At 61.3% G+C, this 57,671-nt stretch carries 52 protein-coding genes and 1 pseudogene (1 of these 53 running past the window's edge); 28 read left to right on the top strand and 25 right to left on the bottom strand.

The genetic code is table 11. The features are described 5' to 3' along the window. Positions 1 to 194: the beginning of a phosphoenolpyruvate carboxykinase gene (locus A7X77_RS29105; RefSeq protein WP_064686303.1), read on the bottom strand. Its footprint begins 1,417 nt before the window's first position; only the first 194 of its 1,611 coding nucleotides appear in the window; its start codon is at positions 192 to 194; its stop codon lies beyond the left edge, outside the window. Positions 195 to 532: 338 nt separating this feature from the next. On the opposite strand from A7X77_RS29105, the gene A7X77_RS29100 reads away from it, so the two are divergent. The 12 genes from A7X77_RS29100 (at position 533) to trxA (ending at position 18,282) form a co-directional block, all read left to right on the top strand. Next, positions 533 to 1,270: a response regulator transcription factor gene (locus A7X77_RS29100; protein WP_190233656.1), complete on the top strand. Its 738-nt coding sequence runs from the start codon at positions 533 to 535 to the stop codon at positions 1,268 to 1,270. A 77-nt stretch (positions 1,271 to 1,347) separates the two neighbouring features. Continuing rightward, the gene (locus A7X77_RS29095) at positions 1,348 to 3,138 is read left to right on the top strand and encodes a sensor histidine kinase (protein ID WP_064686302.1); all 1,791 of its coding nucleotides are present in this window, start codon (positions 1,348 to 1,350) and stop codon (positions 3,136 to 3,138) included. Continuing rightward, positions 3,135 to 3,584, top strand: a complete 450-nt coding sequence (locus tag A7X77_RS29090; RefSeq protein ID WP_064686301.1) for an HPr kinase/phosphorylase — start codon at positions 3,135 to 3,137, stop codon at positions 3,582 to 3,584. Before A7X77_RS29095 ends, A7X77_RS29090 begins: the two co-directional genes overlap by 4 nt. A gap of 150 nt (positions 3,585 to 3,734) precedes the next feature. Continuing rightward, positions 3,735 to 4,136, top strand: coding sequence for a PTS sugar transporter subunit IIA (locus A7X77_RS29085; RefSeq protein WP_004672623.1), 402 nt, complete (start codon positions 3,735 to 3,737; stop codon positions 4,134 to 4,136). A gap of 9 nt (positions 4,137 to 4,145) precedes the next feature. Beyond that, positions 4,146 to 4,421 (top strand): HPr family phosphocarrier protein, encoded by a 276-nt coding sequence (locus tag A7X77_RS29080; RefSeq protein ID WP_003544133.1) that lies wholly within the window; start codon positions 4,146 to 4,148, stop codon positions 4,419 to 4,421. A 280-nt stretch (positions 4,422 to 4,701) separates the two neighbouring features. Then, a complete protein-coding gene (ahcY, locus tag A7X77_RS29075; RefSeq protein WP_064686300.1) occupies positions 4,702 to 6,102 on the top strand; it encodes an adenosylhomocysteinase in 1,401 nt (466 codons plus the stop codon). 203 nt (positions 6,103 to 6,305) lie between these two features. Then, positions 6,306 to 8,891, top strand: coding sequence for a sensor histidine kinase (locus A7X77_RS29070; protein ID WP_064686299.1), 2,586 nt, complete (start codon positions 6,306 to 6,308; stop codon positions 8,889 to 8,891). Next, the gene (gene tsaE / locus A7X77_RS29065; RefSeq protein ID WP_064686298.1) at positions 8,888 to 10,399 is read left to right on the top strand and encodes a tRNA (adenosine(37)-N6)-threonylcarbamoyltransferase complex ATPase subunit type 1 TsaE; all 1,512 of its coding nucleotides are present in this window, start codon (positions 8,888 to 8,890) and stop codon (positions 10,397 to 10,399) included. Before A7X77_RS29070 ends, tsaE begins: the two co-directional genes overlap by 4 nt. Positions 10,400 to 10,412: 13 nt before the next feature. Continuing rightward, positions 10,413 to 11,144, top strand: coding sequence for a nucleotidyltransferase family protein (locus tag A7X77_RS29060; protein WP_064686297.1), 732 nt, complete (start codon positions 10,413 to 10,415; stop codon positions 11,142 to 11,144). A gap of 3 nt (positions 11,145 to 11,147) precedes the next feature. Beyond that, complete coding sequence (gene addB, locus A7X77_RS29055; RefSeq protein WP_064686296.1) at positions 11,148 to 14,342, top strand: double-strand break repair protein AddB; 3,195 nt, start codon at positions 11,148 to 11,150, stop codon at positions 14,340 to 14,342. Continuing rightward, positions 14,335 to 17,886: a double-strand break repair helicase AddA gene (gene addA / locus A7X77_RS29050; protein ID WP_064686295.1), complete on the top strand. Its 3,552-nt coding sequence runs from the start codon at positions 14,335 to 14,337 to the stop codon at positions 17,884 to 17,886. Before addB ends, addA begins: the two co-directional genes overlap by 8 nt. A 75-nt stretch (positions 17,887 to 17,961) precedes the next feature. Next, positions 17,962 to 18,282, top strand: coding sequence for a thioredoxin (trxA, locus tag A7X77_RS29045; RefSeq protein ID WP_008528748.1), 321 nt, complete (start codon positions 17,962 to 17,964; stop codon positions 18,280 to 18,282). Positions 18,283 to 18,356: 74 nt separating this feature from the next. On the opposite strand, the gene A7X77_RS29040 is transcribed toward trxA, so the two are convergent. The 10 genes and pseudogenes from A7X77_RS29040 to A7X77_RS33245 all read right to left on the bottom strand — a co-directional run. Beyond that, positions 18,357 to 19,709: a bifunctional folylpolyglutamate synthase/dihydrofolate synthase gene (locus tag A7X77_RS29040; protein ID WP_197486908.1), complete on the bottom strand. Its 1,353-nt coding sequence runs from the start codon at positions 19,707 to 19,709 to the stop codon at positions 18,357 to 18,359. Between the two features lie 27 nt (positions 19,710 to 19,736). Continuing rightward, positions 19,737 to 20,642 carry an acetyl-CoA carboxylase, carboxyltransferase subunit beta gene (accD, locus tag A7X77_RS29035; RefSeq protein ID WP_064686293.1) on the bottom strand — a complete coding sequence of 302 codons (906 nt, stop codon included), beginning with the start codon at positions 20,640 to 20,642 and terminating at the stop codon, positions 19,737 to 19,739. 39 nt (positions 20,643 to 20,681) lie between these two features. Beyond that, entirely contained in the window at positions 20,682 to 21,521 is an 840-nt protein-coding gene (trpA, locus tag A7X77_RS29030; RefSeq protein ID WP_064686292.1) for a tryptophan synthase subunit alpha, read from the bottom strand. Positions 21,522 to 21,524: 3 nt separating this feature from the next. After that, positions 21,525 to 22,745 (bottom strand): tryptophan synthase subunit beta, encoded by a 1,221-nt coding sequence (trpB, locus tag A7X77_RS29025; RefSeq protein WP_064686291.1) that lies wholly within the window; start codon positions 22,743 to 22,745, stop codon positions 21,525 to 21,527. A gap of 2 nt (positions 22,746 to 22,747) precedes the next feature. Beyond that, positions 22,748 to 23,416, bottom strand: coding sequence for a phosphoribosylanthranilate isomerase (locus A7X77_RS29020; protein ID WP_064686290.1), 669 nt, complete (start codon positions 23,414 to 23,416; stop codon positions 22,748 to 22,750). Positions 23,417 to 23,491: 75 nt separating this feature from the next. Continuing rightward, positions 23,492 to 24,250 (bottom strand): M48 family metallopeptidase, encoded by a 759-nt coding sequence (locus A7X77_RS29015; protein ID WP_064686289.1) that lies wholly within the window; start codon positions 24,248 to 24,250, stop codon positions 23,492 to 23,494. Positions 24,251 to 24,360: 110 nt separating this feature from the next. Then, positions 24,361 to 24,798, bottom strand: a complete 438-nt coding sequence (locus tag A7X77_RS29010) for a DUF2852 domain-containing protein (RefSeq protein ID WP_064686288.1) — start codon at positions 24,796 to 24,798, stop codon at positions 24,361 to 24,363. 143 nt (positions 24,799 to 24,941) lie between these two features. After that, the gene (locus A7X77_RS29005; RefSeq protein WP_064686287.1) at positions 24,942 to 26,222 is read right to left on the bottom strand and encodes a polyhydroxyalkanoate depolymerase; all 1,281 of its coding nucleotides are present in this window, start codon (positions 26,220 to 26,222) and stop codon (positions 24,942 to 24,944) included. A 203-nt stretch (positions 26,223 to 26,425) separates the two neighbouring features. Then, positions 26,426 to 27,268: a fumarylacetoacetate hydrolase family protein gene (locus tag A7X77_RS29000; RefSeq protein ID WP_064686286.1), complete on the bottom strand. Its 843-nt coding sequence runs from the start codon at positions 27,266 to 27,268 to the stop codon at positions 26,426 to 26,428. 94 nt (positions 27,269 to 27,362) lie between these two features. Beyond that, positions 27,363 to 27,497: pseudogene (locus A7X77_RS33245) on the bottom strand (glutathione S-transferase family protein); the annotation flags it as partial. A 172-nt stretch (positions 27,498 to 27,669) separates the two neighbouring features. Here A7X77_RS33245 and A7X77_RS28995 point away from each other — a divergent pair. After that, positions 27,670 to 27,954 carry a DUF2218 domain-containing protein gene (locus tag A7X77_RS28995; protein ID WP_064686285.1) on the top strand — a complete coding sequence of 95 codons (285 nt, stop codon included), beginning with the start codon at positions 27,670 to 27,672 and terminating at the stop codon, positions 27,952 to 27,954. Positions 27,955 to 27,996: 42 nt separating this feature from the next. Beyond that, positions 27,997 to 28,596 carry a nitroreductase family protein gene (locus A7X77_RS28990; protein ID WP_064686284.1) on the top strand — a complete coding sequence of 200 codons (600 nt, stop codon included), beginning with the start codon at positions 27,997 to 27,999 and terminating at the stop codon, positions 28,594 to 28,596. A gap of 68 nt (positions 28,597 to 28,664) precedes the next feature. On the opposite strand, the gene gyrB is transcribed toward A7X77_RS28990, so the two are convergent. From gyrB to A7X77_RS28965, 5 genes are all read right to left on the bottom strand, one after another. Further along, a complete protein-coding gene (gene gyrB, locus A7X77_RS28985) occupies positions 28,665 to 31,100 on the bottom strand; it encodes a DNA topoisomerase (ATP-hydrolyzing) subunit B (RefSeq protein WP_064686283.1) in 2,436 nt (811 codons plus the stop codon). 135 nt (positions 31,101 to 31,235) lie between these two features. Then, a complete protein-coding gene (locus A7X77_RS28980; RefSeq protein ID WP_010030279.1) occupies positions 31,236 to 31,613 on the bottom strand; it encodes a helix-turn-helix domain-containing protein in 378 nt (125 codons plus the stop codon). Continuing rightward, a complete protein-coding gene (locus tag A7X77_RS28975; RefSeq protein ID WP_064686282.1) occupies positions 31,610 to 32,179 on the bottom strand; it encodes a Smr/MutS family protein in 570 nt (189 codons plus the stop codon). The genes A7X77_RS28980 and A7X77_RS28975 overlap by 4 nt, the downstream gene beginning before the upstream one ends. Next, entirely contained in the window at positions 32,179 to 33,300 is a 1,122-nt protein-coding gene (mltA, locus tag A7X77_RS28970) for a murein transglycosylase A (protein ID WP_064686281.1), read from the bottom strand. The genes A7X77_RS28975 and mltA overlap by 1 nt, the downstream gene beginning before the upstream one ends. Continuing rightward, positions 33,293 to 33,997, bottom strand: coding sequence for a Tim44/TimA family putative adaptor protein (locus A7X77_RS28965; protein ID WP_064686280.1), 705 nt, complete (start codon positions 33,995 to 33,997; stop codon positions 33,293 to 33,295). Before A7X77_RS28965 ends, mltA begins: the two co-directional genes overlap by 8 nt. Positions 33,998 to 34,128: 131 nt before the next feature. Here A7X77_RS28965 and A7X77_RS28960 point away from each other — a divergent pair, with 131 nt between their 5' ends. Next, positions 34,129 to 34,635 carry an FxsA family protein gene (locus tag A7X77_RS28960; protein ID WP_064686324.1) on the top strand — a complete coding sequence of 169 codons (507 nt, stop codon included), beginning with the start codon at positions 34,129 to 34,131 and terminating at the stop codon, positions 34,633 to 34,635. Between the two features lie 101 nt (positions 34,636 to 34,736). Continuing rightward, the gene (gene secB / locus A7X77_RS28955) at positions 34,737 to 35,219 is read left to right on the top strand and encodes a protein-export chaperone SecB (RefSeq protein WP_064686279.1); all 483 of its coding nucleotides are present in this window, start codon (positions 34,737 to 34,739) and stop codon (positions 35,217 to 35,219) included. A gap of 96 nt (positions 35,220 to 35,315) precedes the next feature. Here secB and dnaQ read toward each other — a convergent pair whose 3' ends face one another. The 5 genes from dnaQ to A7X77_RS28930 are packed head-to-tail and all read right to left on the bottom strand — an operon-like array spanning position 35,316 to position 38,949. Continuing rightward, on the bottom strand, positions 35,316 to 36,041 hold the full coding sequence (gene dnaQ / locus A7X77_RS28950; protein ID WP_064686278.1) for a DNA polymerase III subunit epsilon: 726 nt from the start codon (positions 36,039 to 36,041) through the stop codon (positions 35,316 to 35,318). After that, positions 36,034 to 36,645, bottom strand: a complete 612-nt coding sequence (coaE, locus tag A7X77_RS28945; protein ID WP_064686277.1) for a dephospho-CoA kinase — start codon at positions 36,643 to 36,645, stop codon at positions 36,034 to 36,036. The genes dnaQ and coaE overlap by 8 nt, the downstream gene beginning before the upstream one ends. Beyond that, complete coding sequence (locus A7X77_RS28940) at positions 36,645 to 37,502, bottom strand: shikimate dehydrogenase (RefSeq protein ID WP_064686276.1); 858 nt, start codon at positions 37,500 to 37,502, stop codon at positions 36,645 to 36,647. Before A7X77_RS28940 ends, coaE begins: the two co-directional genes overlap by 1 nt. After that, positions 37,495 to 38,094 (bottom strand): Maf-like protein, encoded by a 600-nt coding sequence (locus A7X77_RS28935; protein ID WP_064686275.1) that lies wholly within the window; start codon positions 38,092 to 38,094, stop codon positions 37,495 to 37,497. The genes A7X77_RS28940 and A7X77_RS28935 overlap by 8 nt, the downstream gene beginning before the upstream one ends. Before the next feature lie 33 nt (positions 38,095 to 38,127). After that, on the bottom strand, positions 38,128 to 38,949 hold the full coding sequence (locus A7X77_RS28930; RefSeq protein ID WP_037115893.1) for a pyruvate, water dikinase regulatory protein: 822 nt from the start codon (positions 38,947 to 38,949) through the stop codon (positions 38,128 to 38,130). 400 nt (positions 38,950 to 39,349) lie between these two features. On the opposite strand from A7X77_RS28930, the gene hemE reads away from it, so the two are divergent. The 8 genes from hemE to A7X77_RS28890 all read left to right on the top strand — a co-directional run bounded on the left by hemE (position 39,350) and on the right by A7X77_RS28890 (position 48,123). Then, on the top strand, positions 39,350 to 40,381 hold the full coding sequence (gene hemE, locus A7X77_RS28925; RefSeq protein WP_064686274.1) for a uroporphyrinogen decarboxylase: 1,032 nt from the start codon (positions 39,350 to 39,352) through the stop codon (positions 40,379 to 40,381). Continuing rightward, positions 40,378 to 40,920 (top strand): protoporphyrinogen oxidase HemJ, encoded by a 543-nt coding sequence (gene hemJ / locus A7X77_RS28920; protein WP_064686273.1) that lies wholly within the window; start codon positions 40,378 to 40,380, stop codon positions 40,918 to 40,920. Before hemE ends, hemJ begins: the two co-directional genes overlap by 4 nt. Before the next feature lie 198 nt (positions 40,921 to 41,118). Further along, complete coding sequence (gene rho / locus A7X77_RS28915; protein WP_003571435.1) at positions 41,119 to 42,384, top strand: transcription termination factor Rho; 1,266 nt, start codon at positions 41,119 to 41,121, stop codon at positions 42,382 to 42,384. Positions 42,385 to 42,486: 102 nt separating this feature from the next. Beyond that, complete coding sequence (gene mnmE / locus A7X77_RS28910) at positions 42,487 to 43,806, top strand: tRNA uridine-5-carboxymethylaminomethyl(34) synthesis GTPase MnmE (protein WP_064686272.1); 1,320 nt, start codon at positions 42,487 to 42,489, stop codon at positions 43,804 to 43,806. 69 nt (positions 43,807 to 43,875) lie between these two features. After that, positions 43,876 to 45,753: a tRNA uridine-5-carboxymethylaminomethyl(34) synthesis enzyme MnmG gene (mnmG, locus tag A7X77_RS28905; RefSeq protein WP_064686271.1), complete on the top strand. Its 1,878-nt coding sequence runs from the start codon at positions 43,876 to 43,878 to the stop codon at positions 45,751 to 45,753. A 25-nt stretch (positions 45,754 to 45,778) separates the two neighbouring features. Next, positions 45,779 to 46,396 carry a 16S rRNA (guanine(527)-N(7))-methyltransferase RsmG gene (rsmG, locus tag A7X77_RS28900; protein ID WP_064686270.1) on the top strand — a complete coding sequence of 206 codons (618 nt, stop codon included), beginning with the start codon at positions 45,779 to 45,781 and terminating at the stop codon, positions 46,394 to 46,396. 19 nt (positions 46,397 to 46,415) lie between these two features. Next, positions 46,416 to 47,210, top strand: coding sequence for a ParA family protein (locus tag A7X77_RS28895; RefSeq protein ID WP_064686269.1), 795 nt, complete (start codon positions 46,416 to 46,418; stop codon positions 47,208 to 47,210). Between the two features lie 31 nt (positions 47,211 to 47,241). Then, positions 47,242 to 48,123: a ParB/RepB/Spo0J family partition protein gene (locus A7X77_RS28890; protein ID WP_064686268.1), complete on the top strand. Its 882-nt coding sequence runs from the start codon at positions 47,242 to 47,244 to the stop codon at positions 48,121 to 48,123. Here A7X77_RS28890 and holA read toward each other — a convergent pair whose 3' ends face one another. From holA to leuS, 3 genes are read right to left on the bottom strand one after another with little or no spacing between them, the layout of a single operon-like run. Next, complete coding sequence (gene holA / locus A7X77_RS28885) at positions 48,124 to 49,164, bottom strand: DNA polymerase III subunit delta (protein WP_064686267.1); 1,041 nt, start codon at positions 49,162 to 49,164, stop codon at positions 48,124 to 48,126. Between the two features lie 10 nt (positions 49,165 to 49,174). Beyond that, positions 49,175 to 49,696, bottom strand: a complete 522-nt coding sequence (gene lptE, locus A7X77_RS28880) for an LPS assembly lipoprotein LptE (RefSeq protein WP_064686266.1) — start codon at positions 49,694 to 49,696, stop codon at positions 49,175 to 49,177. Next, positions 49,686 to 52,316: a leucine--tRNA ligase gene (leuS, locus tag A7X77_RS28875; RefSeq protein WP_064686265.1), complete on the bottom strand. Its 2,631-nt coding sequence runs from the start codon at positions 52,314 to 52,316 to the stop codon at positions 49,686 to 49,688. Before leuS ends, lptE begins: the two co-directional genes overlap by 11 nt. Before the next feature lie 201 nt (positions 52,317 to 52,517). On the opposite strand from leuS, the gene A7X77_RS28870 reads away from it, so the two are divergent. From A7X77_RS28870 to A7X77_RS28860, 3 genes are all read left to right on the top strand, one after another. Next, a complete protein-coding gene (locus A7X77_RS28870; protein ID WP_064686264.1) occupies positions 52,518 to 53,177 on the top strand; it encodes a YggS family pyridoxal phosphate-dependent enzyme in 660 nt (219 codons plus the stop codon). A gap of 136 nt (positions 53,178 to 53,313) precedes the next feature. Beyond that, entirely contained in the window at positions 53,314 to 55,224 is a 1,911-nt protein-coding gene (locus A7X77_RS28865; RefSeq protein WP_064686263.1) for a propionyl-CoA synthetase, read from the top strand. 252 nt (positions 55,225 to 55,476) lie between these two features. After that, positions 55,477 to 56,412, top strand: coding sequence for a flagellin (locus tag A7X77_RS28860; RefSeq protein WP_064686262.1), 936 nt, complete (start codon positions 55,477 to 55,479; stop codon positions 56,410 to 56,412). A gap of 81 nt (positions 56,413 to 56,493) precedes the next feature. Here A7X77_RS28860 and A7X77_RS28855 read toward each other — a convergent pair whose 3' ends face one another. Continuing rightward, a complete protein-coding gene (locus A7X77_RS28855; protein WP_064686261.1) occupies positions 56,494 to 57,195 on the bottom strand; it encodes a DUF1013 domain-containing protein in 702 nt (233 codons plus the stop codon). A 229-nt stretch (positions 57,196 to 57,424) separates the two neighbouring features. Between A7X77_RS28855 and A7X77_RS28850 the strand changes: the two genes are divergently transcribed. After that, positions 57,425 to 57,671 (top strand): acetyl-coenzyme A synthetase N-terminal domain-containing protein (locus tag A7X77_RS28850; RefSeq protein ID WP_280950368.1); only part of this gene is annotated, 247 nt, incomplete at its 3' end.

Genomic DNA, 57,671 nt, shown 5'->3' with positions numbered 1-57,671 from the left:
TCGCGCGGCGAGCGGCCCGTATGCTGACCGGTGAGAGCTCTGAGCGCGCCCTGAGCGGTCAGTTCGGCTTCACCCCGGCGGATGGATTCTTCATAGAGCGCTGCGGCGGAAAAGTTATAGCGAACGCTGGCTGCGCCGCCCAATCCAACCGTTGCAAGCTCCGTTGCCGGGTTATGAACTCCGAACTTTTCCATGGCTACTTCCCTTCGTTCAGGCGCGTTGCCGTTAAAACTGAATGCGAAAATAAGGGTAGAAATTTTAAAACACAAGAGACTAAAATTGAGAAAGTTCAGTAATATCAAACAATTAATCGATTTAAATTTCTTGATGGTATTTTAAATCGTTTGAAGAGGTCGCGTTGCAACAGTTTGTCGCGCCACGTAAGATTGTGAGGAAATTTAACGACAATCCTCCCTTTATCTTTGCCACAATTTGTTCCACCTTTATCCTCCATAAGCGCATCCGGTCACTGAGACCGCCTGGGGACGACGAAAATCCGGGAGATTGCGCACTGATGACGGAGACCAACACCATGCCGACAATCGCGCTCGTTGACGACGACCGCAACATCCTCACCTCGGTGTCGATCGCACTGGAGGCCGAAGGATATAAGGTCGAGACCTATACGGACGGTGCCTCGGCACTCGATGGCCTTCTGGCGCGACCGCCGCAGCTGGCGATCTTCGATATCAAGATGCCGCGCATGGACGGCATGGAACTGTTGCGCCGCCTGCGGCAGAAATCGGATATCCCGGTCATCTTCCTCACCTCCAAGGATGAGGAGATCGACGAGCTGTTCGGCCTGAAGATGGGCGCCGACGATTTCATCACCAAACCTTTCTCGCAGCGCCTGCTGGTGGAGCGCGTGCGGGCCGTCCTGCGTCGCGCTTCGAGCCGCGAAGCCGCGGCCGCCGGCGGCACGAGCCCGAGCGGCACGCCGAAGGCCGGGGCCGTGCAGCAGGCCCGTTCGCTCGAGCGTGGCCAGCTGGTCATGGACCAGGAGCGCCATACCTGCACCTGGAAGGGCGAAGCAGTGACGCTGACGGTGACCGAGTTCCTGATCCTGCATTCGCTGGCGCAGCGTCCGGGCGTCGTCAAGAGCCGCGACGCGCTGATGGACGCCGCCTATGACGAACAGGTTTATGTCGACGATCGGACGATCGACAGCCACATCAAGCGGCTGCGTAAGAAATTCAAGATGGTCGATACCGATTTTGATATGATTGAAACGCTCTACGGAGTGGGATACCGGTTCCGCGAAGCAGCCTGAGCCTCGACGGCGCAGCGCGAGACATAATTAGGGTTGCGGGCCGGTTATCCGGCCCCGCCCTTCGAAAGGGCCTGTCATTGGCACAATTGGTGCAGGAAAGGGATCTGGACGATGCGGAGGGCGTGAGCACCCGTCGCGTCCGAGGCCGCCGTTGGTCGCATCCCTTCACGCTGATTCGCCGCATCTTCGGCAATGCCGTCTTTTCGAGCCTGACGCGGCGCATCGTCTTCTTCAATCTCGTCGCACTGCTGGTGCTCGTCGGCGGCATCCTCTACCTCAATCAGTTTCGCGAGGGATTGATCGACGCCCGCGCCGAAAGCCTGTTGACCCAGGGCGAGATCATCGCCGGCGCCGTTTCGGCCTCCGCATCGGTCGATACGAATTCGATCACCATCGATCCGCAGAAGCTGCTCGAGCTGCAGGCCGGCCAGAGCATCACCCCGGTGCCGAATGACGAGGACCTGGAGTTTCCGATCGATCCGGAGAAGGTCGCCCCCGTCCTGCGCCGGCTGATCTCCCCGACACGCACGCGCGCCCGCATCTTCGATGCCGACGCCAATCTGCTGCTCGATTCGCGTCACCTTTATTCGCGTGGCCAGGTGCTGCGCTTCGACCTGCCGCCGGTCGAGGAAGAGAAGCAGACCTGGAGCGATTGGTTTGTGACCCTGTTCAACAAGGCGCTGCAGCCCGGCAATCTGCCGCTCTATAAGGAAGCACCGGGCGGCGACGGTTCGATCTATCCCGAAGTGATGAACGCGCTGACCGGAGTGCGCGGCGCGGTGGTGCGCACCACGGAGAAGGGCGAACTCATCGTTTCCGTCGCCGTGCCGATCCAGCGCTTCCGCGCCGTGCTCGGCGTGCTGCTCTTGTCGACGCAGGCCGGCGACATCGACAATATCGTGCATGCCGAACGGCTTGCCATCATGCGGGTCTTCGGCGTGGCGACGCTTGTCAACGTGCTGCTTTCGCTGGTGCTGTCGTCGACCATCGCCAATCCGCTGCGCCGTCTTTCGGCAGCGGCCATCCGTGTGCGCCGCGGTGCCAAAACACGCGAGGAGATCCCTGACTTCTCCGCCCGCCAGGATGAAATCGGCAATCTTTCCATCGCTCTGCGCGAGATGACGACGGCGCTTTACGACCGCATCGATGCGATCGAGAGCTTTGCGGCCGATGTCAGCCACGAACTCAAGAACCCGCTCACCTCGTTGCGCAGCGCCGTCGAAACGCTGCCGCTCGCCAAATCCGAGGATTCCAAGAAACGTCTGCTGGATGTCATCCAGCACGACGTGCGCCGTCTCGACCGCCTGATCAGCGATATTTCCGATGCCTCGCGTCTCGATGCCGAACTCGCGCGGGTCGACGCCGGCTCCGTCGACATGGAAGTGCTGCTGCGCGACCTGATCGAAGTGTCCCGCCAGATCAGGGGCAGCAAGAAGAAGGTGGAGATCGAATATGCGATCGAGCGCAAGCCGAACATCAAGACGCGCTTCGTCGTCAACGGCCACGACCTGCGCATCGGCCAGATCATAACGAACCTGATCGAAAATGCCCGATCCTTCGTGCCTGAGGAGGGCGGCAAGATCACCGTGCGACTGGTGCGCACACGGTCGCGCTGCGTCACCACCATCGAGGACAACGGTCCCGGCATCCAGGCGGAGAATATCGACCGCATCTTCGAGCGCTTCTATACGGATCGCCCGGAATCGGAAGGTTTTGGCCAGAATTCCGGCCTTGGCCTTTCGATCAGCCGGCAGATCGCCGAAGCCCATGGCGGTTCGCTGCGGGCGGAAAACATCACTGAGGGCGAGAGCGGGCGCATACTCGGCGCGCGCTTCATCCTCGCCCTGCCCCTCGATGCCGCAGCATGAGCGAGGCTCCCAACATCCATGCGACGGCGATCGTCGTGGGCAGGACGGGGCTCCTGTTCAGCGGGCCCTCCGGCTGGGGCAAATCGATGCTGGCCTTTACCTGCATGACAGAGGCCCGCCGGCTCGGTCTCTTCACGGCGCTGGTTGCCGACGATCAGGTGTTGCTGTCAGGAGAGGCAGGCTCGGTGATCGCCACCTGCCCGCCGTCGATCGCCGGGCTGATCGAACTGCGCGGCACCGGCGTCGTCCGGCTGGACCATATCCCTCGGGCGGCCATGCATTATGCCGTACTTCCGGGCAGTGCTTCCGGTGAAAACCGTGTCCCCCCCGAGGGCGAAATCGTCAGCCTTGCCGCCGGTTTTTCGCTTCCCGCGTTGCGGTTGCTCACAGGCGTGCCGTCACCGCTGGCGGTCCTGATGGCGAAAGCGTCTGATATCGGCGATTGAAGGCTTCCAGATTGATCAATCTGCCTTATATGTTTGCATTTTTATCTTGCACTTCGGCTTTTCATCGCCAAGATGTGCCCCCACCGGTGGACGTAATTGCTGCATTGCGATATCTCAGCCATCGTTTGCATATATGGGAGCAGTAATATCATGATCGGACTTGTGCTTGTCACTCATGGCAAGCTGGCTGAAGAGTTTCGTCATGCTGTCGAGCACGTCGTCGGTCCTCAGAAATTCATCGAGACGGTCTGTATTGGCCCCGAAGACGACATGGACCAGAGGCGGCAGGACATTCTGCAAGCCGTTTCCGGCGCCGATGATGGCCATGGCGTCGTCATCCTGACCGACATGTTCGGCGGCACGCCGTCCAATCTCGCCATATCGGTCATGAGCAGCGGCCATACCGAAGTCATCGCCGGCGTCAACCTGCCGATGCTGATCAAGCTCGCCGGGGTGCGCGGCGAGAACAACATGGAGAAGGCGCTGGTCGAGGCTTCCGAAGCCGGGCGGAAATATATCAATGTCGCGAGCCGTGTGCTCAGCGGAAAATAACGGCGCTTCATGACATCGCTTTCCCGGGAACTCCTCATCATCAACAAGCGCGGCCTTCACGCACGCGCCTCAGCCAAATTCGTTCAGATGGTCGAGACCTTCGATGCCGCCATCACCGTCTCCAAGGACGGAATGACGGTCGGCGGCACGTCGATCATGGGCCTGATGATGCTCGCGGCAAGCCCGGGCTCAAGCGTCGTCGTTTCGGCAAGCGGCAGCCAGGCCGAGGAAGCGCTGGAGGCCTTGGACCAGCTGATCCAAAACCGGTTCGGCGAAGAGATGTGAGCTTACTAGGCCGAGTTCATATAAACATATAAAGACTTCTTTATATCCTTATTGCCTTCCCATCAGAAGCCTGCTAAACGGCGGTCATGCCGTGCGCTGAAGCGTGTCGCATCGAACCTGGTTCATGCAATGCGGTTTGGCACTTGGTGCCCATGCATCTCGCGATCCCGGAACTGCTGCACACATCCGGGTGATATGCATCGGCACGCGGCCTATCCGTCGCGCGGTCATCTTCGCGCCTGCGCCAATTTTTGAGACGTTTTTCAGCCTGGAGACCTCTATGAGCACTGAAAAAGATTATGTCGTCGCCGATATCGGGCTTGCGGATTTTGGCCGCAAGGAAATTACGATCGCCGAAACCGAAATGCCGGGGCTGATGTCCTGCCGCGCCGAATTCGGCGACGCAAAGCCGCTTAAGGGCGCGCGGATCACTGGTTCGCTGCACATGACCATCCAGACGGCCGTGCTCATCGAAACGCTGGTGGCCCTCGGCGCCGAAGTCCGCTGGGCCTCGTGCAACATCTTCTCGACGCAGGATCATGCCGCTGCCGCGATCGCCGCTGCCGGCGTTCCCGTTTTCGCCATCAAGGGCGAGTCGCTCGAGGACTACTGGGTTTACACCGACAAGATCTTCCAGTGGGCCGATGGCGGTCTTTCCAACATGATCCTCGATGACGGCGGCGATGCCACCATGTACATCCTGCTCGGCGCCCGCGCCGAAGCCGGCGAGGACGTATTGTCCCACCCGCATTCCGAGGAAGAGGAAATCCTCTTCGCACAGATCAAGAAGCGCCTTGCCGCTTCGCCGGGCTGGTTCACCAAGCAGCGCGATGCGATCAAGGGCGTTACCGAAGAAACCACGACCGGCGTCAACCGTCTGTACCAGCTCAGCCAGAAGGGCCTGCTGCCCTTCCCGGCGATCAACGTCAACGATTCCGTCACCAAGTCGAAGTTCGACAACAAGTACGGCTGCAAGGAATCGCTCGTCGACGGCATCCGCCGCGGCACCGACGTGATGATGGCCGGCAAGGTCGCTGTCGTCTGCGGTTATGGTGACGTCGGCAAGGGCTCTGCCGCTTCGCTCTCCGGCGCCGGCGCCCGCGTCAAGGTCACCGAAGCCGATCCGATCTGCGCCCTGCAGGCGGCGATGGACGGCTATGAAGTCGTGCTGCTCGAGGACGTCGTTTCCTCGGCCGACATATTCATCACCACTACCGGCAACAAGGACGTCATCCGCATCGATCATATGCGCGAGATGAAGGACATGGCGATCGTCGGCAATATCGGCCACTTCGACAACGAAATCGAAGTCGCCGCGTTGCGGAACCTCAAGTGGACCAACGTTAAGCCGCAGGTCGACCTGATCGAGTTCCCCAAGGGCAACCGCATCATCCTGCTTTCCGAAGGCCGACTGCTCAACCTCGGCAACGCCACCGGTCATCCGTCCTTCGTCATGTCGGCTTCCTTCACCAACCAGACGCTCGCGCAGATCGAGCTTTTCACGAAGCCCGGCCAGTACGAGAACAAGGTCTACATCCTGCCGAAGCACCTCGATGAAAAGGTCGCGCGCCTGCATCTCGACAAGCTCGGTGTGAAGCTTACCCAGCTTAGCGAAGAGCAGGCTGCCTATATCGGCGTCTCGCCGAACGGCCCGTTCAAGTCCGACCACTACAGATATTGATCTGACCATCGATATCCACAAGATGTAGAGGCCGCGGCATTGACAAATGCCGCGGCTTATTTTTTGGCCGCTCCCTTCCCGCCGATTCCCTTCCGAAGTATTGTTTTAAGACTTGATTCGTGGCGCCGGACCCCGTCCGACCGCTCCGAAAATGGGATGTCTTGTCGTAATGCGGCACATTGAAGGACGGAGACATACCGCGGATGTCGGAATTGAAAAACAGCCTGCCCGGTCAGGCGGACGACGGCGCTCGCGCCCATCACCGCCCGCTGGCGGCAGGCCAAGACTATAAATCTGCAACGGCACACGAGGCCGCAAAGCAAGAGCATGGATCATTGGCGCGCTTCTTGAAAACCTGCGCGGCCGGCACGGCGCTTGCCGCGCTGGCGAGGCCGGTCCTGGCACAAAGCGAGCAGCAGGCGGCAGCCTCGGCCCACCTCTTCACCTCCTCGCAGGTCATCGGCGTATCCGTCGTCATCGGCGTCATATCGGCGGCTCTGCTTTCGACGCTCTGGCTGGTGCGTCAGCGCGGCAATCTGGAAAACGAGAGCCGGGAAATCCGCTCGGCGCTCTCAGACGCCCAGCAACGCATTTCACAATATCAAGCGCTGATCGCCGACAAGAACCGGCGGATCGTCATCTGGGACGGCAATGCCCGTCCTGAATTGCTCGGCCAGCTTCCGCCGGAGACCGGCGCGCCGCAGGATGGCGAATTCCTGGCCTTCGGACTCTGGCTGAAATCACGCTCGGCCGCTGACCTGGAAAAGGCGATCGACCGGCTGCGCGACGAGGCGCAGAGCTTCGACATGGTGGTCGAGACCATCCGCGATGAGATCCTCGAGGCGCAGGGCCGGGTTTCGGGCGGACGCGCCTTCGTCCGCTTCGTGGCGCTCAACAATCTGCGCGCCGAGCTTGCCGAACTCCGGATCGAGCGCGACCGGCTGATGACGTCGATCTCGGCGTTCCAGACCATGCTCGACGCGATCGACATGCCGGCCTGGCAGCGCGACCACGCGGGTCGCCTCACCTGGGTCAACCAGGCCTATGGCGACGCGGTCGAGGCGCGCTCACCGCAACAGGCGATCAATGAAGGCCGCGAGATGCTGACGACGGTGGCGCGCGAACGCATTCGCGCGACGACGACGCCGGAATCGCCGTTCCACGACACGATCTCGACGGTCGTGCATGGCAACCGAACATTCTTCGATGTCGTCGACGTCACGCTTCCCGGCGGCTCGGCCGGCATGGCGATCGACGTGTCCGATATCGAGGCGGTGCGCGCCGAGCTGGACCGGACGCTGAAAAGCCATGCCGAGACGCTCGACCATCTCGCCACGCCCGTCGCCATCTTCGACGGCGAGCGCCGGCTGCAATTCTACAACCAGGCCTTCGTGGCGCTCTGGGAGCTGGATATCGCCTTTCTCGAAGGCCGGCCGGACAATAGCGAGCTGCTCGAGCGCCTGCGGGCGGCCAAAAAGCTGCCGGACCAGCTCAACTGGAAAAGCTGGAAGGAAGCGGCTCTTTCCGTCTATCGCGCGCTCGATACGCAATCGGACCTCTGGCACCTGCCCAACGGTCAGACGCTACGCGTCTTCGCCACCGCCCACCCGCAGGGCGGCGCCACCTGGGTGTTCGAAAACCTGACGGAACAGGTCGATCTCGAAACGCGCTACAACACGCTGGTCAAGGTGCAGGGCGAAACGATCGACCATCTTTCCGAAGGTGTGGCGGTGTTCGGCCCGGATGGACGCATCCGCTTGTCCAACCCGGCCTTCCGGGCGCTCTGGGGGATCACCGAAGCTGAGGCCAAACCCGGCACCCATATCCGTGCACTCGGCGAAGCCTGCGCCCCCTCCTACGACCGGCCGGACGGCTGGAAGACCTTTGCGGAACTGATCACCAGCTTTGACGACGAGCGCCGCTCGGGCCAGGGGACGCTCGAACTGTTCTCCGGCCTCGTGCTTGACTACGCCGTCATCCCGCTGCCGAACGCGCAGACCATGCTGACCTTCGTCAATATGACGGACAGCGTGCGGGCCGAGCGGGCACTGACCGAAAAGAACGAGGCGCTGCGCAAGGCCGACGAGTTGAAGAACGACTTCGTTCAGCACGTTTCCTATGAATTGCGCTCGCCGCTGACCAATATCATCGGCTTCACCGACCTGCTGCGCACGCAGGGTGTGGGGCCGCTGAACGAGCGGCAGGCCGAATATATCGACCATATCTCGACCTCGTCCTCGGTTCTGCTGACGCTCGTCAACGATATTCTCGACCTTGCGACCGTCGATGCCGGCATCATGCGTCTCAACTATGCGGAAATCGATCTCAACGACCTGCTCGACGACGTCTCGATGCAGATCGCCGATCGGCTGCAGGAAAGCGGCGTGGCGCTCGAAATCACCGCGCCTGCCTATCTCGGCTCGATCGTCGCCGATCCGCAGCGCCTGAAGCAGATCCTGCTGAAGCTTCTCTCCAACGCGGCGAATTTCTCGCCGGAGGGCAGCTCGATTTCGCTGGAATGCCGACGCGAAGGCACGGATTTCGTTTTCTCCGTCCGCGATCGCGGCCCCGGCATCTCGCCCGACATGATCGCGACCGTGTTCGACCGGTTCGCGACGGGCGCTAAAAGCGGAAAACGCGGCGGCGCCGGACTCGGCCTTTCGATCGTCGACAGTTTCGTCAGCCTGCATCACGGCGACGTGACGATCGACAGCGAGCCGGGCAAGGGCACGACGGTCGTCTGCCGTATCCCCTCGGTCAATATCCCCCATTCCGCCGCTGCCGAATGACGACCACCGATACGATCTCGCTTTTCCTCAAGGACGAGGCGGCCACCATTCGCCTCGGTGAAGACCTGGCGCTCGCCTTGAAGGCCGGCGATTGCCTTGCTCTTTCCGGTGATCTCGGCGCCGGCAAATCGTCGCTCGCCCGGTCGATTCTGCGTGCCATCGCCGATGACGATGGGCTTGAGGTCCCGAGCCCGACCTTCACACTGGTGCAATCCTACGACCTGCGAATCCCGGTTTCGCACTTCGACCTCTATCGCCTCGGCGACGCCAGCGAATTGACGGAACTCGGCTTCGACGAGGCGCTGGAGAATGGCATCTGCCTCGTCGAATGGCCGGAGATGGCTGAGAGCGAATTGCCGGCAGAGCGCATCGCCCTGGCGCTGGTGCATGAGGGCAGCGGTCGCCGGGCAACGATCGAGGCCGCCGGCCAGCAGGCCCAGCGCATCCGCCGGGTCTTCGCGATCCGCGATTTCCTTGACGGGGCCGGCTATCTCGACGCCAAACGCCGCTTCCTGACCGGCGATGCGTCGCTGCGCGCCTATGAAGCGATCTATCCGGATGCTGCTCCGCGAAAAATCCTGATGGACTGGCGCCCGCATCCCGAGGGGCCGCCGGTCTACGGCGGCAAGCCCTATCCCAAGGTCGCGCATCTCGCACAGAACGCCTATCCCTTCGTTGCCATCGCCGATGCGTTGCGCGAACGGGGTTTTGCAGCGCCGGAGATCTACAAGGTCGATTACGAGCAGGGCATCCTGCTGATCGAAGATTTAGGCACAGAAGGCGTGCTCGATGACGCCGGCCGGCCGATCGCCGAGCGTTACCGGCAAAGCGTCGCCTGCCTGGCCCATCTTCACTCCATGCAGTTTCCACAGGATATCCCCGTTTCCGCCGCGCACACGCATCACATTCCCGACTTCGATCGCACGGCGATGAAGATGGAAGTGCAGCTTGTGCTCGACTGGCACATCGCCTGGAAGCGCGGCTCCGCACCCTCGGACGCAGTGCGCAAGGATTATCTGGCGATCTGGGACGCGCTGATCGATGAACTCGCCGCGGCCGAAAAGAACCTGCTGCTGCGCGACTTTCACTCGCCGAACATCATCTGGCGCCCGCAGGAGGCCGGCGTCAGACGGGTCGGTCTCATCGACTTCCAGGACGCCATGATCGGCCCGACGGCCTATGACCTTGCCTCGATCGTCCAGGACGCACGCGTGACGATCGAGCCGGTGCTCTTCCGGCAGCTGATGGACGATTATCTCTCCCTTCGCCGTGCGCAGGGCGGTTTCGACGAAGCCGAATTCATGAAGGCCTGGGCGATCATGTCGGCGCAGCGCAACTGCAAACTTGCCGGTCTCTGGGTGCGGCTGCTGCAGCGGGATGGCAAGCCCGGCTATCTCAAGCATATGCCGCGCACGCTCGCCTATCTTAACGTCGCGCTCGAGCATGAGACGCTTGCCCCCTTGCGCGATTGGTGCGCAAGGGCTGGAATAGGCCAGAGCGAATCATAAATTCCGGATCAAGATGACCATCAGACAAGCCATGGTACTGGCCGCCGGTCTCGGAACCCGCATGCGGCCGATCACCGACACGATCCCGAAGCCGTTGGTGAAGATCGACGGCAAGGCCATGATCGATTACGCGCTGGACGCGCTGGTGGCGGCCGGCGTCGAACGGGCCGTCGTCAATGTTCACCATCATGCCGACCAGATGCTCGCCCATCTCGGCGGTTATCGCGGCCTCGAGATCATCATATCCGACGAGCGGGACGGGCTGATGAATTCAGGCGGCGGGCTGGCGAAGGGACTGAGGCTTCTGGACCGAGACGATATCTTCGTCATGAATGCCGACCTCTTCTGGATCGGCGAGCAGCCGGGACGGCCGACGAACCTACAGCGCTTAGCCGGATTCTTCGATGCCGATCAGATGGACATGGCGCTGCTTTGTGTCGGCATCGAAGATACCACTGGTCACAACGGCAAGAACGACTTCAGCCTTGCGGCCGACGGCCGGCTGAGGCGTTACCGCGACGATCCATCCAACCCCGTTGTCTATGCCGGCGCGATCGCCATGAACCCGTCGCTGTTCGACGATGCGCCACAGGATGCCTTCAACCTGAATATCTATTTCGACCAGGCGATCGCACGCGACCGGCTTTTCGGCCTGGTGCTCGATGGGCACTGGCTGACTGTGGGAACGCCGGAGGCGATCGGCGAGGCGGAGGAAACGATCCGCAGGTTGCGGGCGTTCGCGTGAGCCATGAGGGAGCGGCACCAGCCACGAATCCTGACGATCCCGGCGGGCCTTCCCTTCCTGAAAACCCTGGCGACGACACTCTGCGACGGCCGGTTGACGCCGCTCTTCCGGCATAACGCCGACGACCCGCTGTCGCTCGCCAGAGTTACCATCTATCTGCCGACCCGGCGCGCCGTGCGTGTGCTGCGCTCGGAATTCGTCGATCTGCTTGGCGGCCGGTCGGCGATCCTGCCCATCATCCGCCCCCTCGGCGAAACCGACGATGACAGCGGCTATTTCGACGAGGCGCTGCCGGCCACGATCGACCTTGCCCAGCCGCTGTCGAATGCTGCTCGGCTGCTCGAACTGGCGCGCCTGATCCTTGCCTGGCGCAACAAACTGCCGGAGATCGTCCGCCATATTCATTCGGACTCGCCGCTCGTTGCGCCGGCAAGCCCGGCCGACGCGATCTGGCTTGCCCGCAACCTCGCCGAGCTGATCGATTCCATCGAAACCGAGGATCTCGACTGGTCGGAACTGTCGAAGCTTGATACCGGCGACTATGCCGCCTGGTGGCAGCTGACGGCCGAGTTTCTGCAGATCGCCAGCGCCTTCTGGCCGGCGCGGCTTTCCGAACTCGGCAAATCGTCGCCGGCGCGGCACAGGAACGCCATTCTCAGGGCCGAAGCAGCCCGGCTTTCGGCGGCAAAGCCCAGCGGGCCGGTCATCATCGCCGGGTCGACGGGTTCGGTACCGGCGACCGCCGATCTGATTGCAGCCGTCGCCGATCTGCCTGAAGGCGTGATCGTGCTTCCAGGCCTCGATCTCGCCATGCCCGAAGGACATTGGCAGATGGTCGCGCCGGAACCGGCCCCGGGCCAGCATGCCAATCCCGCCAGCCGGAGCCATCCGCAATACGGGCTGTCGTCGCTGCTCAAGAGGCTGAGGCTGATAAGGGCCGATGTCGGCACCCTTGACAGACCGGAGGCCGATCTTGACCGGCGCGCCGAAATCCTGTCCCGGGCGCTTGCCCCTGCAGAGGCGACCAGCGACTGGGGAACATGGAAGAGCGACCTGTCCGCGGCAGCGCTGACTTCGGCCTTCAACGACGTCTCGCTGATTGAAGCCGCCAACGAGCGCGAGGAAGCAACCGCGATTGCCGTCGCGCTCAGACTGGCGCTGGAACGGCCGGGGCAGGACGGCGAGAGCCGGGCAGCCCTGATCACGCCGGACCGCAACCTAGCCCGTCGGGTGATGGCGGAGCTTTCCCGCTTCGGCATCCTGGCCGACGATTCGGCCGGCACGCCGCTTTCGGCCACGCCGCAGGGCAGCTTGCTGCAATTGCTGCTTGAGGCAGCGCTGCGCCCGGGCGATCCGGTGGCGATCGTCTCGCTGCTCAAGCATCCGCTGGCCCGCTTCGGACTCGAACGCGACGCCCTGATTTCCGCCACCGAAGCGCTCGAACTGCTGGCGCTGCGCGGCGGGGTGGCGGAAGTGGATATCAGTGCGCTGGAGACGCTGCTGATCCATCAGCTTGCCGAACAGGCCCTGGACAGGCACGCACCGCAATGGCGAAAGGCGCTTCCCGCAGAGGCCGCCGATGCCGCATTCGAGCTTGCCCGCCGGGTTGGCCGGGCGACGGAGCCCCTTGCCGCCGCGCTGGTAGGGCACCGGCCGGAGGATCGCGGCAAGACGGCGAGCTTCACCCTCTCCGAATGGGCCGCGCGCACCGGCCGTGCTCTCGAAGCGGTCGCGGCCGATCCGCAAGGCAATCTTGCCGATCTCTGGTCGAACGAGGCGGGGGACGCGCTTGCCTCCCTTCTCGGCGAAGTGATCGACACGGACGGGCAGATGGAGGCCGACGGGCCGCAATGGATCGACATCATGGCCGCGCTCGCCGCCGGCCATGCGGTGAAACCACGGGCGCTCAGCCACCCCAGGCTGTTCATCTTCGGCACGCTGGAAGCCCGGCTGCAGAGCGTCGATACGTTGATCCTCGGCGGGCTGAATGAAGGCTCATGGCCCGGGCAGAGCGCCAACAATCCCTTCATTCCGCGCATGATGAAGACGGAGATCGGGCTCGAACCGCCGGAGCGGCGCATCGGCCAGCTGGCGCATGATTTCGAGATGGCGAACGGCACCCGCCACCTGATCTATTCCAGAGCGCTGCGCCAGGGCTCGACGCCGACGGTCGCCTCGCGCTGGCTGCAGCGGCTGATGGCGCTCGGCGGGGAGGCGTTCGAGGCGGAACTCAAGGGGCGTGGCACCCGGTTCCTGCAATGGGCTGGTCTCATCGATCGCGGAGAGAGCCAGGCGCCGGCGCAGCGGCCCTCGCCGAAACCGCCGCTGGTGCTGCAGCCGAAATCCTATTCCTTCAGCGAGGTCGGACGGCTGCGCCGCGATCCCTATGCCATCTACGCCCGTCGCATCCTGCGGCTCGATCCGGTCGACGCGTTCAATCGCGATCCCGGAGCAGCCGAACGCGGTACGCTCTATCACACGATCATCGACCGGTTCATCCGCGCGGCTCATGTGGCCGGCACGCCAGAGGCAGCAGCGGCGATGGAGCAGATTCTGACCGAGCTTTTCGACATGGAAAAGCTGCCGCCGCATATCGATGCCGTCTGGCGGCCGCGCTTTCGCGAAGTGGCGCGCGCCTTCCTCGAATGGGAGGCCGGACGACGGCCAGCCATCCGCCGGACGCTGACGGAAGTGCGCGGCGGCGTGGAGCTCGAGGCAATCAATATCCGGCTCAATGGCGTCGCGGACCGGATCGACATTATCGGGCCGAACGACGCCGATATCATCGATTACAAGACCGGCTACAACCCCTCGCCGGCGCAGGCACGCGCGCTTCTCGACCCGCAGCTCGCACTGGAAGCGGCGGCCTTGCGCGCCGGCGCCTTTCGCGATGCCGGCAGCCTCACGCCGCAGGATCTGCTCTATGTCCGCCTACGTCCCGGAAACCGGTTCCAGGTCGATATGGTCAACAATGAAAACGCCGCCCGCAGCGACAAAGCGAAATCGGCACTCGACCTTGCCGAGGAATCGGTCGACCAGCTGATCAAGTTCGTAAGTTTGCTGCAATCCGGCGAAAAGGGCTTTACCTCGCGGCTCATTCCGGCACAGCAATTTGATTTCGGCGGCGACTACGATCATCTCGCCCGGGTCTCCGAATGGTCGACGGCCGAGAATGAGGAAGTTGGCGGCGATGAGTGAGGCGAGCGACCTTCCTGATAGCGACGATCCCGGGGCCTGGATCGGCTGGACCACCATCCAGCAGGCCATCGCCTCCGACCCGGTGCGCTCGGCATGGGTTTCGGCCAATGCCGGTTCCGGTAAGACGCATGTCCTGACCCAGCGCGTCATCCGGCTTCTGCTCGCCGGCGCGCGGCCTTCGGCCATTCTCTGCCTCACCTACACCAAGGCCGCAGCTTCGGAAATGTCGAACCGCGTCTTCGAACGGCTGGCGGACTGGGTCGTGCTTGACGATGACGATCTCAGCCGGCGGATCATGCAGATCGAAGGTACATCGCCCGATCGGATAAAACTGGCCGAGGCCCGGCGGCTGTTTGCCAAGGCGCTGGAGACGCCGGGGGGCTTGAAGATCCAGACGATCCACGCCTTTTGCGAGGCGCTGCTGCATCAGTTCCCGCTGGAGGCCAATGTCGCCGGGCATTTCTCGGTTCTCGACGACCGAGCCGCCGCGGCGCTGCTTTCCGATGCGCGCCGGGCGCTGTTGACGGCGACCGCGCCGGAAGAAGGCAGCGCCCTTGCAGAGGCTTTCGCCGCCGTGCTCAATCTCGGCGACGAATCCGGCCTGGAGAACCTGCTCGGCGACGTTGTCGCCAACCGCAACGCCATCCGCCGTTTCACCGCCGCGGCCAAACAGCAGGGCGGCGTGGACGCGGTCCTGCGCAAAAGACTCGGTCTCGCCGCCGATGACACCGAGAAAGGGATCGCGGCGCAATATTGGCCGCTGCCGGAACTTTCCAGCGGCACGCTGGAACTCTATCTGTCGCTCGCCGACCAAAAGGGCGGCGCCAAGGCGCAGGAGGTTGCCTATGGCCTCAGGCTCGCCGGCCGGGAGCCGGATGACGCCAGACGCGCCGCGATGCTCGAGAAAATTTTCCTGACGGCCAAGGGCGAGCCGAAAACGGACTCGCAGTTCCTGGTCAAGGCCATGCTTGCAGAAGCGCCGCGATTGACGGAGGCCGTCGCCGCCGCCCGCGCGCATGTCGCGGCAAGCCGCGACCGGCTGAAACTGATGCGGATGCACGGCGCCACGCAGGCCGCGCTCGTGCTTGCCGACCGGCTGAATCACGATTACGAGGAACTGAAGAAACAGCGTAGCCAACTCGATTTCGAGGACCTGATCACCCGCACCGCCGACCTGCTGACGAAGAGCGGCGTCGGTCCCTGGATCCATTACAAGCTCGACCGGGGTATCGATCATATCCTCGTCGACGAGGCGCAGGATACCAGTCCGATCCAATGGAGCGTCATCCAGTCGCTCGCCGAGGATTTCTTTTCCGGCGAGAGCGTCCGGCCGATCGTGCGCACGCTGTTTGCCGTCGGTGATGAAAAACAGTCGATCTATTCTTTTCAGGGGGCGCGGCCCGAGCGTTTTTCCGAAGAGAGCGACCGGACGCGGCGGCGCGTCTCCGACAGCGGGCAGAGCTTTTCTTCCGTGCGGTTGCCGCTCTCCTTCCGCTCGACTGCCGACGTGCTCGAGGCCGTCGACGAGATCTTCAGGACATCCGACAATGCGCGCGGTCTCAGCGCTGTCGGCGAGCCGGTCGTTCATCGTTCCAGCCGCATCGGACATCCCGGCGCCGTCGACCTCTGGGAAATGGTCGCGCCGGAAGCGGTGGTGAAGGAAGAGGATTGGACGGCGCCCTTCGATGCGACGCCGGAAAGCGCGCCAGCCGCAATCCTGGCGCGGCGGATCGCCCATTCGATCGGCGCGCTCGTCGGCCGTGAAACGATCGTCGACAAAGGCAAGGAGCGGTTGATCGAGGCCGGTGACATTCTGGTGCTGGTGCGCAAGCGCGACGCCTTCGTCAACGCGTTGACCCGCGCCTTGAAGCGTCGCGGCGACATTCCCGTCGCCGGCGCCGATAGGCTGCTGCTGACCAGCCATATCGCCGTGCAGGATCTGCTCGCACTCGGCCGCTTCCTGCTTCTGCCGCAAGACGACCTTTCGCTCGCCGCCGTGCTCAAGAGCCCGCTTTTCGATCTCTCCGAGGAGGACATCTTTGCAGCCGCGGCACTGCGGGGCGACAACGAGAGCGTCTGGAGCCATCTCAAGAAATTCGCCGCCGACGGTAACGAGCGTTTCCGCGCAGCGGTCGAAAGGCTGGAACTGTTCCTCCGGCAATCGAAAACCCTATCGGTGCATGATTTCTATGCGCGCCTGCTGGGCAGCCACGGCGGACGGCGGCAGTTTCTTGCCCGCCTCGGCACCGAAGTCAGCGATATCCTCGACGAATTCCTGACCTTCACCCTCGATCATGAGAGCTCAGGCCTTCCCGGGCTGCAATCCTTCATCTCGACGCTCGAGCTCGAAGCTCCCGAGGTGAAGCGTGAGCAGGACAAGGGGCGCAACGAAGTCAGGATCATGACCGTGCATGCCTCAAAGGGTCTTGAAGCACCCATCGTTTTCCTGGTCGACGGCGGCTCCAAAGCCTTCACGCACACGCATCTGCCGAAGCTCCGCCTGATCGAAACCGACCCCGACGAACCGCCGATGCCCGCCTGGGTCCCCGTCGCGGACCTCGCCAATTCACTGACGCAGAACGATGCCGCGCGAATCCAGATACTGGCCGAAGAGGAATATCGGCGGCTGCTCTATGTCGCCATGACGCGGGCCGCCGACCGGCTGGTCGTCTGCGGCTACCGCGGGGTGCGCGCCAACAACGACAGCTGGCATATGATGATTTCCACCGCGCTTACCGAAGGTCATCCGCATGTGGAGGCGGCCAGCTTCTCCGACCCCGACGGGGAATGGCCGGGCATCCGGTGGCGCGTGCCGCGGGTGGAGCGGAGCTTCGAGCGTATCAACCGCAACGAGGCGCGCGACAACGAAATTAGCCTACCGGAAGGCCTGTTGCGGCCATTGCCGCCACAGGCGGAACTGCCTCGGCCCCTCAGCCCTTCCGGCGCCGGGACGATCATCGACGAGGACGAAGGCGGCCTGGTTGTCGCTTCGCCGCTCTTTTCAGAGAAACAACCCAGCGATCGCTCGCTGGAGAAAGGAAGGCTGCTGCATCGCATGCTGCAGGCGCTTCCCGATATTCCGCCGGAGGAGCGGCCCGGTGCGGCACTGCGTTACGGCGAACGGGCGGCCCGTTTCTGGCCGGAGGCCGAACGGCGCAAGCTGGTCGATTCGGTTCTGAAACTATTGGACGAGAAGGACTTGCAGCCCGTCCTAGGGGAGCAGGCCCGGCCTGAGGTTTCGATCATGGGGACATTAATGCTCGACGGCAGACGATATGCCGTTTCCGGCCGCATCGACCGGCTGGCCGTGCTTGCCGATCGCGTCGTCATTCTCGATTACAAAACCAATCGGGTGCCGCCGGCGACCGAGGAGGCCATCCCCTTCGCGCACCGGGCACAGCTGGCCATCTATCGCGAGATCTTGGCGCCGCTCTATCCCGGCAAGCGCATCGACTGCATGCTCGTCTATACCGAGAATGCCTCGCTTTATACGCTGAGCGAAAGTGCGCTTGGTTTGGCGCTTGCAGGACTCAAGACAAAGTGAAATACCGGACATTGAAAATTCGGCACCGCACCATCACATGTGGTTCAACACCCAATTCCTCCAAAGGAGCAGCCCATGGCTACCGTGAAAGTCGATATCAATAATTTCCAGTCGGAAGTTCTGGAATCCGCAGAACCCGTCGTCGTCGATTTCTGGGCTGAATGGTGCGGGCCGTGCAAAATGATCGCTCCGAGCCTCGAGGAAATCGCCGTCGAGATGGAAGGCAAGGTCAAGGTGGCCAAGCTGAATATCGACGAGAATCCGGAGCTCGCCGCGCAGTTCGGCGTGCGCTCCATTCCGACCCTTGCAATCTTCAAAGGCGGCGAAGTCGCCGATATCTCGGTCGGCGCCAAGCCGAAGACCGCTCTTTCCAACTGGATTTCGAACGCTGCCTGATCGTGTGATGTCACATTGACGAAAAAGCCCGGCTTTGACCGGGCTTTTTTCGTTTTAGGCTCTTCATTCGCCCCTCAGTTGGGAGGCGTGCCGTTGTCCGAAAGCACGTCGCCGACTAGGTAGAGGGAACCGCCGACGAGGATGCGCGGCGGCAACGCCTGTGGATCGGTAACGGCCTTTATGGCTTCGAGCGCCTCGCCGACCGTCGACATCGGTTCGGCAACCAAACCGGCATCATAGGCAGCATTCGACAAGATCACCGGATCGATCATTGCATCGCTGCCGCGGATCGGCACGCAGAAAACCTTCTCGACCAGCCCGGCGAAGGCTTTGAAATAGCCGACCGGGTCCTTGGTGTTGATCATGCCGATGATCAGGAACAGTGATCGAGACTGGCGCTCTTCGAAGCTGGCCATGGCTTCGGCGATCACTTCACCGGCACCGGGATTATGCCCGCCATCGACCCAGATTTCGGCACCGGCGGGCGCAAGCTGCAGCAGCCGCCCATTGCTCAGGCGCTGCAGCCGACCCGGCCATTCGACCGAATTCATCGCCTTCTCCATCATGGTCTCGGTGACGGTGAAGCCCGCCGCCTTGACGGCGCGGATGGCGGCGGCGGCATTGGCATATTGATGGCGGCCGGGAAGGCGCGGCAGCGGCAGGTCGGCAAGCCCGTATTCGTCCTGATAGACGAGCCGGCCATATTCCTCATGCGCCATGAAATCCTGCCCGAAAACGGCGCTCGGGCAATGCAGCCGCTCTGCCGTCGACATCAGCACATCGAGCGCAGCGTCATATTCCTGGTGGCCGATGATCACAGGCAATCCGGGCTTCATGATGCCGGCCTTTTCGGCTGCGATCAGCTCGACCCTGTCGCCGAGATAGGGCTGGTGATCAAGCGAGATCGGCATGATCACCGAAACAGCCGGATCGGAAATGACATTGGTGGCATCGAAGCGGCCGCCGAGACCGACTTCGATGATCGCCGCGTCGGCCGGATGTTCGGAAAACAGAATGAAGGTGACCGCCGTCAGGATCTCGAAGACGGTAATGTGCTGACCGGCATTGGCTTCGGCAACACGGCGCACGGCCTCGGCAAACACGGCATCATCGACGAGCTGCCCGCGCCCGCCCTCCACACCGATGCGATAGCGCTCGTGCCAATTGACGAGATGTGGCGAGGTGTGAACATGGGCGCTGTAGCCGCCGGCCTCGAGCAAAGCGCGGCAGAAGGCGGTGACCGAGCCCTTGCCGTTGGTGCCGGCGACATGGATCACCGGCGGCAATTTCCTGTGCGGATTGCCGAGTTGATCGAGAAGACGGGTGATGCGATCAAGCGACAAGTCGAATCCCTTGGGATGCAATCCCATGAGTTTTTCGATCTCGTGCGCTGCCTCACTCACCGCGGTTTGGCCTCTGGGTATCAATCCGGCACCCCGCCTGCTTGTCGGTTATCAGGCGCTCGCCGCCAGAGCGATGGCGCCGCCGTTCATGTCATTGGCCGCCGAGACGGGCTTCTTCGTCAGGATCTTCAGCAGCCGCGCCAGGGTTTCCGGAATATCGTGACGCTTGACGACCATGTCGACCATACCATGTTCCAGCAGATATTCGGAGGTCTGGAAGCCCTCCGGCAGCTTTTCGCGCAGCGTCTGCTCGATGACGCGCTTGCCGGCAAAGCCGATTTCGGCGCCGGGCTCGGCCAGATGAATATCGCCGAGCATGGCATAGGAGGCGGTGACGCCACCCGTCGTCGGGTTGGTCAGCACCACAACATAGGGCTGGCCGGATTCCTTCAGCAGGTCGACGGCAACCGTCGTGCGCGGCAGCTGCATCAGCGAGAGAATGCCTTCCTGCATGCGCGCGCCCCCGGAAGCGGGGAACATCACTAGCGGGCACTTTTCCGACGTGGCACGTTCGAACGCCTTGACGATCGCCTCGCCGGCGGCAATGCCGAGCGAGCCGCCGATAAAGTTGAACTCGTGCACGACGGCAACGAGCTTCAGCCCCCGCACCTTGCCGAGACCGGCGAGGATCGTGTCCTCCTGTTCGGTCTTCACGCGGCTATCGCGCAGGCGATCGATATATTTCTTGGAATCGCGGAACTTCAGCGGGTCCTGGGCGACCTTCGGCTGCGGCAGCGATTCGTATTCGCCGTTGTCGAAGAGATCGGCCAAACGCGCCTTGGCCGGCATCTTCATGTGATAACCGGAAGCCGGAATGACCCATTTGTTGGATTCGAGATCCTTATGAAAGACCATTTCACCCGTTTCCGGGCACTTGATCCAGAGGTTCTCCGGCACTTCGCGACGGCCCAGCATGGAATTGATCCGCGGGCGAACGTAGTTGGTGATCCAGTTCAACTCGAATACTCCTGATTGACGAGTGCCAATGTGGGAAAACTATTCGGCAGCAACAAGGCGCGCCGAACGGGCTCCCGATGAGAGGCCGCGCACCAGCGTTGCGACCGCCTGAACCGTGTCCGCCGTCGCCCTGCCGTCCTTGGTCAGGCTGGTGGCGACCTGATTGACGATGGCGGTGCCGACGACAACGCCGTCGGCCGAGCCGCCGATGACCTTGGCATGTTCCGCCGTCTTGACCCCGAAGCCAACGCAGACGGGCAGCCCGGTATGCTGCTTGATGCGCTGCACAGCGCCGGATACCAGCGACGGATCGGGCAGCGCCGAGCCGGTGATGCCGTTCATCGAGACATAGTAGACGAAGCCAGAGGTGTTTTTCAGCACGGTGGGCAGGCGCTTCTCATCGGTGGTCGGCGTTGCCAGGCGGATGAAATTGATGCCCTTGCGGATCGCCGGAATGCAGAGCTCATCATCCATCTCGGGCGGCAGGTCGACGACGATCAGCCCGTCGATGCCGGCGGCGAGCGCATCGTCGAGGAATTTTTCGACGCCGTAGATGTAGATCGGATTGTAATAGCCCATCATCACGATTGGCGTCGCATCGTCGGTCTTGCGGAAATCGGCCGCCAGCTGCAGCGTCTTCTTCAGCGTCTGGCCGCCTTTCAGCGCGCGCTGGCCGGCCAGTTGGATCGCCGGTCCATCGGCCATCGGATCGGAAAACGGCATGCCGAGCTCGATGATGTCGGAACCTGCCTCCGGCAGTGCCTTCATGATGCCGAGAGAGGTATCGTAGTCAGGATCGCCGCCCATGAAATAGGTCACGAGCGCCGGACGGCCCTCGGCCTTCAGCTCGGCGAAGCGTTTGTCCATGCGTGCGGTCATGTCTTACAGTCCCATTCCCAGAATCTTGCCGACGGTGAAGATATCCTTATCGCCGCGGCCGGAGAGATTCATCAGGATGATCTCGTCCTTGCCCATCGTCGGCGCGCGCTTGATCACCTCGGCAATCGCATGTGCGGCCTCGAGCGCCGGGATGATGCCTTCGAGGCGGGTCAGGGTCTGGAAGGCTTCGAGCGCTTCGTGGTCCATGATCGGCACATAGTCGACACGGCCGATATCGCTGAGCCAGGAATGTTCGGGGCCGATGCCGGGATAATCGAGACCGGCCGAAATCGAATGGCCTTCCTTGATCTGTCCGTCACCGTCCTGCAGCAGATAGGTGCGGTTGCCGTGCAGCACGCCCGGCGAACCGGCGGTGATCGACGCGCAATGTTCGTCACCCTGCAAGCCCTTGCCGCCGGCTTCGACGCCGACGATCTTGACGGAGGAATCGTCGAGGAAGGGGTGGAAGATGCCGATCGCGTTCGAACCGCCGCCGACGGCCGCGACGACGAGATCGGGAAGGCGGCCTTCGGCCGCCAGCATCTGCTCTTTCGCTTCCGCGCCGATCACCGACTGGAAGTCGCGGACCATCTCCGGATAGGGATGCGGGCCGGCGGCCGTGCCGATCAGATAGTAGGTATCCTCGACATTGGTGACCCAATCGCGAAGCGCCTCGTTCATGGCGTCCTTCAGCGTGCCGCTGCCGGCGGTCACCGGCTTCACTTCGGCGCCGAGCAGCTTCATGCGGAAAACGTTCGGCGCCTGACGTTCGACGTCGGTGGCGCCCATATAGACGACGCAGGGAAGGCCGAAGCGGGCGGCAACGGTGGCGGAGGCGACACCGTGCTGGCCGGCGCCGGTCTCGGCAATGATCCGCGTCTTGCCCATGCGCTTGGCAAGCAGGATCTGGCCGATGCAATTGTTGATCTTGTGCGAACCCGTGTGGTTCAGCTCTTCGCGCTTGAAATAGATCTTCGCGCCGCCGAGTTCCGCCGTCAGCCGCTCGGCGTAATAAAGCGGGCTCGGGCGGCCGATGTAGTGCGCGCCGAGATGCTTCAATTCGGCCTGAAAGACCGGATCGGTCTTCGCCTTGTTCCACTCGTCCTGCAGGTCGAGGATCAACGGCATCAATGTTTCGGCAACGAAACGACCGCCATAGATGCCGAAGCGGCCATCTTCATCGGGGCCGGAACGGAAGGAATTCGGTTTAGGCGTTTCGTTCACTCTCAACTCCCTGAGGCCATGACAGGCGCATCCGCCTTTTCGACCGCATCGAAAAATTCATCGATCAATGCAACGCTTTTCACCCCGGGCTCGGTTTCGACACCCGAGGAGACGTCGATACCACGTGCCTTGGTGTTCGCCAGCGCATCCGCGACATTGTTCTTGTTCAGTCCGCCGGACAGCATGTAGTCGATGCTCTCGTCGATCCAACCGAGAAGGCTCCAGTCAAAGGAAATACCGTTGCCACCCGGCAGTTCGGAACCTTTCGGCGCTTTCGCATCGAACAGGAAACGGTCGGCGATGCCGATATAGGCCTCGACCCGCTTCAGATCGTCGGCCGTGCGAACCGAAAAGACCTTCATGACTGGCAAGCCATAGAGCGCCTTTATGGTCAGCACATGTTCGGGGCTTTCGCTGCCATGGAGCTGCAGAATATCCGGCTTCAGCAGCGAGACGATCTCATCCAGTTCGTCATTGGTGGGATCAACGACGACAGCGACGATCTTCGCCTTGCCGCGCGCCGGTTCGGCAAGTTTTGCCGCCAGGTCCGGCTCGATGTAGCGCGGGCTTTTTTCGAAGAAGATAAAACCGATATGGGTCGCACCGCGTTTCAGCGCGCGATCGATCGCTTCCGGCGTTTTCAAGCCACAGATTTTGATGTCCGGTTTCATGGCAGCGAAGTGACACGAAATGCGGCAAGAGTCGAGCCAATTTGCATGCGAAGCTGTATTTAGCACGGCTTTCGGCTAATCAAAATCAATGGCGTGCAGCTGGCTGCCGTGCCGCTTCAGCCAGGCTTTCGCCTCCTCCATCCCGGGACAAAGCTTGCGGCAAAGCGCCCAGAAGTGTGGACCGTGGTTCATTTCCTTGAGGTGGGCGACCTCGTGAGCGGCGAGATAATCGATCACCAAGGGCGGCGCCATGACGATCCGCCAGGAAAAACTCAAATTGCCCTCCGATGAGCAGGAACCCCAGCGGCTGCGAGTATCCTTCATCGAAATCGAGCGGATCGGCGCCCGGATGGTTGCGGCATGCATCGCTGCCAGTTTCTCGAGGTCGGTGCGCGCCTCCTTCTTGAGAAACGCCGCAATGCGCCGTCCCATATGCTCCGGCATGCCGCTGACGCGCAGGACCGGTCCGTTCTCCGCCAAGACCACCTCCGTCAATCCGCGCAAGCTGCCGGAATGCTCGATCCGATGGGAAACGCCGCGCACGAGGATCCTGCCGCCATCGCGCAGGCCGCCATCGGTCGAAAATTTGGCAAGCTTGGTGAGCAGCCAGCCCTGGTGACGGTCAAGAAAGGCATTGACCTCGCGCGGTGCCAGCCCTTTCGGAACCGTCATCTTCAAGGCCCGGCCGCCCGGCTCGATGCGCAGCGTAATGCGCGTTGCCTGTTCATGATGTTTGATGGTGAGAGACATCAGCCGACCGGCGACATCAAGCGTCCGCGTTTCGGGCGGAGCCGGCTTGCGCGCCTTTGGCCGTGTTTTCAGAAGCGGAAACATGGGGTGTTTTCTATACGATTCGGCGGCGAATCTAAACGATTGCCCGGCAGGCAGACATGCAAAAACCGGCATCGGTCAAGATGCCGGTCATCGCTTCATCACTCAACCGCTCACGGCGTCTGAAATTCCGCGATCGGGCCGCCGTTATCGTCGCGCTTGGTATTCTTGCGGTCACGCATGAAACGATCGAACTCTTCCTGGTCCTTGGCGCGGCGGAGTTCACGCAGATACTCATCGAATTCCTTGCGCATTTCGTCCAGCTTGCGGCGCTCTTCCTCGATCCGGTCGAGTTCGGCCTTACGCCAGTCGTCGAAGGCGACGTTGCCGGTCGAGAAATGCGGGCGGTGATGGGCATGCGAACGGCGGCAGGAGGCAAAGAAGCCGTCGGTCGCCTGGTTTACGTCGCGCTTGAAGCCGCGCAGACGCTCGCCGAAGATGATGTAGGCAAGCATGGCCAGACCCAGAGGCCAGAAAACCATGAAGCCGAGAATCATCAGGGCAATGGTAGCCGGAGTCCAATCCGGTCGAAGCAATGCTGACTGGTTCATCGTGCGGTATCCTCGCGTTCTGCGCCCGGCAAGATGCCGGACGCTGAAATCGATGTGGTTACCGCAATAGCAGGCTTCAAGACGATTACCCGCGAAATCGGACAAGGTCTTGAATCCATTTTTCTAATTCAGCTGGCCCTGATTTACGCCGTCCGGCCGCCCTTGATGACGCGCGGCACCGGGCGGGGCTTGAGCGCGGCACGCGAATGCTCGCGGACGAAATTGACGATGCGCGGCGCGATCTCGCGGCGAAAACGCGAGCCATTGAAAACACCGTAATGGCCGACATCCGGCTGGAGATAATGCATGCGCATATCTTCGGGAATGTTCACGCAGATGGTCTGCGCCGCCTTGGTCTGGCCGACGCCCGAGATGTCGTCATTCTCGCCTTCAACGGTCAGAAGCGCGACGTTGCGGATCGCCGCGGCATCGACACGTTTGCCGCGATGCATCAATTCGCCCTTCGGGAGCGAATGCTTCATGAAGACCTGCTCGACCGTCTGCAGGTAGAATTCGGCCGTCAAATCCATCACCGCCAGATATTCGTCATAGAAATCGCGATGTTTTTCCGGTTCGCCGTCGTTCTTCACGAGGTGCATGAAGAATTCCTTGTGGGCGACGAGGTGCCGGTCGAGGTTCATCGACATGAAGCCGGAAAGCTGCAGGAATCCCGGATAGACAGGCCGCATGAAGCCCGGCTGCGGCCAGGGCACATTCATGATGACATTGTCGGAAAACCACTGCAGCGACCGCTCCTGGGCGAGCTGGTTGACAGCGGTCGGATTGATGCGCGTATCGATCGGGCCGCCCATCAGCGTCATCGAGGATGGCGAGAGCGGATCGTTGGCTTCCTCCATCACCGCGGCTGCGACCAGCACCGGGACGGAGGGCTGACAGACGGCGATAACATGCGTGTCGTGACCGAGAAAATGCAACATCCCGATGATGTAGTCGACATAATCGTCGAAATCGAACGTGCCTTCCGTCATCGGCACCATACGGGCGTCGATCCAGTCGGTGATGTAGACATCGGCGCTCGGCAGCAGCGCCTCCACCGTGCCACGCAACAGCGTCGCATAGTGCCCGGACATCGGCGCCACGATCAGGATGCGCGGGTCGCTGGCGCGGCCGGGCGGAACGTTCCGCGCGAAATGCAGCAGATTGCAGAAGGAGCGCGACCAGACGACCTCTTCACGCACGGAAACCGGCTGGTCGTCGATCGTCGTCTGCTTCAAGCCGAATTCCGGCTTGCCGTAGCGGCGTGTCGTGCGTTCGAACATTTCGAGGCTTGCCGCCATCGTTCGGCCGAACGGGGTGTGGGCAAACGGGTTCAGCGGATTGGCATAGGCAAAACGCATGATATCCGCCGCGGCGCGAAACGGCGCCATGGCAGCATGATTCAATTCATAAAGCTGATAAAACATACAAGGCGCCGCCTTTCTCTATCGAAAAGATGACGTCGATTGATAGACATCGAGTCTTTCCGCACGCTGGCACGTAACGCAGACTAACAGGTTTTTGTTGCACAGCAACATGGACGTGCCGAACCTGCACAGGAAATGCCAGAGTGTTGATCCCCGGCATCACCATAGAACTGAAAGCTTAAGCTTCAGCGCAGTTAGCATCGTTAACGATCGGCGACGAAGCTCTGCTTCTGGCTGCCGAGGCCTTCGATGCCGAGCTCGACGACATCGCCATCCCGGAGATAGCGCGGCGGCTTCATGCCCATGCCCACACCGGGCGGCGTGCCTGTCGAGATGACGTCGCCCGGATGCAGCGACATGAACTGGCTTAGATAGGAAACAATGTGGGCGACGCCGTAGACCATCGTCCTCGAGGAGCCGTTCTGCATCGTCTGGCCGTTGACCTTCAGCCACATGCCGAGGTTCTGCGGGTCGGCAATCTCGTCCTTGGTCACAAGCCAGGGGCCGATCGGTCCGAATGTGTCGCACGACTTGCCCTTGGTCCACTGGCCGGCGCGTTCCGTCTGGAAGGCGCGTTCGGAAACGTCGTGCGAGACGCAGTAACCGGCGACGTAGTCGAGCGCGTCGGCTTCGGTGACATATTTCGCGGTCTTGCCGATGACGACGCCGAGTTCGACTTCCCAATCGGTCTTTTCCGAACCGCGCGGGATGAGAACGGTGTCATTCGGGCCTGTTATGGCCGACGTCGCCTTCATGAAGATCACCGGCTCCGGCGGTACGGTGGCGCCGGTTTCGGCGGCGTGGTCGGAGAAATTGAGGCCGATGCAGATGAATTTTCCGGTGCCGGCAACACAGGCGCCGATGCGGCCGGGAGCAAGTTCGGGAAGGCTGTTCGGATCGATCGCCGCAATCTTTGCCAGGCCCGCCGGCGAGATTGCCTCGCCGCCGATATCGGCGACATGACCGGAGAGATCGCGGATTTTGCCATCGGCATCGAGAAGTGCCGGTTTTTCACGACCTGCTTCGCCAACACGCATCAGCTTCATGGAATTCCTCCTCATCAAAAACGAAGTTGCGATCACCTATGAACGAATTATTCATCGGTGTCATTACGGCTTTGCCGGGAAGCGGTACGGCCTTCTAGAAAATTTCTGACAGGTCAGGGCTGGCGGGAACGATCTTCGTCGGATTGAGGCTTTCCACCGAGTAGTAGCCGATATGATCGAGATCGACGGTTTCGGCGATGCCCGGCCAGTCGAGCATGCGGCGGCAAAAGCATCCGATCACTCGATTGACGCGATTCATCAAAGTGCTTTGCCGCCGGCATAAGGCCGCTTTCTGGAAACAGTCTGTGCACGGCGACTGCGACGATGCTGCGCTTGCCATGGCAGCGAAGCTGCGAAATATGACTTCTCAACGCAGCCCAGGATGAGATGGAGTTTTCCCGATGCACTTCTCCAAAGCCGTCGTGCCTACCGAACATGCAAGCCGCTACCTGCAGCAGCTTTGCAAACATTGGAGCCACAAGTTCAGCGTCGATTTTGACCCGCACAGGGGCCGGGTTCCGTTCAGCGATAGTGCGGAGGTGACCTTTGCCGCCGATGATGCGGGCCTGACCATGATGCTTTCCGTCGCCGACCCCGCGCAGCAAGCAAGGATGCAGGGCGTCATCGACGATCACCTGAAGCGCTTCGCCTTTCGCGAGGAACTCGACATCGTCTGGTCGGACTGACCCGAACCTGATCCGAATTTCTGCCCCGACCCCGGAACAAGCATGACAAAGAGCAATAACCGCGAATCCCAATATCCCATCGATCCGATGTTTCTCGACCGCTGGTCGCCGCGCGCCTTCACCGGCGAAATCATCGAGGAGGCGCAGCTTCTCAGCCTGCTCGACGCCGCCCACTGGGCGCCGTCGTCTTCCAACCAGCAGCCCTGGCGCTTCGTCTATGCCCTGAAAGGTTCGGAGCATTGGGAGAAATTCGTCGCATTGCTCGTCAATGCCAATCAGGAATGGGCGAAGAATGCGTCAGCGCTGATCTTCGTCGTGTCGCGCAGCTTCACCGGCGCTGCCGGTTCCGGCGAGGAAAAGCCGAGCTACACACATTCCTTCGATGCCGGCGCGGCATGGGGCCACCTGGCGCTCCAGGCGCGTCTCTCCGGTTTCTACGCCCATGGCATGGGCGGCATCAAACACGAAGACATCATGAAGACCTTCGGCATTCCCGAGGGGTACAGGGTCGAGGCGGGTGTCGCCGTCGGCCGGCTGGCCGATAAGGGCGTCCTTTCCGAACGCAACCAGGCGCGCGAATTCCCCAGCCAGCGCAAGCCGCTCTCCGAAGTCGCCTTCAACGGCCGTTTCGTCGCGAACTGAGCGAAACCGGACAACCAAAAGGCCCCGCAGTTCGAGGACATCGGGGCCTTTTGCTGAGAAAATATTGATCAGATATCGAGGTTTGCGACGCTGAGCGCGTTCTCCTGGATGAATTCGCGCCGCGGCTCGACCTCGTCACCCATCAGGCGGGCGAAGAGACCATCAGCATCGGTGGCGTCCGCGACCTTGACCTGCAGCAGCGAACGGACGTTCGGATCGAGCGTCGTTTCCCAGAGCTGCTCGGCGTTCATTTCGCCAAGCCCCTTGTAGCGCTGCATTGTGAGGCCCTTGCGGCCGCTGGCGAAGATCGCATCAAGCAGGGCCCGCGGCCCCGAAATCCCGATGTCGCCTTCGCGCCGATGCAGCGACGGCGGCGTCTGATAGATTTCCTTGAGACGTGACGTCAGCTGATCGATGTGCCGGGCGTCCGAGGAGCCGATCAGCGCCATGTCGAGCACGACGATCTCCTTGACACCGCGGACCATGCGCTCGAGGCGCAGGCCGCCATCGCTGGTCAGATCGCCCTGCCAGCCGCGCTCGGTTTCCTCGGCGATGATGTCGAGACGGCTTGCGACTTCGCTCGCCAATGCCCGGGCTCTTGCCTGGTCACTGACGAGTTCGGCGTTGAGGGCGCCGGCAATTGCCGCCTGTTCGACGACGGCGCGATTGTAGCGCGAATGAAGATTGTCGAGCAGAGCGCGCATGCGCAGCGCATCCAGGATGACCTCGCGCAGATCCTGGCCGGTGCGGACCTCGCCGCTGCCGAGCCTCAGGGCGGCATCCTCCAGACCCTGGGCGATGAGATATTCCTCGAGCGCCTTCTCGTCCTTCAGATACTGCACCGACTTGCCGCGCGCGACCTTATAGAGCGGCGGCTGGGCGATGTAGAGGTGGCCGCGCTCGATCAGCTCCGGCATCTGGCGGAAGAAGAAGGTGAGCAGCAGGGTGCGGATATGGGCGCCGTCGACGTCGGCGTCCGTCATGATGATGATCTTATGATAACGCAGTTTCTCGGCGTTGAACTCGTCCTTGCCGATGCCGGTGCCGAGTGCCGTGATCAGAGTGCCGATTTCCTGGCTCGACAGCATCTTGTCGAAACGGGCGCGTTCGACGTTGAGGATCTTGCCGCGCAGAGGCAGGATCGCCTGGTTTTCGCGCGAGCGGCCCTGCTTGGCCGAACCGCCGGCGGAATCGCCCTCGACCAGGAAAACTTCGGATTTTGCCGGATCGCGCTCGGAGCAGTCGGCAAGCTTGCCGGGCAGCGAGGCGATATCAAGGGCGCCCTTGCGGCGGGTCAATTCACGGGCCTTGCGGGCCGCTTCGCGTGCGGCTGCCGCCTCGACGACCTTGCCGACGAGGATCTTGGCTTCGCTCGGATGCTCTTCGAACCAGGTGCTCAGCGCCTCGTTGACGAGACTTTCGACAACAGGACGGACTTCCGAGGAGACCAGCTTGTCCTTGGTCTGCGAGGAGAATTTCGGATCGGGCACCTTAACCGAAAGGACCGCCGTCAGACCTTCGCGGCAATCTTCGCCCTGCAGCGTCACTTTTTCCTTTTTGGTGATGCCGGAATTGTCGGCATAGGAAACCACCTGGCGCGTCAAGGCAGCGCGGAAGCCGGCCATATGGGTGCCGCCGTCGCGCTGGGGAATATTGTTGGTGAAGCAGAGCACGTTCTCGTGATAGCTGTCATTCCACCACATCGCCACCTCGACGGTGATGCCGTCCTTTTCGCCGCGGATGGCGACCGGCTTTTCGACGAGCGGCTTCTTGGCGCGGTCGAGATAGGCGACGAAGGCCTCGAGGCCGCCGTCATAGCGCATCTCTTCCTGCTTGATATCGGAATGACGCTTGTCGCTCAGCAGGATCCGCACGCCGGAATTCAGGAAGGCGAGTTCGCGCAGGCGATGCTCCAGCGTGCCGTAATCGAATTCGGTCATGGTGAAGGTTTCGCTGCTCGGCATGAAGCTCACTTCCGTGCCGGTCGCATCCGGGGCGTCGCCCGTGACCTTCAGCGGCGCATCAGCGACGCCATGGGTGAAGCTCATTTCATGGATCTTGCCATGGCGGCGGATCTTCAGCTTCAGCCAGACGGAAAGCGCATTGACGACGGAAACGCCGACCCCGTGCAGACCGCCGGAGACCTTGTAGGAATTCTGGTCGAATTTGCCGCCGGCATGGAGCTGCGTCATGATCACTTCGGCGGCCGACACGCCTTCGCCGGTGTGGATGTCCGTCGGGATGCCGCGGCCGTTATCGGTGACCGTCACCGAACCATCCGGATTGAGGCTGACGGTGACGATGTCGGCATGGCCGGCCAGCGCTTCGTCGATCGCGTTGTCGACGACTTCATAGACCATGTGATGCAGGCCGGATCCGTCGTCGGTATCGCCGATATACATGCCGGGGCGTTTGCGCACGGCATCGAGGCCCTTCAGGACCTTGATGGAATCTGCGCCATATTCGGTGCTTACGCCGTTTTCCGTCGCGGATGTATCGCTCATTCTGTCGAGATTTTCCCTGTTGTCGTAAAGCGGCGGCGCGCCTTGCGAATCACCGGCTTTCTTTACCCTCGTATATAGGTTTTTTGAGCCCGGTTCCCAATGGCAAGTCCCCTGAACAAGCCATAAAACAGGGGATTATGACGCTTTTCCGTCGCCTTTGCCGCCATTTTCGAGAAGAGCCGATAACCGGGCGATCTCAGCGCTGTCAAGCTCGCGGATCCGCCGGGCCAGCCGGTTGGCAAATTCGGTATATTCCGGCGGCAGGCCCGAGGTGTCGATGACGACGCGCGGATCGGAGGAACGGGCGAGCAGGAACAGTTCCTCGGCCTCGTCCCAGATGATGTTGAAATAGCCGGCGATGCGCTGCAGCAGGTCGAATGTCGGCAGACCGCGCTTGCCATGTTCGAGCGCCGAGAGATAGGCGGGAGAGACGTTCAGCGCTTCCGCCATCTCCTTCTGCGAGACGCCCTTGCGCGCCCTCAGCCGGCGAACCGCCTCGCCGAAGGGGGTCATGGCCGTTCCCCATGCCGCCGCGCCAGGCGGATATAGAGCGCGCCCTCGCCGCCATGATGCTGTGCGGCCGGCTCATAGGAAGAAATCAGGTAGCGGAATTCCGGCTTCGAGAACCAGAGCGGCACGGCCCGCTTCAGCGCACCGGCGCTGCCCATCGAACTGCCCTTGCCGGTGATGACAAGCACGTGGCGCATGCCGCGCTCATGGGCGCGGATCAGAAAATCGAGAAGGATGACATGGGCCTCGCTTTGCACCAGGCCGTGCAGGTCGATGCGCGCTTCCAGGGCCAGCCGGCCCTTGGCGATCTTGCGCTTGACCGGCTTTTCCAGCGGATGATGCACCCCGGCCGGCCGTTTCGACGCCGACGGCGTTGCCGGCTGTTCCGGCGTGAACGAGGCGGGCAGCTGCTTTTGGGCCTTCTCCCGTTCCGCCGCCGCTTCCGTCTCGGCGAGAAACGTATCGAGTTCGCTCAACTCACCTGCCTTGCCGGGCATCGGCCGCGTGCTGCGGGCAACCTTGCCCCAGAGGATTCTCTCATCGGCGCTGAGCTTGCGATCCTTGGCCATCAGTCGAATCGTCCGGCGGCGGCATTGGGAATGAGGATGGTGAAATCGGCGGCGTTGCGGACAGTGCCCGCACTTTCTCCCGCCATATCCCCCGAGCCGGTGAAGATATCGCCGCGCGCCGGCCCGACGATCGCCGAGCCGGTATCGAGCGCCAACATCAGCCGGCGGAAAGGTGCGCCTTGATCGAGATGGGTGAGGCCTTCGGCGCGGATGAAAAAGGGAAAGCCGAAGGTATGGATCAGCCGGTCGACGGCCAGCGAACGGCTGGCAAGAAGCGGCACCTTAGCGGCCGCGATCGGACCAGCTTCAGGATCGGCGACAGCCGCTTCCCGGAAGAAAATATAGGAGCGGTTGTGCCATAGCACTTCGTCCACCCGCTCGGGATTGCGCGCCAGCCAGGCGCGGATCGACTGCATCGAAATCTCCGCTCGGTCGATTTCTCCGCGCTCGATCAGCAGTTTGCCGATCGCCGAGAAGGGATGGCCGGCCTTCGCCGCGTAAGTGATCCGGCCGATCCGGCCATTTCTGTAGCGCAGCCGGGCGGCGCCCTGCACATGGACGAAGAAGACATCGACCTTCGACTTCGCCCAGGCGATTTCAAGGCCGCGGCCTTCGAGGAAACCCTGGTCGATCGCGCGGCGATCCGGATAGGCGCCGACGCGGCCGTCGTGATGGCGGCGACCGAACGCATAGGCCTCGTCCAGTTCGGCGGGGCGATTGCCGTCGTCGAGATCGATCAGATCGTCCGGACGGCGATAGAAGGGAAAACGAAACACGGCATCCGGCGTTTCTGATACCTCGATCTCAGGCTCGTAGAAGGCGGTGACGAAGCCGGGATTGCCATCCTTGCGGCGGATCAGGAATGGCCGGCAGTGTGTTTCGAAAAAGCCGCGTGCCGATGCGGGAGAGGACGGTGTGAAATCTTCGGCGGCGATCAGAAGCGGAAGCAAATCCTCCGAACTCAGGCCGAGCGAACCGGTGCGGTAAGGTTTGACCTCGGTGATCTGGCGCCGACAGCATTGCATGACTTCAAAAAGGCCGGAGGGATCATCATCCATCCAGCCCTCCAAAGTGTCGAAGCTTATGGCCTGCAGGACGAAGTCCGATGCGTGGTCACTCATGTTCCGATTCGGTCGCCACAAGTTTCCAATTCGGATCGCGCGAGCGGGTATCGCGGGCGAAGGTCCAGAGGTCATTGACCTCGGCGACGTTCTCGGCATCGCCTTCGATCAGCGCATCCGCCTTGTCGTAAGTGGCCGAAATCAGCTGGCTGACGATGCGCACGGTGATCTGCGCTTCGCTGCCCTTCGTCTCGGCATGGGTGATTTCGGCCTTGTCGATCCCGACGAAGGTGGACTTCACCTTCTCACCGCGGGCTTCGCGCTCGCTGATCGCCGCATCGAAACCGTCATAAACTTCGCGGGACAGCAGGTTCTTCAGCGTTTTTCGGTCCCCGTCGGCATAGGCCATGACGATCATTTCATAGGCCATGCGGGCGCCGTTTAAAAACTCCTTCGGATTGAAGGAGGGATCGGCCTTGTTCAAGGCGCGCAGCGATTCGTTGAGCGGCGTTCCGGGAGCGGCAACGGCATCGATGGCGGCGAAGCGATCCTCGTCCTCGGCCGTCGCATCACGCCGTGGCAGCGTAACGACCTTGCCGGCATCGGCGGCTTCGGCGGGCGCCGCGTCCCGCGGCGTATAGAGATCGCGCGGCGGCTTCTCATTTCCCGTGCGGCGGCCGAGCACGGAGCGGAGCTGAAAGAAAATCAGCACCGCCGCCACCAGGAAGAATAATGTGATGAAGTCGTTCAAACTCATATCGTATCGCAACCGCCGTTAACATCTCTGATTTGTACTCCCATATAGTCCGCCTATACAGATGATTCAAATGATGGCTGGCATCTTCGCCGGCGCCAAGAGGAGACCGGCCAGTCCGGGACATGACGACCATGCGTTTTTCAATCCTGCCGGCTTTCATTCTGCTGCTGCCGCTTGGCGAAATTGCCGGTTTCGTCGTCGTCGGCCGGGCGCTCGGTTTGGCGCTGACACTTACGCTTGTCGTAGCGAGCTTTGTTTTCGGCGTGGTCCTGCTGCGCCGGCAGGGCATCGGTATCCTCCGCCGCATGTCGAGCGAAGGACGAAACGGCGTGATGCCCGGCAGCGATCTGCTGAAGCCGGCGATGAACGTCATCGCCGCGCTGCTTCTGATCATTCCCGGCTTCCTCACCGATATCATCGCGCTCCTCATACTCATTCCGCCGGTGCGCGATCTCGTCTGGCGCTCGATCGCCAAGCGCTTCGTCGTCGTCAACCCCGAGCGCGGCTTTTCCGCCGGCCCGAAACCGGATTTCCGCGACGGCAACCGGAATTCGAAGGTGGTGGATCTCGACGAGGAGGATTATCATAGGCAGCCGGACCGCAACTCGCCGTGGTCCGGCAAACATCTCGGTGATTGAGGTGCTTCGACCGAGCAACGGTGCCCAACGCCCAGGGTTGTAAGCCCTTCCCCGAAATGTTAGATGGCGGCACCATTCCCATGCCCTTCGAGGAAAAGCCAATGGCAGACGACAACAACAGCAACGGTGCGACCAACCCCACCCTTTCGATCCTTGCGCAATATACGAAGGATCTGTCCTTCGAAAATCCGGGTGCGCCGCGTTCGCTGCAGGCGCGCGACAAGGCACCGACGATCAACATCAATGTGAACGTCAATGCCAATCCGCTTTCCGACACGGATTTCGATGTCGTGCTGTCGCTGAATGCCGAAGCCAAGGACGATGACAAGACGGTGTTCCACACCGAACTCGTCTATGGCGGCGTCTTCCGCATTGCCGGCTTTCCGCAGGAGCACATGCTGCCGGTTCTCTTCATCGAATGCCCGCGCATGCTCTTCCCCTTCGCGCGTCAGATCATTGCCGACGTGACCCGCAACGGCGGCTTCCCGCCGCTGATGATCGATCCGATCGACTTCACGCAGATGTTCGCCCAGCGCGTCGCCGAAGAGCAGGCCCGCGCCAAGGTTCAGGCTGTTCCGAACTGATCGAATTCCTTCAGTTCCGAGATGCGGATGCCCGGGCTGGTCCCGGGCATTTTCAATTCAGCGCCGCGTCTGAAACCGCGCAAGGGGCGTTGCGTATCACTCAGGCGGGCTGCCGAATTTCGACCAGATGCCTTTTTCGCCGAGCTTGGCGACCAGCGCCTCATGCGCCTGCGCTTCGGCCTGGCTAAGGCGGGGCGCAAGCGGACGGGGCCGCCCAAGCACCGCTGATATCACGCCATCATCTTCCATCGCCATTTCGCCGCGCGCCGCCTGGCCGGATTGGCCCGATAGGCCGAGGCCAAGGGCCGCCTGCCGGCCGCCGATCATTTCGATATAGACTTCGGCGAGCAGTTCGGAGTCGAGAAGCGCGCCATGTTTGGCGCGGTGCGAATTGTCGACGCCGTAACGCCGGCAGAGCGCGTCGAGCGAATTTGGTCCCATCGGATGTTTGCGCCGCGCCATGGACAGCGTATCGACCACCCGCTCCGGCAGGATCGGCGGCAAACCGATTCGCGCGAATTCAGCATTGATGAAGCCCATGTCGAAGGTAGCGTTATGGGCGATCCATTTCGCATCGCCAAAAAAAGCGAGAATTTCCTCGGCGACCTCGGCGAAGGCTTTCTTGTCTTTCAGGAATTCGTCGGTAATGCCGTGCACGGCGAGCGCATCCGGATGGACCTTCTGATCTCCCGGATTGATGTAGATATGAAGCGTGTTGCCGGTCGGGAAGTGATTGAAGAGTTCGATGCCGCCGATTTCGATGATGCGGTCCATCCGGTTGTCGAGGCCGGTGGTTTCCGTATCGAAAATGATTTCACGCATTCCGGAAATCTCCCTTGGCAATTCGCATTTTCAGATCGGCGACGATCTCAAGCACCCGTTCCCTCGTCTGCTCAATGCTGTTGCTGGTGTCGATCAGGTAATCGGCACGGCGCCGTTTTTCTGCATCGGGCGTCTGGCGCGAGAGAATCATGTCGAATTTTTCCTCGGTCATGTCTTCGCGCGCAAGCACCCTCTGACGTTGAATCTGTGGATCGGTGCTGACAACGACGATGACATCCACCCTTTCCGAGGCGCCGGTTTCGAAAAGCAGCGGGATATCGAGCAGAACCATCTCGGCGCCGGCGGCGCGGTGGTGCGCCAGAAATTCCGTCTCGCGCTTGCGGACCAGCGGGTGAACGATCGCCTCCAGCCGTTTGAAGCCGTCGGGATCGAGTGCCAGCTGGCGGCCGAGTTCGTGCCGGTCGACAACGCCGTCCTTCATCGTGCCGGGAAAAGCGACATCCACCAGCGGGGCGGCCTCGCCGGCATAGAGATCGTGCACCACGGCATCCGAATCGTTCAGCGGAATCCCGGCCTCGGCAAAGAGCTTGCCGGCCGTCGATTTTCCCATTCCAATCGAGCCGGTCAATCCGATCTTCAGCATCAGTGTGCTTCCATATCCGCAATGATCAGCGCACGCAGTGCGGCGTCGACGACGGGGCGCTTGCCAAACCATTTCTCGAAGCCCGGCACGGCCTGATGCAGCAGCATGCCGAGGCCATCGACGATCGCAAAGCCCTGCTCTTGCGCCTGCGCCAGAATCGGCGTCTTCAGCGGCACATAGACGATATCGGTGACGACGGCGGCGGCAGCAAGAGGGGTGAAATCGAGCTGCGGCGCCGCCTCGCCATCCATGCCCAGCGACGTAGTGTTGATAAAGAGGCCGGCGCCTTTCATGACCTCGGCAAGCGCCCCGGCCGGATGGGCCTGAACCTTCGGGCCAAAACGGTCGGCCAGTTCACGCGCTCGTTCGACGGTGCGGTTGACGACGTGGATCGTCTTGAAGCCGCGGTCGCGAACCGCCTGGATGACGGCCCGGCTGGCGCCGCCGGCGCCAAAGATCACGGCCGTGTCATGCCGGTCCCAGCCCGGATGGCATTCGTCAAGATTGGCAGTGAAACCGCGGCCATCGGTATTTGTCGCATGGAGAAGGCCATCCTCCAGCCACAGCGTGTTCGACGCGCCGAGTTCGCGCGACAGCGCGTCCGGTTTGTCGGCGAGGCGGAAGGCCAACTCCTTGTGGGGAATGGTGACATTGCCGCCGGCAAAGCCGGAACTGCCATCCTTCAGCGAAGCGATGAAAGCGGCGAAGGCTTCCGGTGCGACTTCGTGAGCGCGGTAGCTGCCCGGCAGGCCAAGCGTCTTCAACCAATATCCGTGGATCAACGGCGAGCGCGAATGCTTGATCGGAAAGCCGGTGACAAACGCTTTTGGCCCGAATGTTTCACGTGAATCACCCATCGATCGCTCCGAGTTCGCGCAATTTCTTCAGAAGCGGCAGCATCGGCAGGCCGAGGATGGTGAAATAATCACCTTCAATTTTCTCGAAGAGCTGAATGCCCTGTCCCTCCAATTGATAGGCGCCGACGCTCGAAAGCGCTCTGTCGCCGACCCGCGCCAGATGCCTGGCAATGAAATCCGTCGTCAACGGCCGCATCGTCAGCTCCGCATGGGCGAGGTGTTCCCACAGCACCACGCCATTGGTGGCGATGGCAACGGCGCTGTTCAATCGATGCGTTTTTCCCGACAGGGCGTGAAGATGGCCCGCCGCGTCGGCCATGTCCTTCGGCTTGTGGAAGACGCGGCCGCCGAGCGACATCGTCTGATCTGAACCGATAACCATGCTGTCAGAAAAACGGCGGCTGACATCCTCGGCCTTGGCCCTGGCCAGGGCGAGGGCAACCGCATCCGGCGTCGCGCCGGCTTTTTCCAGCGGCGCTTCCAGCGCCCTTTCATCGATCCCCGCGGCATGCGCCTCGAAGGTCAGACCGGCATTTTCCATCAGCATCCGTCGAAACGGGCTCGACGATGCAAGGATGATTTTTGTTGTCATAGGCTCCTCGGAGTGCCGGCTTTCCGCCAGCGCTTAGCGCAGCTTCGGGCGCAGGGCAACGATTGCCGCGGCGGTTTCCTCGATCGAGCGGCGGGTCACGTCGATCAGCGGCCAGTTGTGACGGGCGCAAAGCGAGCGGGCATATTTCAGCTCCTCGGAGATCGCGGCGCGATCGGTATAGTGTTCGCGATCGAAGCCCTGGGTCGCTCCGAGGATGCGGTTTTCCCGCACCTGGGAGATGCGATCCGTGGTGGCGATCAGGCACACGATCAGGGGTTTAGTCGCGACAAGTAGGCTCTCTGGCAATGGCACGCCGTAGACGATCGGAATGTTGGCCGTCTTGATGCCGCGGTTTGCGAGATAGATGCTCGTCGGTGTCTTGGACGTCCGGCTGATACCGATGATGACGACATCGGCATCGTTGTAATCGTCCGGCATCTGGCCGTCGTCGTGATCCATGGTGAAATTCAGCGCTTCGATGCGGGCGAAGTAGCCGGCATTCATCACATGCTGGGCTCCGACCCGGCGACGCGACGGAGCGCCGAGATAAATCTGAAACGCATTCATGACCGGCTCCAGCACATTGACCGAGGCGACGCCCATTTCGGTGCAGCGCTCGTCGATCAGGCTCGCCAGTTCCCGGTCGACGATGGTGTAGAGCACGATGCCGGGCGCATCGTCGATCGCCTGCAGAACCGGCAGCAGCTGTTTGCGATTGCGGATCAGCGGATAGACGTGCTCGATCGGCTGAGCGGATCGGAACTGCGCCGAGGCGGCGCGGCCGGCAGAGATCAGAGTCTCTCCCGTCGAGTCAGAAATCAGATGCAGATGAAAGAAGTTCGTTCTGTTCTCCACGCTATTTTCCGCTGCCTGTTGAAAACACTGGATGATGGAGAGCTAAGGCGGTGGGGCTGCCTCGGGCAAGGGAAAACATGCCGCCTTATCCACATTTCGAACTTTGCGGATCGGTTTTGCCAGGTCCTGTGGAGGATGGGGACGAAATCGGTTTGTCGACGAAAGCTCCACAAGCTATCCACAGGAGGGAGAAAATCGATTGCCGGGCAAGGTTTTGGAATCATTTTCGGATTCGCCTCCTCCCCGAAATTTTGGAGAATCGGAAAATTCTTTTCGAGTTTTATAGCGGCCGCGCGACAAATGGCATCGGCAGTGGATGGATTTTAATCCTTGATAGACACCGACTCTAAGAAATAGAAACCTTTTAAAATATCTTTGATTTTTTATAGGGAAGAAGCGCTTGAGCGACACGCGCCGAAAGATCATGAGGGTTCTCGATGGCGAAAGCCTGAGCCCTCCTCCTCTCTGGCTGATGAGGCAGGCGGGACGTTATCTGCCGGAATACAGAGAAACCCGGGCGAAGGCCGGAAGTTTTCTCGATCTCTGCTACACGCCCGATTACGCCGTCGAGGTGACGCTGCAGCCGATCCGCCGCTATGGTTTCGACGCAGCCATCCTCTTTTCCGATATTCTGGTCATTCCCGATGCAATGAAGCGGAATGTCCGGTTCACCGAAGGGCATGGGCCGGAGATGGATCCGATCGATGAAGCCGGGATCGCGCGATTGAACGGGGAAGACGTCGTCGTCTATCTCAGACCGGTCCTGGAAACGGTGCGACGGTTGCGGGAGGAGTTGCCTGATGAGACGACCCTGCTCGGCTTCTGCGGCGCGCCCTGGACGGTTGGGACCTATATGATCGCCGGACACGGCACGCCGGATCAGGCCCCTGCCCGTCTCTTCGCCTACAAATATCCCCGCGCTTTCGAGCATCTGCTGATGCTGCTTGCTGACGTGTCGGCAGACTATCTCGTCGCCCAGATCGACGCCGGCGCCGATGCCGTTCAGATATTCGATTCCTGGGCTGGGGTTCTCGGGGAGAAGGAGTTCGAAGCTTTCGCGATCAGGCCGGTTGCGCGGATGATCGCTTCGATCAAGTCGCAGCGCCCGCATGCGCGCATCATCGCCTTCGCCAAGGGGGCCGGCTATCAGCTGAAAACCTATCGTCAGAAGACCGGCGCCGATGCGATTGGCCTGGACTGGTCGGTCCCATTGGCCTTCGCTGCCGAACTTCAGAAAGATGGACCCGTGCAGGGCAACCTCGATCCGATGCGCGTCGTTGTCGGCGGCCGGGCGCTGGAAGAGGGCATCGACGATATTCTCCAGCATCTCGGCCATGGACCGCTGATCTTCAATCTCGGCCACGGCATCACGCCCCAGGCCAACCCCGATCATGTGCGTCAGCTGGTCGAGCGCGTGCGGGGGACGAAGTGACGAGGGAGAGGCAGGCGGATCGGAAGCCCGGCGCTTATGCCCGGCGCCGTGCCCATTTTGCCCTGGCCTTCTTCGGGCTGATGGCGGTCGGGCTTTTCGCCTGGAACCCCGACAACCTCTATCTCTGGATCAAGGCGCTTCACATCATCGCGGTGATTTCCTGGATGGCAGGACTGTTCTACATGCCGCGGCTGTTCATCTATCACACCGACGCGGAACCGGGCTCGGTGCAGTCGGAAACCTTCAAGGTGATGGAGCGTCGGCTGCTGCGGATCATCATGACGCCGGCGATGATGCTGACCTGGATCTTCGGTCTTTATCTCGCCTGGTCGGTCTATGGATTCCAGGGCGGCTGGCTGCATGCCAAGATCGGTCTGGTCGTGCTGCTGACCGCCGTTCATATGTTCTTCAGCCGTGCGGTCGGCGCTTTCGAGCGCGACGAAAATCGCCACTCGGCACGCTATTGGCGGTTCATGAACGAGGCGCCGACACTGCTGATGATCCTGATCGTGATCCTCGTGGTGGTGAAGCCGTTCTGAGGAAAATCCTCCTCAGGTTAAATTTGCTTCATTTTAATCAGCCCCCTTGCGGCGGCGATTGCGACTCGCTATTTTCCGCGCATCTCACCTACGTGGCATGTGTGAAGAGTTCAGTCGTCTGCGAGCCCCTTTCGCAGTACCGAATACGACCCAACATCGCCTTTCCCCTTCGAAAATGAAAAGAGTATTGGTCACTTCATGGCTGAAATGAAGCTTCAGGAACTTAAGAGCAAATCCCCGACGGATCTTCTGGCTTTCGCCGAATCGCTCGAGGTCGAGAATGCAAGCACGATGCGCAAACAGGAGCTGATGTTTGCCATCCTCAAGATGCTGGCCAGCCAGGATGTGGAGATCATCGGCGAAGGGGTGGTCGAGGTGCTGCAGGACGGCTTCGGCTTCCTGCGCTCGGCCAACGCCAACTACCTGCCCGGCCCTGATGATATTTATATCTCGCCGTCGCAGATCCGCCGTTTCTCTTTGAAGACAGGCGACACGGTCGAGGGACCGATCCGCGGACCGAAGGAAGGCGAGCGCTATTTCGCGCTGCTGAAGGTCAACACCATCAATTTCGACGACCCGGAAAAGATCCGTCACAAGGTTCATTTCGACAATCTGACGCCGCTCTATCCGAATGAGCGCTTCAAGATGGAACTCGACATTCCGACGTCCAAGGATCTATCGCCCCGCGTGATCGATCTGGTGGCGCCGCTCGGCAAGGGCCAGCGCGGATTGATCGTCGCGCCGCCGCGCACCGGTAAGACCGTCCTTCTTCAGAACATCGCCCATTCGATCACGGCCAACCACCCGGAATGCTATCTCATCGTTCTTCTGATCGACGAACGTCCGGAGGAAGTGACGGACATGCAGCGTTCCGTCCGCGGCGAGGTTATTTCCTCGACCTTCGACGAACCGGCGGTGCGTCACGTCCAGGTGGCCGAAATGGTCATCGAAAAGGCCAAGCGTCTCGTCGAGCATGGCCGTGACGTCGTCATTCTGCTCGACTCGATTACACGCCTCGGCCGCGCTTATAACACCGTCGTCCCTTCCTCCGGCAAGGTTCTGACCGGCGGTGTCGACGCCAATGCGCTGCAGCGACCGAAGCGCTTCTTCGGCGCCGCGCGCAACATCGAGGAAGGTGGTTCTCTGACCATCATCGCAACGGCGCTGATCGATACCGGCAGCCGCATGGACGAAGTGATCTTCGAAGAGTTCAAGGGCACCGGCAACTCGGAAATCGTCCTCGACCGCAAGGTCGCCGACAAGCGCATCTTCCCGGCGATGGACATCCTCAAGTCCGGCACGCGTAAGGAAGACCTCCTGGTTCCGCGCCAGGATTTGCAGAAGATTTTCGTTCTTCGCCGTATCCTCGCCCCGATGGGTACCACGGATGCGATCGAATTCCTGATCGACAAGCTCAAGCAGACGAAGAACAATTCCGACTTCTTCGACTCGATGAATACCTGATCCTTAGCCGGATTCGTCCTTTGAGAGCTGGCGCATCGCCTCGATGTCGCCAGCTTTTTATTTGAGAACAATCGATTCGGATTCGAACTGACAAGCGGACGCATGGCCATGGTGAATGATACGATTTATGCGCTTTCGAGCGGCGCCCCGCCCTCGGGTGTTTCGGTCATTCGCATCAGCGGTCCGTTGACCAGAGATCTTCTGGCCAGGCTGACCGGGTCGGTCCCGCCCGATCGGCTGGCTTCGTATCGAACGATTCGGGCACGTAACAACCAGCCGATCGATAGCGGTCTGGTCCTGTTTTTCCCCGCTCCAAACTCGTTTACCGGCGAGGACGTCGCCGAGCTGCAGATCCATGGCAGCAAGGCTGTCCTGGCAGCGCTGTTCCAGGCGCTGGGTGATACTCCAGCTGTTCGTATGGCGATTGAAGGCGAGTTTTCACGACGCGCTTTCGAAAACGGCAAGCTTGATCTTGTCGAGGTCGAGGGCCTGGCCGATCTCATCGGGGCTGAGACGGAGATGCAGCGCCGCCTTGCCGTTGAACACAGCGCTGGCGGCGTCTCGGCGGTATATGATTCGTGGGCGGAACGATTGACCCGCGCGCGCGCCTTGATCGAAGCGGAACTCGATTTTGCCGACGAGGATGATGTCCCCGGATCAGTGTCGGATATGGTCTGGGCCGACATGGATCGCCTTCGCAATGATATCGGGCTTCATCTCGACGCGGCTTCGGCGGGTGAGATTATCAGGGACGGCTTTAAGGTGGTCATCGCCGGCGCGCCGAATGCGGGAAAATCGAGCCTGCTGAATGCCCTCGCCCGACGCGACGTCGCCATCGTCACGGATATTGCCGGAACCACCCGTGACGTCCTGCAGGTCGATCTCGACATTGACGGCTATCTTGTCAAACTCTATGACACGGCCGGTCTGCGTGAGGCGGACGACCGGGTGGAGATGGAAGGCGTGCGGCGGGCGCGGGTTGCGCTTCGCGATGCCGATCTTGTGCTGTTGCTGGTCGATGTGAGCGATCCCGTCATTCCTGCCGACTTGGACCAGGCTTTGCCACATGTTAGGGTCGGAACGAAGAAGGATCTCATCGAGACTGGTTCCGATCGATATGATCTGCAGATTTCGACGGCAACCGGCGAAGGCCTGCCGGAATTGCGGGCGCTGATCGGGCGCGTCGTCAAAGAGCGGTTTGATGGCCTGTCTATGGCGATCCCGAGCCGACAGCGGCACAAGGATTCGCTGGCGAAATGTTTGGCAGCGCTCGACGCGGCAATCTCGCAGAGCGAGACGAATCTCGAACTGCGCACGGAGCAGCTTCGCCTGGCGGCTGAGTATTTGGGACGGATTACCGGGCGGGTGGATGTCGAGCAGCTGCTCGACGTGATCTTCTCGGAGTTTTGTATCGGCAAATGATTCACGTGAAACCTTCTTGGCTGTGTCGCCCGAGTTTCACGTGAAAACCCCGCCGAGTTGGAGTTTAAGATGACCGGCAATGTCTATGATGTGATTGTGATCGGCGGCGGCCATGCGGGCTCGGAGGCTGCCAGTGCAGCTGCCCGCCTCGGGGCGAAAACCGCTTTGGTCACCCACAGGCGAGACACGATTGGTGTCATGTCCTGCAATCCGGCGATTGGCGGGCTTGGCAAGGGACATCTGGTCCGCGAGATCGACGCGATGGACGGTCTGATGGGCCGGGTCGCCGATATTGCCGGTATTCAGTTCAGAATGCTGAACCGGAAGAAGGGTGCGGCTGTCCGCGGTCCGCGAACGCAGGCGGATCGCAAGCTGTATCGACTGGCGATGGTGGCGGCGATCGAAGCGACAACAGGCCTGGATATCGTCGAGGGCGACGCATTCGATCTGGACGTCGTCGATAACCGTGTTGCCGGCCTGATCATGAAGGATGGCCGGCGGCTGAAAGCGCCGGCAGTCGTGTTGACGACCGGCACGTTTTTGCGCGGTCTGATCCATATCGGTTCGGAAAAAACACCCGCAGGCCGCGTCGGCGAACCTCCTTCGCTCGGGCTGTCGGCGACTCTGGCCCGGCTGGGGCTGTGCCTCGGGCGATTGAAGACAGGCACGCCGGCCCGACTGGATGGCAAGACCATCGACTGGCAGTCCGTCGGTCGGCAGGGTGCGGACGAGGACCTTGTGCCCTTTTCCTTCATGACGGATTCGATCACGACGCGGCAGATCGAATGTGGCGTCACCCGGACGACCGAAGCGACACACCGGATCATCGTAAACAACATCAAGCGCTCGGCCATGTATTCCGGGCAGATCGAAGGTGTGGGGCCGCGTTACTGCCCATCCATCGAGGACAAGCTGGTCAAGTTCGGCGAACGCGACGGCCATCAGGTCTTTCTCGAGCCCGAGGGCCTCGACGACGATACGGTCTATCCGAATGGCATTTCGACGTCGCTGCCGGCCGAGGTCCAGGCGGAATTCATCAAGACCATTCCCGGACTCGAGACGGCGCGGATCCTCCAGCCGGGTTATGCCATCGAGTATGATCATGTCGACCCGCGGGAACTGACGCCGTCGCTTGAAGCCAAACGGTTGAGAGGCCTGTTTCTCGCCGGCCAGATCAACGGGACCACCGGTTATGAGGAGGCAGCAGCGCAGGGTTTGGCGGCGGGATTGAATGCTGCACTGCGAAGCACCGATTCGGATCCGTTCCATTTCAGCCGAACGAACTCTTACATTGGGGTTATGATCGATGACCTCACGTCGAGAGGCGTTACGGAGCCGTATCGGATGTTTACCTCGCGCGCGGAGTATCGGCTGACCCTGCGGGCCGATAATGCCGATGTCCGGCTGACACCGCTCGGAATGCGGCTTGGCTGCGTCAGCAGTGAACGCGAGCGGCGATTTACAGCCTATCAAGCAGATGTCGACGCCGGGCGCGCCCAGCTGATGTCGCTGACGGTGACCCCCAATGAAGCGCGGCGCGCCGGCCTGAACATCAATCTGGATGGTCAGCGCCGGACGGCCTATGATTTATTGTCCTACCCGGATTACGACTTTGCCGCCCTCCGGCAGGTCTGGCCGGATGCCCTGGGCGAGATCCGGCCGACGGTTGCCGAGGCCTTGGAGATCGAAGCGGGCTACTCCGTTTATCTCGACCGGCAGGCTGCGGCCATTGCCGATCAGCAGCGTGATGAGGAGCGGCGGATTCCTGATGATTTCGACTATTCGGCGCTTTCCGGCCTGTCGAACGAGCTGAAGACGAAGCTTAGTGCGGCCCGCCCGTTCAACGTGGCGCAGGCAGCGATCGTCGAGGGCATGACGCCAGCGGCTATCGCGCTGTTGCTGGTGCATTTGCGCCGGCGGAGCGGTGCAGAGCGCCAAACTGCCTAACACAAGATTCGAGAGTCTTTTGAGAATGGAATTGAACGGATTACGTGTTTCACGTGAAACACAGGCACGACTCGAACATTTTGCGGCACTCTTTCAGAAATGGGCAAAAGCCATCAATCTCGTCGCGCCATCGACGCTCGATGATCTGTGGCGGCGTCATATCGCGGACAGCAGCCAGATTTTCCAGATTTACCCCGAGCCGGTTCGCTGGGTCGATCTCGGGAGCGGCGGCGGCTTTCCTGGCGTGATCACCGCGATCTTCCTGGCGGAACTACAGGATGGGTGGGTGCATCTTGTCGAAAGCAACCACAAAAAGGCAGCATTTTTGCGAACCGCACTGTGGGAGACAAATGCACGCGGGAGCGTTCATGCCATTCGAATCGAGGATGGCCATGCCGAGATCGGCGAGTGTGATGCGATTTCAGCCAGAGCCCTCGCCGACCTCGACGGACTGATCGGCTATGCAGCGCCTTGGATGCTTGGCAAGGAAAATTGTCGTGGGTTTTTTCATAAAGGCCGGGATTACCTGAGGGAAATCGACGAAGCACGTGGCCGGTGGGAATTCGATCTGTTAGAACATAAGAGCGCCGTCGAGCAGGAATCTGTTATTTTGGAAATATCGAATCTCCGGCGCTTGGTTTAACAGATCGGATATTGCGGCAATGGCTGGCGAACGACATCGGATAATCACCATCGCAAATCAGAAGGGTGGCGTTGGCAAAACGACCACCGCCATCAACCTGGCAACAGCGCTGGCCGCCATCGGCGAGCGCGTCCTGATCGTGGATCTCGATCCGCAGGGCAATGCCAGCACCGGCCTTGGCATCGACCGTCGCGATCGCAAGCTTTCCTCCTATGATCTGATGGTCGGAGAGCGCGGAATCACTGAGGTGACGCTGGAAACTGCGGTTCCCAACCTCTTCATCGTGCCATCGACCATGGATCTGCTCGGCATCGAGATGGAAATCTCGCAGCAGAGCGATCGTGTCTTTAAATTGCGGAAGGCGCTGTCGTCCGCTGAAGCCATGGCGTTTTCCTATATTCTTCTCGATTGCCCGCCTTCGTTCAACCTGCTGACGATGAATGCCATGGCAGCGGCCCATTCGGTGCTAGTGCCGCTGCAGTGCGAGTTTTTCGCGCTCGAGGGGCTGAGCCAGCTGCTCGAAACCGTCAGTCAGGTGCGCCGGACGGTCAACCCGCGGCTGGATATCCAGGGCATCGTCCTGACGATGTTCGATGCCCGCAACAATCTTGCCCAACAGGTGGTCAATGATGTGCGCACGCATCTCGGCGAGAAGGTTTACCATACGTTAATTCCGCGCAATGTCCGGGTGTCCGAGGCGCCGTCCTACGGCAAGCCGGCCATTCTTTATGATCTGAAATGCGCGGGCAGCCAGGCCTATCTGCAGCTGGCCTCCGAGGTCATTCAGCGGGAGCGCCAGAGACTGGCCGCGTAAAATCATTTCAGGATGCAGGTGAGTGTAGATCATGAATGACGATATATCGAAAAGGCGATTGGGCCGTGGCCTTGCGGCGCTGATTGGTGAAATGGATCAACCTGTTCCGGTGGAGGCTGAACGAACCGTCAGCGCCGATCGGATGATCCCGATAGAATTCGTCAGTCGCAACCCCCGCAATCCCCGTCGTTTCTTCGACGACACCGAATTGCACGATCTTGCCAGCTCCATTCGGCAGCATGGCATCGTGCAGCCGATCGTGGTGCGAACGATGGAGCGGGACCGCTATGAAATCATCGCCGGCGAACGGCGGTGGCGCGCAGCGCAGCTTGCCGGCCTGATCGAGATCCCCGTCATTATCCGCGACGTCGACGATAAAACGGCGCTCGAGATTGCCATTGTCGAAAACGTGCAGCGCGCGGATCTCAATCCTCTTGAAGAGGCGTTGGGCTATGAGCAGCTTATCGCGGAATATGGCTATACCCAGAACGATCTCGGCGAAATTATCGGTAAGAGCCGCAGCCATGTCGCTAACTCGCTGCGTTTGCTGAAACTGCCGGATCCGGTTCGCGATCTGTTGGCCGCCGGCAGTCTTTCGGCCGGACATGCGCGTGCGCTGGTGTCGACGCCCGATCCGGCAAGCCTTGCCCGCACGATCGTTGCTAAGGGCATGTCGGTGCGTGATGCCGAAAAGCTGGCGCAGAACAATATCAAGGCGCAATCAGAGCCGCAGCAGCCGGCTTTGCGCCGCGATCAAAAGGACTCGGATACGCTGGCGCTGGAACGTACGCTGTCCGATGCCCTCGGGCTCGATGTGTCAATCAATCACAAAACGAGCGGCGGCCAGATCAAAATATCCTACAAGTCGCTCGAGCAGCTCGAGGAAGTCTGCCGCTTGCTGGAACGGCGATAATCACGCCAACTTGCGACCGGATTGTAGAGTGGTGGAGAGAAGTGTTTGCATCGCAACGCTGTCTTCCAGCACCTGCCGACGCCGGCTCTGAAGAATGGCCGCCTGCAGACGGTTGGATTCACGCGCGATACTTTCCGCGGGCCACTGGCGAAGCGCCTGCTCGAGGATCGGCTTGCGGCGAAAATGCAGATGCCGTCCCATTGTCTGCATCACCTGCGGCGCCTGCAAGCGCTTTTCTTCCATCTCTGCACGCATGGTATCCAGAAGCTGGAACTGCTTCAGGCAGGCCTGCAGCACGAGAAAGATTGCCGTTCTCGAACTGCTGATCTTTTGCATAGCGTGGAGGAAGCCGTTGAGGTCGCCCCCGAGGATGGCGTCGACGGCATCATCAACAGAGATCGCGCTGGCATCGCCGATTATTTCGGTAACGTGATGTTCTTCGACCGTATCGAGGCCGCGGCAGTAGAGGGCGAGCTTGCGCACTTCATTGCGTGAAGCGATACGATCGCCGCCGATCAGTGCGATCAGCGCCTGGCGCGCCGCCGGTGTAATGCCAAGCTTTTCCGCCCCGAGTTCAGCATCGATCAAGCCGTTCAAGGCGCGGCTATCATCGGCATAAGACGGCACAGTCATGACGGCGCGCGCGGCTTCCGCGGTCTTGCGCAGCAGCGATCCCTTTTTCAAATCGCCGGCCTCGACGATCAGATAGGCGGCCTCGAGCGGTTTTTCAGCCAAGAGCGCCAGCGAATCGACAAGGTATTTCTCGTTTGCAGCGCCTCGAATCCAGATGAGTTTGTCGCCGCCGAACAGCCCAATGGATTGGGCCTCGTCAACCAGTCGCCCGGGATCCTTTTGCAGATCTGCGATATCGAGTTTTGTCAGCGAGAAAGGGTCGTCCAGCGCGACGCCGGTCTTGCCGGCGAGCTGGCCGGCGCGCTCGGATACCAGACCTCGATCCGGCCCGTAAATGACAAAAATCCGATAGTTCCGCACCGATTTCTGCAGAAAGGTTTCGAACTCGTGGGACTTGATCTCCGCCACCTGTCCGCCCTCAGCGGCTGAGGGCAGCGGCGAGATCGGCCCCTACGAATTCCGCCGTCTGATCGGCAGCGCGGTTCTCGGCATCGCGGATCGCCCTCTGCTTGGCAAATTCCTGCTCGGAGAAATCCACCAGCGCGGTCGCCTGGCGGCTGCCGGCCTTGATGACGCGACCATCGACGATGGCGCTCAGCGTATAGGTGACGGTGACGGTGACACGACCGGCGCGCGACGTATCGCCGGATTGCCGCAAGAGGGTATCGGCGACGCTCGACGTGGCCCGCAGCTCAACATGATACTGCGGATTTGCCGCTTCACCGGCGCCGCGCGACGCCAGGAAGATCAGCCGATTGCGCACCTGTTGTTCGATGCGGCCGGATGCATCGGAAAAGCCGACCGAGGACAGCTTTTCGGTGACGCCCGAGTTCTCGGAATAAAGCGGCCGGACCTGGCAGGCTGACAGAAATGTCGACGCGGCAAGGATCATGGCGATGCCGGCATTGCGGGCCAGCTTGCGAGCGATTTCAGACGACAATGTTCACAATCCTTTGGGGAACCACGATGATCTTCTTCGGTGCCTGACCGTTCAGCACATTCTTCACCGCGTCCAGTTCCAGCACGGCGTCGGTGACGGCATTCTGATCCGCATCGCGAGAAATTGTCAATTCGGCGCGCTTCTTGCCGTTGATCTGCACGGGCAGGACAACGTCGTTTTCAACGACGAGCGCTTCGACGAAACGCGGCCAGTCGGTGCGGGCAAGCAGCCCCGTATTGCCAAGCGTGGCCCAGCATTCCTCTGCAAGATGCGGTGTCATCGGGGCGACGAGCTGAATCAGAATCTCGGCCGCGTCACGCACGGCGGCACGATAGGCGATATCGCCCTCACCTGCCGCAACCCTCGTCAGCGGCGCGGCGAGCGCATTGACGAGCTCATAGATGCGGGCGACGGCCTTGTTGAACCAGAGCTTGTCGTAGTCGTTCTGAACGGCCTTCAGCGTCTTGTGCGCCGCCTGCGAGATCGCCAGCGCCTCGCCCTCGCTTGCCGGTGCGGCTGCAACGGTCGACAGGACGCCGGCTGCTTCGGAAATCAGCCGCCACAGGCGCTGGGTGAAACGGTGAGCGCCTTCGACACCCGCTTCGGACCAGATGACGTCGCGCTCCGGCGGAGAATCGGACAGCACGAAGAAGCGGGCGGTATCGGCGCCATAGGAGGCGATGATATCGTCGGGATCCACGACATTCTTCTTCGATTTCGACATCTTCTCGATCGAGCCGATGGCGACCTCCTCGCCTGTTGCCAAGAGCAGGGCACGGCGTTTGCCGTCGATCTCCTCGATCCGGATATCGGCGGGGGCCACCCATTCACGGCCGGCGCCGGCGTTGCGGCTGTAGGTCTCATGAACCACCATGCCCTGGGTGAACAAGCCCTTAAAGGGTTCGCTCGCCGCGACGTGACCGGTCTCGCGCATGGCGCGGGTAAAGAAGCGCGAATAGAGCAGATGCAGGATCGCGTGTTCGATGCCGCCGATATATTGATCGACCGGCAGCCAACGGTTAGCCGCCTCAGGATCGGTCGGCTTGCCTTCCCACGGCGCGGTAAAGCGGGTGAAATACCAGCTCGAATCGACGAAGGTGTCCATGGTATCGGTTTCGCGGCGGGCATCCTTGCCGCAATTCGGGCAGGCGACGTGACGCCAGGTCGGGTGGCGGTCGAGCGGGTTGCCCGGCTGGTCGAAGCTGACGTCGTCCGGCAATTTCACCGGCAGATCCTTCTTCGGCACCGGCACGACACCGCAGGCATCGCAATGGATGACCGGGATCGGGCAGCCCCAATAGCGCTGACGCGAAATGCCCCAGTCGCGCAGGCGGAAATTGATCTTCCGCTCAGCCACCGGCGTATTGCCGAGCGAAGCGGCCGACAGCCGGTCGGCAACGATATTGAAGGCTTCTTCGGTGGTCCTGCCGTCGAGGAAGCGCGAATTGATCATGACGCCATCGCCGTCATAGGCGGTATCGCCGACGGAAAAGCTCGCAGCGTCGCCATCGCTCGGCATGACCACGGGCACGACCGGCAGGCCGTATTTGCGGGCGAAATCGAGGTCGCGCTGGTCGCCGGAGGGGCAGCCGAAGATTGCGCCCGTGCCGTAATCCATCAGCACGAAATTGGCGATATAAACGGGCAGTTCCCAGGAGGGATCGAGCGGATGGCGCACACGGATGCCGGTGTCCAGGCCTTTCTTTTCGGCGGTCTCGAGTGCTGCGAGCGAAGTGCCGGCGCGGCGGCATTCCTCGCAGAAGGCCTCGATCTCGGCGTTCGTGGCGGCGGCATCCTTGGCCAGCGGATGGTCGGCGGAAATCGCCAGGAAGGAGGCGCCGAACAGCGTATCCGGCCGGGTGGTATAGACGGTAATCTCGGATTCGCCGGCCGGCGCCGTTTCCGGCACGATCTCCCAGCGAATGGTCATGCCTTCCGAACGGCCGATCCAGTTCTTCTGCATCAGGCGAACTTTTTCCGGCCACTGATCGAGCGTATCCAGCGCGTCCAGGAGGTCCTGGCTGAAATCGGTGATCTTGAAGAACCATTGCGTCAATTCGCGCTGTTCGACCAGCGCGCCGGAACGCCAGCCGCGGCCGTCGATCACCTGTTCGTTGGCGAGCACTGTGTTGTCGACCGGATCCCAATTGACCTTCGACTGCTTGCGGTAGACCAGTCCCTTCTCCAGGAAATCCAGGAAGAGATGCTGCTGGTGCTGGTAATAGTCGACGTCGCAGGTGGCGAACTCGCGGCTCCAGTCCAGCGAAAGCCCCATGGCCTTCAGCTGCGCCTTCATCGAGGCGATGTTCTGATAGGTCCAGGAGGCGGGGTGGACGCCGCGCTCCATGGCGGCGTTCTCCGCCGGCATGCCGAAGGCGTCCCAGCCCATCGGATGCAGCACGTTATAACCGCGGGCTCGCTTATAGCGGGCGACGACATCGCCCATCGCGTAGTTGCGGACATGGCCCATATGGATGCGCCCCGACGGATAGGGGAACATTTCGAGGACGTAATATTTTTCGCGCGGATCGGCGTTGTCGGTCTCGAAGACCTTGTCTTCGTTCCATTTCTGCTGCCAGCGGGGCTCGGCATCGCGCGGATTATAACGTTCGGTGGCCATTGTATTCGAAATTCCGGAAAATCAGGGGAGGTTGGTCGAGACCTTCACCATGAAACCACCGTAGCGTCAAGTTTTGCAGGCGCTGCAAGCGTCCGATCTTCATTCCGGCCGGGCGATTTCGCGGCAGCGGGTCTTGGCAAGCACAGAATGGCTGGCTAGTTCATTGCCATCACTCTCATGCTGAAATGTCGAGGCAGAACGATGGAACTTCAAGAGCGCTTGAACGACGTGCGATCGCGGATTGCCGCCGGCGAACGCCAGGCCGGCCGTGCGGCCGGCTCGGTTGGGCTTGTCGCGGTGTCGAAGACATTCGAGGCGGAGGCGATCCGCCCGGCGATCGAAGCCGGTCAGCGCATTTTCGGCGAGAACAGAGTGCAGGAAAGCCAGGGCAAATGGCCGGCGCTGAAAGCCGAACATCCCGACATCGAGCTGCATCTGATCGGGCCGCTGCAATCGAACAAGGCGGCGGACGCGGTGGCGCTTTTCGACGTGATCGAGACCGTCGATCGGGAAAAGATTGCCCGCGCCCTTGCCGAGGAGATGAAGCGGCAAGACAGGAGGCCGCGGCTTTACGTCCAGGTCAATACCGGGCTCGAGCCGCAGAAGGCCGGCATTGCCCCTGACGACACGCCGGCCTTCGTCTCGCTTTGCCGTGGCGATCTCGGCCTTTCCATCGAAGGTCTGATGTGCATTCCGCCGGCCGAGGAAAATCCCGGACCGCATTTTGCCCTGCTGGCAAAGCTCGCGTCGAAATGCGGCGTTGAGAAACTCTCCATGGGCATGTCGGGCGATTACGAGACAGCGATCGCCTTCGGCGCCACCAGCGTCCGCGTCGGATCGGCGATTTTCGGCGCGCGCTGATACGCTGCTTTGGTCGGGCTCCCCGTTCCGCGCAACCCGTTCTAAGCCTCTCTATGCCCGCCCAAAACTGCTGCGCACTTTTGCGCCGACATGCAGTAGACTGATCTTGCGGCTTGCATGTCCTGGGGAGGAGCAGATGCAGAACGGCTATCATCAGGCCTATGCGGCCTGGAAACGTGATCCCGAAGCCTTCTGGCGCGAAGCCGCTGCCGAGATCGACTGGTTCAAGCCGCCGGAGCGGGTGTTTTCGCCTGATGACGGTATTTACGGCCGCTGGTTTGCAGGGGCGGAAACCAATACCTGTCACAATTGCCTGGACCGGCATGTCGCGGCCGGACGCGGCGGCGAGACGGCCATCATCTACGACAGCGCCATGACCGGCGAGAAGCGCCGGTTCTCATATGGCGAGGTGCTCGGCGAGGTGAAGGCCATTGCCGCGACGCTGCTGGCGCTCGGCATCGGCCGAGGCGACCGCGTCATCCTCTATATGCCGATGCTGCCGCAGGCAGTGTTTTCGATGCTTGCCTGCGCGCGGATCGGTGCGGTCCATTCCGTGGTTTTCGGCGGGTTTGCCGCCAGCGAGCTTGCGGCCCGCATCGACGACAGCGGCGCCAGGCTGGTGATTACCGCGAGCTGCGGGCTCGAGCCTGGCCGCGTCGTCGCCTATAAGCCGCTGGTCGATCAGGCGTTCGAGATTGCGCGGGTAAAACCGGAGTACTGTCTGGTGCTGCAGCGGCCGCAGCTTCAGGCAGAACTTGTCGGCGGCCGGGATGAGGATTTCGAGGCAGCGGTGGCGCGCCATCGCGGCGCCGAAGTGGCCTGTGTTTCCGTCGAGGCGACCGATCCGCTCTACATTCTCTACACCTCCGGCACGACAGGCCAGCCGAAGGGCGTGGTGCGCGACAATGGCGGGCACATGGTCGCGCTCAACTGGTCGATGCGGAATATCTACGGCTTGACCCCGGGCGAGGTCTTCTGGACGGCGTCCGATATCGGCTGGGTCGTCGGCCATTCCTATATCGTCTACGCACCGCTGATATCGGGCGTGACGACCTTGATCTTCGAGGGAAAGCCGGTCGGCACGCCCGATGCCGGCGCATTTTGGCGCGTCGTTGCAGAGCATGACGTGCGCGTGCTCTTCACGGCGCCGACCGCCTTTCGCGCCATCCGGCGCGAGGATGGGGACGGCGAACTGATCGCGAACTACAAGATACCGAACTTGCGGGCACTGTTTCTTGCCGGCGAGCGGGCGGATCCGGAGACCCTGAAATGGGCCGAACGCATGCTTGCCATCCCCGTTATCGACCACTGGTGGCAGACGGAGACCGGCTGGCCGATCGCCGCAAATCCGCTCGGCCTCGGCGCGCTGCCCGTCAAGCATGGTTCGCCGGCGCTGCCGATGCCGGGCTACGAGGTGGCGGTGCTCGACGATGCCGGCCATCCGATCGAGGCAGGAACGCTCGGCAATATCGTCATCAAGCTGCCCCTGCCGCCCGGCTGCCTGCCGACCCTCTGGCATGCGGACGATCGTTTCCGATCGGCCTATCTCGGCGAGTTTCCCGGTTATTACAAAACCGCCGACGCCGGCTATGTCGACGAAGACGGCTACCTCTTCATCATGTCGCGGACCGACGACATCATCAATTGCGCCGGTCATCGGCTCTCGACAGGTGCGATGGAGGAGGTTTGCGCGCGTCACCCCGATGTCGCCGAATGCGCGGTTATCGGCGTGATCGATGCGCTGAAGGGTCAGGCGCCCTGCGGTTTCCTGGTGCTGAAGCGGAGTGTCGCTCGCGAATCGGCGGGGATCGAATCAGAAGTGGTGGCGATGATTCGCGATCAGATCGGGCCTGTCGCCGCCTTCAAGACGGCCATCACCGTCAACCGCCTGCCGAAGACCCGATCGGGCAAGATCCTGCGCGGCACGATGCAGAAAATTGCCGACGGCATACCCTGGAAAATGCCTGCAACCATTGATGATCCGGCGATTCTGGAGGAGATCGCCGAGGCGCTGCGCAAGCGCGGTTTCGGCTCTCTGCCAATGTAAAGGTTAAGCATTTGATAAGTCTAATTCAGGATTTGTTAACCATGTTGCGCAAGGATTTGTTAACGGCGAAGGCTTGCTTGACAGGCTTTGCATGATGCGCTTGCCGTTACCGGCCTGCTGCATAATCCCTTAAATCGGAATTGATTAAAGGCAAAATTAGCAGCAGTTGAAGTGCTCCGGCGTCTTTGCGCGTCTGAAAGACGCGCGGCGCTGTAGTCCGGAATGCCCCTTTCTCCGAATGTGGAACGGATCATGACGAGCATCCTCACCAACAACGCTGCCATGGCAGCGCTGCAGACTTTGCGCGGCGTAAACGATAGCCTCAAGGACACCCAGGGTCGCGTTTCCTCCGGTTATCGTGTCGAGAAGGCTGCCGACAATGCCGCATACTGGTCGATCGCAACGACCATGCGTTCCGACAACCTGGCGCTTTCTGCCGTCTCCGACGCCCTCGGCCTCGGTGCGGCCAAGGTCGATACCGCCTATGCGGCCATGGACAGCGCGCTCGACATCGTCAGCGAAATCAAGGCGAAGATCGTTGCCGCCACGGAAAAGGGCGTCGACAAGACAAAGATCCAGCAGGAACTCGACCAGCTGCAGGAGCAGCTGCTCAGCATTGCCCAATCCGCATCCTTCTCCGGCGAAAACTGGGTGGCCGGCGCTTCCGGAACGAAGAGCGTCGTCTCGTCCTTCGTCCGTGACGGCAGCAATGCCGTTTCGGTGAGGATGACGGACTACGTGCTCGATTCAGGGACGCTCGGCAATGTGCTCTTCGGCATGACCAGCACGGGGGCTATCGAGACGAGCAGCGGCATCATCGGGACGGCTTTCAACGGTACCTATGGCGGAACCGTCATCGTCATGCCGTCAATCTATGATCTCGACATTACCGGTTTCACCCAGGGCCAGCTCGACTCAGCCTTGACCGGGATCGAATTGGTTCTCGGCGCCATGACCGCTGCCGGTTCCGCTCTCGGATCGATCTCGACGCGCATCCAGCTGCAGGAGAATTTCGTCAGCGGTCTTCACGATTCGATCGACTCGGGCATCGGTCGCCTGGTCGATGCCGATATGGAGGAGGAATCGAGCAGGCTCTCGGCGTTGCAGACGCAGCAGCAGCTTGGCATCCAGTCGCTTTCGATCGCCAATAGCTCGGCACAGAACATCCTCACCCTGTTCCGCAGTTGATGCGGGGGCAGGCGATCCTCAATAAAAAACCCCGACGGGCGGTTCGCTCGGCGGGGTTTTCTTGATGAAATCGCTGGTATCTCAGTACTGATCTTCTTCGTCCTCGTCCTTCGGAGCCGAGCGCAGCGAGCTCAGCTTGCGGAAGACGGCGTCGGCGTCGATTTCCTTTTCCTCTTCGCGCTCGTAGCTCGGCGTGAGGCGTTCGGTTTCCTGAGCCGATTGCAGCGTCGCGCCAAGTTCGGCGGCCGTCGGCAGCGGCCGGCCCTTGGAGGCCTTTTCCACTTCCATGTCGAGATCGATCTGGCTGCAGAGGCCGAGCGTCACCGGATCCATCGGCGCGAGGTTGGCGGAGTTCCAGTGGGTGCGCTCGCGGATCTGCTCGATCGTCGATTTCGTTGTGCCGACGAGGCGGGAAATCTGCGCGTCCTTCAGCTCCGGATGGTTGCGAACGAGCCAGAGAATGGCGTTCGGGCGGTCCTGACGCTTGGAAACCGGGGTATAACGCGGGCCGCGGCGCTTGGATTCCGGCACGCGCACCTTCGGTTCGGAGAGCTTGAGCTTGTGGTTCGGATTTGCTTCGGCGCGGGCGATCTCGTCGCGGGAAAGCTGACCGGTCGAGATCGGATCGAGGCCCTTGATGCCCTGCGCCGCTTCGCCATCGGCAATCGCCTTGACCTCGAGCGGATGCAATTTGCAGAACTGCGCGATCTGATCGAAAGACAGCGCCGTGTTGTCGACAAGCCAGATGGCGGTCGCCTTCGGCATGAGCAGTGTTTGAGCCATGGATATAGTCCTTCTATCGTCCGCGCCGGTCGCGGTCCGTGGATTGTCACCACAATGTCCGGGAAATATGCCGCTATATAACTGGACTGTCGCAGAATTGCAATTCATCCGAAATCAAATGACCTTTGTCTAATTGCCGTGGCGATGCGACCTGCTATGAATTGCCCTGATTTGAAGTCCGGGCTCATAGATCGCTTGGCCCGTCGCATGTCCCATGAGGAGGAGTTCCATGTCGGAGAAGATCCATCCGGTGCCGAAGCCGGTGAAGGCGCGTGCCCTGATCGATAAGGAAAAGTACCTGAAATGGTACGAGGAAAGCGTCGAGAACCCGGACAAGTTCTGGGGCAAGCACGGCAAGCGGATCGACTGGTTCAAGCCCTATACCAAGGTCAAGAACACCTCCTTTACCGGCAAGGTCTCGATCAAGTGGTTCGAGGACGGCCAGACCAACGTCTCCTACAATTGCATCGACCGCC

This window comes from Rhizobium bangladeshense, assembly GCF_001662075.1.
In the GTDB taxonomy this organism is placed as follows: Bacteria; Pseudomonadota; Alphaproteobacteria; order Rhizobiales; family Rhizobiaceae; genus Rhizobium; species Rhizobium bangladeshense_B.
The sequence above is the reverse complement of the archived record's forward strand: the minus strand, read 5'-3'. Positions and strand labels throughout refer to the sequence as shown.

Bases quoted from the DNA above. Each gene is read 5' to 3' on its own strand.
- coaE (WP_064686277.1), bottom strand. From the start codon at position 36,645: ATGCTGAAGATCGGATTGACCGGCTCGATTGGAATGGGAAAATCGACG.
- addB (WP_064686296.1), top strand. From the start codon at position 11,148: ATGAGGGAGCGGCACCAGCCACGAATCCTGACGATCCCGGCGGGCCTT.
- A7X77_RS29100 (WP_190233656.1), top strand. From the start codon at position 533: ATGCCGACAATCGCGCTCGTTGACGACGACCGCAACATCCTCACCTCG.
- A7X77_RS28870 (WP_064686264.1), top strand. From the start codon at position 52,518: ATGGAACTTCAAGAGCGCTTGAACGACGTGCGATCGCGGATTGCCGCC.
- ahcY (WP_064686300.1), top strand. From the start codon at position 4,702: ATGAGCACTGAAAAAGATTATGTCGTCGCCGATATCGGGCTTGCGGAT.
- addA (WP_064686295.1), top strand. From the start codon at position 14,335: ATGAGTGAGGCGAGCGACCTTCCTGATAGCGACGATCCCGGGGCCTGG.
- A7X77_RS29005 (WP_064686287.1), bottom strand. From the start codon at position 26,222: ATGTTTTATCAGCTTTATGAATTGAATCATGCTGCCATGGCGCCGTTT.
- mnmG (WP_064686271.1), top strand. From the start codon at position 43,876: ATGACCGGCAATGTCTATGATGTGATTGTGATCGGCGGCGGCCATGCG.
- A7X77_RS28995 (WP_064686285.1), top strand. From the start codon at position 27,670: ATGCACTTCTCCAAAGCCGTCGTGCCTACCGAACATGCAAGCCGCTAC.
- A7X77_RS29070 (WP_064686299.1), top strand. From the start codon at position 6,306: ATGTCGGAATTGAAAAACAGCCTGCCCGGTCAGGCGGACGACGGCGCT.
- A7X77_RS28940 (WP_064686276.1), bottom strand. From the start codon at position 37,502: ATGGGTGATTCACGTGAAACATTCGGGCCAAAAGCGTTTGTCACCGGC.
- A7X77_RS29010 (WP_064686288.1), bottom strand. From the start codon at position 24,798: ATGAACCAGTCAGCATTGCTTCGACCGGATTGGACTCCGGCTACCATT.
- mltA (WP_064686281.1), bottom strand. From the start codon at position 33,300: ATGAGTGACCACGCATCGGACTTCGTCCTGCAGGCCATAAGCTTCGAC.
- A7X77_RS29015 (WP_064686289.1), bottom strand. From the start codon at position 24,250: ATGTTTCCGCTTCTGAAAACACGGCCAAAGGCGCGCAAGCCGGCTCCG.
- A7X77_RS29020 (WP_064686290.1), bottom strand. From the start codon at position 23,416: ATGAAACCGGACATCAAAATCTGTGGCTTGAAAACGCCGGAAGCGATC.
- A7X77_RS28935 (WP_064686275.1), bottom strand. From the start codon at position 38,094: ATGACAACAAAAATCATCCTTGCATCGTCGAGCCCGTTTCGACGGATG.
- A7X77_RS29085 (WP_004672623.1), top strand. From the start codon at position 3,735: ATGATCGGACTTGTGCTTGTCACTCATGGCAAGCTGGCTGAAGAGTTT.
- leuS (WP_064686265.1), bottom strand. From the start codon at position 52,316: ATGGCCACCGAACGTTATAATCCGCGCGATGCCGAGCCCCGCTGGCAG.
- A7X77_RS28990 (WP_064686284.1), top strand. From the start codon at position 27,997: ATGACAAAGAGCAATAACCGCGAATCCCAATATCCCATCGATCCGATG.
- A7X77_RS29000 (WP_064686286.1), bottom strand. From the start codon at position 27,268: ATGAAGCTGATGCGTGTTGGCGAAGCAGGTCGTGAAAAACCGGCACTT.
- A7X77_RS28975 (WP_064686282.1), bottom strand. From the start codon at position 32,179: ATGGCCAAGGATCGCAAGCTCAGCGCCGATGAGAGAATCCTCTGGGGC.
- trpA (WP_064686292.1), bottom strand. From the start codon at position 21,521: ATGACCGCACGCATGGACAAACGCTTCGCCGAGCTGAAGGCCGAGGGC.
- A7X77_RS28960 (WP_064686324.1), top strand. From the start codon at position 34,129: ATGCGTTTTTCAATCCTGCCGGCTTTCATTCTGCTGCTGCCGCTTGGC.
- mnmE (WP_064686272.1), top strand. From the start codon at position 42,487: ATGGCCATGGTGAATGATACGATTTATGCGCTTTCGAGCGGCGCCCCG.
- A7X77_RS29080 (WP_003544133.1), top strand. From the start codon at position 4,146: ATGACATCGCTTTCCCGGGAACTCCTCATCATCAACAAGCGCGGCCTT.
- A7X77_RS28855 (WP_064686261.1), bottom strand. From the start codon at position 57,195: ATGGCTCAAACACTGCTCATGCCGAAGGCGACCGCCATCTGGCTTGTC.
- A7X77_RS29060 (WP_064686297.1), top strand. From the start codon at position 10,413: ATGACCATCAGACAAGCCATGGTACTGGCCGCCGGTCTCGGAACCCGC.
- A7X77_RS28980 (WP_010030279.1), bottom strand. From the start codon at position 31,613: ATGACCCCCTTCGGCGAGGCGGTTCGCCGGCTGAGGGCGCGCAAGGGC.
- A7X77_RS29090 (WP_064686301.1), top strand. From the start codon at position 3,135: ATGAGCGAGGCTCCCAACATCCATGCGACGGCGATCGTCGTGGGCAGG.
- rsmG (WP_064686270.1), top strand. From the start codon at position 45,779: ATGGAATTGAACGGATTACGTGTTTCACGTGAAACACAGGCACGACTC.
- gyrB (WP_064686283.1), bottom strand. From the start codon at position 31,100: ATGAGCGATACATCCGCGACGGAAAACGGCGTAAGCACCGAATATGGC.
- A7X77_RS28965 (WP_064686280.1), bottom strand. From the start codon at position 33,997: ATGAGTTTGAACGACTTCATCACATTATTCTTCCTGGTGGCGGCGGTG.
- rho (WP_003571435.1), top strand. From the start codon at position 41,119: ATGGCTGAAATGAAGCTTCAGGAACTTAAGAGCAAATCCCCGACGGAT.
- A7X77_RS28860 (WP_064686262.1), top strand. From the start codon at position 55,477: ATGACGAGCATCCTCACCAACAACGCTGCCATGGCAGCGCTGCAGACT.
- dnaQ (WP_064686278.1), bottom strand. From the start codon at position 36,041: ATGCGTGAAATCATTTTCGATACGGAAACCACCGGCCTCGACAACCGG.
- A7X77_RS28895 (WP_064686269.1), top strand. From the start codon at position 46,416: ATGGCTGGCGAACGACATCGGATAATCACCATCGCAAATCAGAAGGGT.
- A7X77_RS28890 (WP_064686268.1), top strand. From the start codon at position 47,242: ATGAATGACGATATATCGAAAAGGCGATTGGGCCGTGGCCTTGCGGCG.
- secB (WP_064686279.1), top strand. From the start codon at position 34,737: ATGGCAGACGACAACAACAGCAACGGTGCGACCAACCCCACCCTTTCG.
- A7X77_RS28865 (WP_064686263.1), top strand. From the start codon at position 53,314: ATGCAGAACGGCTATCATCAGGCCTATGCGGCCTGGAAACGTGATCCC.
- trxA (WP_008528748.1), top strand. From the start codon at position 17,962: ATGGCTACCGTGAAAGTCGATATCAATAATTTCCAGTCGGAAGTTCTG.
- tsaE (WP_064686298.1), top strand. From the start codon at position 8,888: ATGACGACCACCGATACGATCTCGCTTTTCCTCAAGGACGAGGCGGCC.